The 56012-nt window shown below is 67.7% G+C and carries 59 protein-coding genes (2 of these 59 cut by a window edge); 31 read left to right on the top strand and 28 right to left on the bottom strand.

The window, feature by feature from the left end:
• The 4 genes from ASE72_RS06225 to ASE72_RS06210 all read left to right on the top strand — a co-directional run.
• Positions 1 to 319: the 3' portion of an LptA/OstA family protein gene (locus ASE72_RS06225; protein ID WP_056017991.1), read on the top strand. Its footprint begins 227 nt before the window's first position; only the last 319 of its 546 coding nucleotides appear in the window; its start codon lies off the left edge, out of view; its stop codon occupies positions 317 to 319.
• A gap of 145 nt (positions 320 to 464) precedes the next feature.
• Positions 465 to 1259, top strand: a complete 795-nt coding sequence (lptB, locus tag ASE72_RS06220) for an LPS export ABC transporter ATP-binding protein (protein ID WP_056017989.1) — start codon at positions 465 to 467, stop codon at positions 1257 to 1259.
• Between the two features lie 4 nt (positions 1260 to 1263).
• Positions 1264 to 2778 (top strand): RNA polymerase factor sigma-54, encoded by a 1515-nt coding sequence (gene rpoN / locus ASE72_RS06215; protein WP_056017987.1) that lies wholly within the window; start codon positions 1264 to 1266, stop codon positions 2776 to 2778.
• Positions 2779 to 2839: 61 nt separating this feature from the next.
• Positions 2840 to 4261 (top strand): DUF418 domain-containing protein, encoded by a 1422-nt coding sequence (locus ASE72_RS06210; RefSeq protein WP_082445808.1) that lies wholly within the window; start codon positions 2840 to 2842, stop codon positions 4259 to 4261.
• Here the strand turns inward: ASE72_RS06210 and ASE72_RS06205 are convergent.
• Positions 4258 to 5280, bottom strand: a complete 1023-nt coding sequence (locus ASE72_RS06205; protein WP_056017985.1) for a ligase-associated DNA damage response exonuclease — start codon at positions 5278 to 5280, stop codon at positions 4258 to 4260. The two genes, ASE72_RS06210 and ASE72_RS06205, sit on opposite strands and share 4 nt — an antisense overlap.
• A gap of 101 nt (positions 5281 to 5381) precedes the next feature.
• Entirely contained in the window at positions 5382 to 5987 is a 606-nt protein-coding gene (locus ASE72_RS06200) for a hypothetical protein (protein WP_056017983.1), read from the bottom strand.
• A 158-nt stretch (positions 5988 to 6145) separates the two neighbouring features.
• Here ASE72_RS06200 and ASE72_RS06195 point away from each other — a divergent pair, with 158 nt between their 5' ends.
• From ASE72_RS06195 to ASE72_RS06185, 3 genes are read left to right on the top strand one after another with little or no spacing between them, the layout of a single operon-like run.
• Positions 6146 to 8554, top strand: coding sequence for a ligase-associated DNA damage response DEXH box helicase (locus ASE72_RS06195; protein ID WP_443024724.1), 2409 nt, complete (start codon positions 6146 to 6148; stop codon positions 8552 to 8554).
• Positions 8555 to 8603: 49 nt separating this feature from the next.
• Positions 8604 to 9071 (top strand): RidA family protein, encoded by a 468-nt coding sequence (locus ASE72_RS06190; RefSeq protein WP_056017981.1) that lies wholly within the window; start codon positions 8604 to 8606, stop codon positions 9069 to 9071.
• Between the two features lie 32 nt (positions 9072 to 9103).
• Positions 9104 to 10252: a GNAT family N-acetyltransferase gene (locus ASE72_RS06185; protein ID WP_056017979.1), complete on the top strand. Its 1149-nt coding sequence runs from the start codon at positions 9104 to 9106 to the stop codon at positions 10250 to 10252.
• Here the strand turns inward: ASE72_RS06185 and ASE72_RS06180 are convergent.
• Both ASE72_RS06180 and ASE72_RS06175 read right to left on the bottom strand, forming a co-directional pair.
• Positions 10212 to 11807 carry a hypothetical protein gene (locus tag ASE72_RS06180; RefSeq protein WP_082445807.1) on the bottom strand — a complete coding sequence of 532 codons (1596 nt, stop codon included), beginning with the start codon at positions 11805 to 11807 and terminating at the stop codon, positions 10212 to 10214. The genes ASE72_RS06185 and ASE72_RS06180 overlap by 41 nt on opposite strands.
• A gap of 140 nt (positions 11808 to 11947) precedes the next feature.
• Positions 11948 to 13201, bottom strand: a complete 1254-nt coding sequence (locus tag ASE72_RS06175; protein ID WP_056017978.1) for an argininosuccinate synthase — start codon at positions 13199 to 13201, stop codon at positions 11948 to 11950.
• Positions 13202 to 13330: 129 nt separating this feature from the next.
• Here ASE72_RS06175 and ASE72_RS20630 point away from each other — a divergent pair, with 129 nt between their 5' ends.
• On the top strand, positions 13331 to 13720 hold the full coding sequence (locus tag ASE72_RS20630; protein WP_056017976.1) for a hypothetical protein: 390 nt from the start codon (positions 13331 to 13333) through the stop codon (positions 13718 to 13720).
• 182 nt (positions 13721 to 13902) lie between these two features.
• Here the strand turns inward: ASE72_RS20630 and ASE72_RS06165 are convergent, their stop codons facing one another.
• Genes ASE72_RS06165 through ASE72_RS06155 form a run of 3 tightly spaced genes read right to left on the bottom strand, consistent with a single transcriptional unit; the run spans position 13903 to position 16701 of the window.
• Complete coding sequence (locus ASE72_RS06165) at positions 13903 to 15129, bottom strand: SAM-dependent methyltransferase (protein WP_056017974.1); 1227 nt, start codon at positions 15127 to 15129, stop codon at positions 13903 to 13905.
• A 49-nt stretch (positions 15130 to 15178) separates the two neighbouring features.
• Positions 15179 to 15940, bottom strand: a complete 762-nt coding sequence (locus ASE72_RS06160) for a molybdopterin-dependent oxidoreductase (protein ID WP_056017972.1) — start codon at positions 15938 to 15940, stop codon at positions 15179 to 15181.
• Positions 15937 to 16701 (bottom strand): cytochrome b/b6 domain-containing protein, encoded by a 765-nt coding sequence (locus tag ASE72_RS06155; protein ID WP_056017970.1) that lies wholly within the window; start codon positions 16699 to 16701, stop codon positions 15937 to 15939. Before ASE72_RS06155 ends, ASE72_RS06160 begins: the two co-directional genes overlap by 4 nt.
• A gap of 51 nt (positions 16702 to 16752) precedes the next feature.
• Here ASE72_RS06155 and ASE72_RS06150 point away from each other — a divergent pair, with 51 nt between their 5' ends.
• Positions 16753 to 17370 (top strand): flavin reductase family protein, encoded by a 618-nt coding sequence (locus ASE72_RS06150; protein ID WP_056017967.1) that lies wholly within the window; start codon positions 16753 to 16755, stop codon positions 17368 to 17370.
• Positions 17371 to 17441: 71 nt separating this feature from the next.
• Here the strand turns inward: ASE72_RS06150 and ASE72_RS06145 are convergent, their stop codons facing one another.
• The 4 genes from ASE72_RS06145 to ASE72_RS06130 all read right to left on the bottom strand — a co-directional run bounded on the left by ASE72_RS06145 (position 17442) and on the right by ASE72_RS06130 (position 20785).
• Entirely contained in the window at positions 17442 to 18200 is a 759-nt protein-coding gene (locus ASE72_RS06145; RefSeq protein ID WP_082445806.1) for a sulfite exporter TauE/SafE family protein, read from the bottom strand.
• Positions 18193 to 19398, bottom strand: coding sequence for a 23S rRNA (adenine(2503)-C(2))-methyltransferase RlmN (gene rlmN, locus ASE72_RS06140; RefSeq protein ID WP_056017962.1), 1206 nt, complete (start codon positions 19396 to 19398; stop codon positions 18193 to 18195). The genes ASE72_RS06145 and rlmN overlap by 8 nt, the downstream gene beginning before the upstream one ends.
• 219 nt (positions 19399 to 19617) lie before the next feature.
• Positions 19618 to 20091: an invasion associated locus B family protein gene (locus ASE72_RS06135; protein ID WP_156350147.1), complete on the bottom strand. Its 474-nt coding sequence runs from the start codon at positions 20089 to 20091 to the stop codon at positions 19618 to 19620.
• A gap of 10 nt (positions 20092 to 20101) precedes the next feature.
• Positions 20102 to 20785, bottom strand: a complete 684-nt coding sequence (locus ASE72_RS06130; RefSeq protein ID WP_056019091.1) for a histidine phosphatase family protein — start codon at positions 20783 to 20785, stop codon at positions 20102 to 20104.
• Between the two features lie 140 nt (positions 20786 to 20925).
• Here ASE72_RS06130 and ASE72_RS06125 point away from each other — a divergent pair, with 140 nt between their 5' ends.
• From ASE72_RS06125 to gyrB, 6 genes are all read left to right on the top strand, one after another.
• The gene (locus ASE72_RS06125) at positions 20926 to 21591 is read left to right on the top strand and encodes an outer membrane protein (RefSeq protein WP_056017957.1); all 666 of its coding nucleotides are present in this window, start codon (positions 20926 to 20928) and stop codon (positions 21589 to 21591) included.
• A gap of 132 nt (positions 21592 to 21723) precedes the next feature.
• On the top strand, positions 21724 to 22842 hold the full coding sequence (dnaN, locus tag ASE72_RS06120) for a DNA polymerase III subunit beta (RefSeq protein WP_056017955.1): 1119 nt from the start codon (positions 21724 to 21726) through the stop codon (positions 22840 to 22842).
• Positions 22843 to 22952: 110 nt separating this feature from the next.
• Entirely contained in the window at positions 22953 to 23747 is a 795-nt protein-coding gene (locus ASE72_RS06115) for a Coq4 family protein (RefSeq protein WP_056017945.1), read from the top strand.
• A gap of 45 nt (positions 23748 to 23792) precedes the next feature.
• Positions 23793 to 24926 carry a DNA replication/repair protein RecF gene (locus tag ASE72_RS06110; RefSeq protein WP_056017942.1) on the top strand — a complete coding sequence of 378 codons (1134 nt, stop codon included), beginning with the start codon at positions 23793 to 23795 and terminating at the stop codon, positions 24924 to 24926.
• Positions 24927 to 25025: 99 nt separating this feature from the next.
• Positions 25026 to 25817: an OmpA family protein gene (locus ASE72_RS06105; RefSeq protein WP_235532251.1), complete on the top strand. Its 792-nt coding sequence runs from the start codon at positions 25026 to 25028 to the stop codon at positions 25815 to 25817.
• Positions 25818 to 26047: 230 nt separating this feature from the next.
• The gene (gene gyrB, locus ASE72_RS06100; RefSeq protein WP_056019088.1) at positions 26048 to 28579 is read left to right on the top strand and encodes a DNA topoisomerase (ATP-hydrolyzing) subunit B; all 2532 of its coding nucleotides are present in this window, start codon (positions 26048 to 26050) and stop codon (positions 28577 to 28579) included.
• A 36-nt stretch (positions 28580 to 28615) separates the two neighbouring features.
• On the opposite strand, the gene ASE72_RS06095 is transcribed toward gyrB, so the two are convergent.
• Positions 28616 to 29068, bottom strand: a complete 453-nt coding sequence (locus ASE72_RS06095; protein WP_056017936.1) for a DUF4126 family protein — start codon at positions 29066 to 29068, stop codon at positions 28616 to 28618.
• A gap of 210 nt (positions 29069 to 29278) precedes the next feature.
• Between ASE72_RS06095 and msrB the strand changes: the two genes are divergently transcribed.
• Together msrB and ASE72_RS06085 are read left to right on the top strand one after the other, a co-directional pair.
• A complete protein-coding gene (gene msrB, locus ASE72_RS06090) occupies positions 29279 to 29728 on the top strand; it encodes a peptide-methionine (R)-S-oxide reductase MsrB (RefSeq protein WP_056019085.1) in 450 nt (149 codons plus the stop codon).
• Positions 29729 to 29784: 56 nt separating this feature from the next.
• The gene (locus ASE72_RS06085; protein ID WP_056017934.1) at positions 29785 to 30057 is read left to right on the top strand and encodes a DUF1488 family protein; all 273 of its coding nucleotides are present in this window, start codon (positions 29785 to 29787) and stop codon (positions 30055 to 30057) included.
• 21 nt (positions 30058 to 30078) lie between these two features.
• Here ASE72_RS06085 and ASE72_RS06080 read toward each other — a convergent pair whose 3' ends face one another.
• The 8 genes from ASE72_RS06080 to ASE72_RS06045 form a co-directional block, all read right to left on the bottom strand.
• Positions 30079 to 31110, bottom strand: a complete 1032-nt coding sequence (locus ASE72_RS06080; RefSeq protein ID WP_056017932.1) for a response regulator — start codon at positions 31108 to 31110, stop codon at positions 30079 to 30081.
• A complete protein-coding gene (locus tag ASE72_RS06075; protein ID WP_056017929.1) occupies positions 31111 to 31554 on the bottom strand; it encodes a response regulator in 444 nt (147 codons plus the stop codon).
• On the bottom strand, positions 31551 to 32993 hold the full coding sequence (locus tag ASE72_RS06070; RefSeq protein ID WP_235532250.1) for a sensor histidine kinase: 1443 nt from the start codon (positions 32991 to 32993) through the stop codon (positions 31551 to 31553). The genes ASE72_RS06075 and ASE72_RS06070 overlap by 4 nt, the downstream gene beginning before the upstream one ends.
• Positions 32994 to 33118: 125 nt before the next feature.
• Positions 33119 to 33898 (bottom strand): DNA polymerase III subunit epsilon, encoded by a 780-nt coding sequence (locus ASE72_RS06065; RefSeq protein WP_056017923.1) that lies wholly within the window; start codon positions 33896 to 33898, stop codon positions 33119 to 33121.
• A gap of 27 nt (positions 33899 to 33925) precedes the next feature.
• Positions 33926 to 34381 (bottom strand): PH domain-containing protein, encoded by a 456-nt coding sequence (locus ASE72_RS06060; RefSeq protein WP_056017921.1) that lies wholly within the window; start codon positions 34379 to 34381, stop codon positions 33926 to 33928.
• Positions 34382 to 34428: 47 nt separating this feature from the next.
• Positions 34429 to 35811: a phosphoglucomutase/phosphomannomutase PgmG gene (gene pgmG / locus ASE72_RS06055; protein ID WP_056017918.1), complete on the bottom strand. Its 1383-nt coding sequence runs from the start codon at positions 35809 to 35811 to the stop codon at positions 34429 to 34431.
• A gap of 16 nt (positions 35812 to 35827) precedes the next feature.
• Positions 35828 to 36085 carry a DnaJ domain-containing protein gene (locus ASE72_RS06050; protein WP_056017915.1) on the bottom strand — a complete coding sequence of 86 codons (258 nt, stop codon included), beginning with the start codon at positions 36083 to 36085 and terminating at the stop codon, positions 35828 to 35830.
• Positions 36082 to 36936 carry a division plane positioning ATPase MipZ gene (locus ASE72_RS06045; RefSeq protein WP_056017912.1) on the bottom strand — a complete coding sequence of 285 codons (855 nt, stop codon included), beginning with the start codon at positions 36934 to 36936 and terminating at the stop codon, positions 36082 to 36084. The genes ASE72_RS06050 and ASE72_RS06045 overlap by 4 nt, the downstream gene beginning before the upstream one ends.
• A 75-nt stretch (positions 36937 to 37011) precedes the next feature.
• On the opposite strand from ASE72_RS06045, the gene panC reads away from it, so the two are divergent.
• Together panC and ASE72_RS06035 are read left to right on the top strand one after the other, a co-directional pair.
• On the top strand, positions 37012 to 37848 hold the full coding sequence (gene panC, locus ASE72_RS06040; protein WP_056017909.1) for a pantoate--beta-alanine ligase: 837 nt from the start codon (positions 37012 to 37014) through the stop codon (positions 37846 to 37848).
• An 80-nt stretch (positions 37849 to 37928) separates the two neighbouring features.
• Positions 37929 to 38225, top strand: coding sequence for a sel1 repeat family protein (locus tag ASE72_RS06035; RefSeq protein ID WP_056017906.1), 297 nt, complete (start codon positions 37929 to 37931; stop codon positions 38223 to 38225).
• Between the two features lie 51 nt (positions 38226 to 38276).
• Here the strand turns inward: ASE72_RS06035 and topA are convergent, their stop codons facing one another.
• The 3 genes from topA to plsY form a co-directional block, all read right to left on the bottom strand.
• On the bottom strand, positions 38277 to 40901 hold the full coding sequence (gene topA / locus ASE72_RS06030) for a type I DNA topoisomerase (RefSeq protein ID WP_056017904.1): 2625 nt from the start codon (positions 40899 to 40901) through the stop codon (positions 38277 to 38279).
• Between the two features lie 452 nt (positions 40902 to 41353).
• Positions 41354 to 42445 carry a DNA-processing protein DprA gene (gene dprA / locus ASE72_RS06020; protein ID WP_056017898.1) on the bottom strand — a complete coding sequence of 364 codons (1092 nt, stop codon included), beginning with the start codon at positions 42443 to 42445 and terminating at the stop codon, positions 41354 to 41356.
• Complete coding sequence (gene plsY / locus ASE72_RS06015; protein WP_056017895.1) at positions 42438 to 43055, bottom strand: glycerol-3-phosphate 1-O-acyltransferase PlsY; 618 nt, start codon at positions 43053 to 43055, stop codon at positions 42438 to 42440. The genes dprA and plsY overlap by 8 nt, the downstream gene beginning before the upstream one ends.
• Before the next feature lie 182 nt (positions 43056 to 43237).
• On the opposite strand from plsY, the gene murI reads away from it, so the two are divergent.
• Positions 43238 to 44032, top strand: coding sequence for a glutamate racemase (murI, locus tag ASE72_RS06010; RefSeq protein WP_056017892.1), 795 nt, complete (start codon positions 43238 to 43240; stop codon positions 44030 to 44032).
• Positions 44033 to 44179: 147 nt separating this feature from the next.
• Complete coding sequence (gene hemA / locus ASE72_RS06005) at positions 44180 to 45436, top strand: 5-aminolevulinate synthase (RefSeq protein WP_056019082.1); 1257 nt, start codon at positions 44180 to 44182, stop codon at positions 45434 to 45436.
• 11 nt (positions 45437 to 45447) lie between these two features.
• Here hemA and ASE72_RS06000 read toward each other — a convergent pair whose 3' ends face one another.
• Genes ASE72_RS06000 through ASE72_RS05985 form a run of 4 tightly spaced genes read right to left on the bottom strand, consistent with a single transcriptional unit; the run spans position 45448 to position 47638 of the window.
• Positions 45448 to 45909: a DUF3429 domain-containing protein gene (locus ASE72_RS06000; RefSeq protein ID WP_056019080.1), complete on the bottom strand. Its 462-nt coding sequence runs from the start codon at positions 45907 to 45909 to the stop codon at positions 45448 to 45450.
• A complete protein-coding gene (locus ASE72_RS05995; RefSeq protein WP_235532249.1) occupies positions 45909 to 46619 on the bottom strand; it encodes an anti-sigma factor in 711 nt (236 codons plus the stop codon). Before ASE72_RS05995 ends, ASE72_RS06000 begins: the two co-directional genes overlap by 1 nt.
• Positions 46612 to 47181, bottom strand: a complete 570-nt coding sequence (locus ASE72_RS05990) for a sigma-70 family RNA polymerase sigma factor (protein ID WP_056017887.1) — start codon at positions 47179 to 47181, stop codon at positions 46612 to 46614. The genes ASE72_RS05995 and ASE72_RS05990 overlap by 8 nt, the downstream gene beginning before the upstream one ends.
• Positions 47182 to 47191: 10 nt before the next feature.
• Positions 47192 to 47638, bottom strand: coding sequence for a hypothetical protein (locus ASE72_RS05985; protein ID WP_056017884.1), 447 nt, complete (start codon positions 47636 to 47638; stop codon positions 47192 to 47194).
• A gap of 161 nt (positions 47639 to 47799) precedes the next feature.
• Here ASE72_RS05985 and rpiB point away from each other — a divergent pair, with 161 nt between their 5' ends.
• The 5 genes from rpiB to ASE72_RS05960 all read left to right on the top strand — a co-directional run bounded on the left by rpiB (position 47800) and on the right by ASE72_RS05960 (position 51461).
• Complete coding sequence (gene rpiB / locus ASE72_RS05980; protein ID WP_056017881.1) at positions 47800 to 48258, top strand: ribose 5-phosphate isomerase B; 459 nt, start codon at positions 47800 to 47802, stop codon at positions 48256 to 48258.
• Positions 48255 to 49565: a serine hydroxymethyltransferase gene (locus ASE72_RS05975; RefSeq protein WP_056017878.1), complete on the top strand. Its 1311-nt coding sequence runs from the start codon at positions 48255 to 48257 to the stop codon at positions 49563 to 49565. Before rpiB ends, ASE72_RS05975 begins: the two co-directional genes overlap by 4 nt.
• Before the next feature lie 5 nt (positions 49566 to 49570).
• A complete protein-coding gene (locus ASE72_RS05970) occupies positions 49571 to 49750 on the top strand; it encodes a hypothetical protein (RefSeq protein WP_055882487.1) in 180 nt (59 codons plus the stop codon).
• On the top strand, positions 49751 to 50215 hold the full coding sequence (nrdR, locus tag ASE72_RS05965) for a transcriptional regulator NrdR (RefSeq protein ID WP_056017875.1): 465 nt from the start codon (positions 49751 to 49753) through the stop codon (positions 50213 to 50215). It abuts the gene before it with no gap.
• Positions 50216 to 50375: 160 nt separating this feature from the next.
• Entirely contained in the window at positions 50376 to 51461 is a 1086-nt protein-coding gene (locus ASE72_RS05960; RefSeq protein WP_082445804.1) for a TrmH family RNA methyltransferase, read from the top strand.
• Between the two features lie 121 nt (positions 51462 to 51582).
• On the opposite strand, the gene ASE72_RS05955 is transcribed toward ASE72_RS05960, so the two are convergent.
• The gene (locus ASE72_RS05955) at positions 51583 to 51882 is read right to left on the bottom strand and encodes a chorismate mutase (RefSeq protein ID WP_056017872.1); all 300 of its coding nucleotides are present in this window, start codon (positions 51880 to 51882) and stop codon (positions 51583 to 51585) included.
• 181 nt (positions 51883 to 52063) lie between these two features.
• Here ASE72_RS05955 and rpsD point away from each other — a divergent pair, with 181 nt between their 5' ends.
• From rpsD to aguB, 5 genes are all read left to right on the top strand, one after another.
• On the top strand, positions 52064 to 52678 hold the full coding sequence (gene rpsD / locus ASE72_RS05950) for a 30S ribosomal protein S4 (protein ID WP_056017869.1): 615 nt from the start codon (positions 52064 to 52066) through the stop codon (positions 52676 to 52678).
• Positions 52679 to 52850: 172 nt separating this feature from the next.
• On the top strand, positions 52851 to 54482 hold the full coding sequence (locus tag ASE72_RS05945) for a M28 family peptidase (protein WP_056017866.1): 1632 nt from the start codon (positions 52851 to 52853) through the stop codon (positions 54480 to 54482).
• Positions 54483 to 55451, top strand: a complete 969-nt coding sequence (locus ASE72_RS05940; RefSeq protein WP_056017863.1) for an agmatine deiminase family protein — start codon at positions 54483 to 54485, stop codon at positions 55449 to 55451.
• Positions 55451 to 55801, top strand: a complete 351-nt coding sequence (locus tag ASE72_RS05935; protein WP_056017860.1) for a DUF3147 family protein — start codon at positions 55451 to 55453, stop codon at positions 55799 to 55801. The genes ASE72_RS05940 and ASE72_RS05935 overlap by 1 nt, the downstream gene beginning before the upstream one ends.
• Positions 55802 to 55809: 8 nt before the next feature.
• On the top strand, positions 55810 to 56012 hold the start of the coding sequence (aguB, locus tag ASE72_RS05930; RefSeq protein ID WP_056017857.1) for an N-carbamoylputrescine amidase. The gene runs 658 nt beyond the window's last position; the window shows 203 of its 861 coding nt (coding positions 1–203); its start codon is at positions 55810 to 55812; its stop codon lies off the right edge, out of view.

The following is a 56012-nucleotide window of genomic DNA, read 5'->3' as shown; positions in this document are numbered from 1 at the left end:
GATCGGCGGCAATCCGCAGGTCTCGCGGCTCGACGCGTCGGGCGGCGTCACCGTCCGGCGCCCGGACCAGACCGCGAAAAGCCAATATGCGATCTACGATCTCAACCAGCGCGTGATCACGATGCTGGGCGCCGTCACGCTCACCCAGGGCGGCAACACCGTGAACGGGGGGCGTCTGACGATGAACCTCGACACGGGCCGTGCGGTCATCGACGGATCGTCGGTACGCGGCAGCAATGGCGCGGCGGCGAGCGGCGGTACCGTGACGCAGACCGGCGGCCGCGTGACCGGGACCTTCTCGGTCCCCAAGCGCAACTGATCGATTCGCCCGGCATGACATGGCTTTCGCGATCGAAGACCGGGCTCTCGCGATCGAAGACCGGATTGACGCTTTCCGTTTCCCCGCTGTCGAGGCGCACCGTTCCCGTTTCTGCCGCTCCCTTATTATCTGAAGGCCGATCTTGATGGATGCCTCCACGCTGCCCCCGATCGACAACGCCGGCGCGCACGGCGAGCCGATCGTCGAATCGCCGGTGGTCGACGGCCTTCAGGTCGTGTCGATCGCCAAGTCCTACGACAAGCGCACGGTGCTGACTGACGTCTCGGTGTCGGTCGGGCGGGGCGAGGTCGTCGGGCTGCTGGGGCCGAACGGCGCGGGCAAGACGACGTGCTTCTATTCGGTGATGGGACTGGTGAAGCCCGATTCGGGCCGCATCATGCTCGACGGCGAGGACATCACGCGGTTGCCGATGTACCGGCGCGCGATCCTCGGCCTGGGCTATCTGCCGCAGGAGACGTCGATCTTTCGCGGGCTGACGATCGAGAAGAACATCCTCACGGTGCTCGAGCTCGCCGAACCCGACAAGGCCGAGCGTCAGCGCAAGCTCGATACGCTGCTCGACGAATTTGGCCTGACGCGGTTGCGGACCTCGCCCGCGATGGCGCTGTCGGGGGGCGAACGCCGCCGCGCGGAAATCGCACGCGCGCTCGCCGCCGAGCCGTCGATCATGCTGCTCGACGAGCCGTTCGCGGGGATCGACCCGATCTCGATCGCCGACATCCGCGATCTGGTGAAGGATCTGAAGCGGCGCGACATCGGCGTGCTGATCACCGATCACAACGTCCGCGAGACGCTCGACATCGTCGACCGCGCCTACATCATCTATGACGGTCGCGTGCTGTTCTCGGGCAGCCCTGCCGAGCTCGTCGCCGACGCGAACGTTCGCCGCCTGTATCTGGGCGAAGGCTTCTCGCTCTAGTGTCATGAGCCTCGCGCCTCGCCTGGACATTCGCCAATCGCAATCGCTGGTGATGACCCCGCAATTGCAGCAGGCGATCAAGCTGCTGGCGTTGTCGAACCTCGAGATCGAGGGGTTCCTGGCCGAGGAGATCGAGCGAAACCCGCTGCTCGAGGCGGGCGCAGCCGACGATGGCGACGGCCCCGATCGTGAGCCGGGCCAGGAGCCGGCGCCCGAGACGCCGCGCGACGAACGCGTCGCGGCAGACGACCTCGTCTCGGGCGCGGCGGGCGGCGATGAGCCCGCGCTCGACGTCGACTATGCGACCGAGAGCCATCAGCAGGACAGCGTCGCCGATGGCGGCAGCGGGATGGACGGCGCGCTGTCGATGACCGGTGCCAGTGCGGGCGGGGCAGGGGGCGAGGACGGTCCCGATCTCGACGCGTTTGCCGATACCGGGCTCAGCCTGGCCGATCACCTGATGGCGCAGGCAGGCCCAGCGATCGCCGCGGAGGATGCGTTCATCGCCGCGCATCTGATCGATCAGATCGACGAGGCGGGGTATCTGACGGCCCCGCTCCTAGACATGGCGACGCGGCTCGGCGTGCCGCTCGCCCGTACCGAGCATGTTCTCGCGATCATCCAGACGTTCGACCCGACCGGCGTCGGCGCGCGCGATCTCGCCGAATGCCTCGCGATCCAGGCGCGCGAGGCCGACCGCTACGATCCGTGCATGGCGCGGCTGATCGACAATCTCGACCTGCTCGCCCGCGGAGAACTTGGTCGGTTGAAGCGGATCTGCGAGGTGGACGACGAGGATATCGCCGACATGATCCGCGAGCTTCGCGGCTATGATCCGAAGCCCGGCTGCCGGTTCGGCGGCGAGCCGAGCCAGGCGGTGGTCCCCGACCTGTTCGTCGCGCGGACCAAGGCCGGGTGGGCGATCGAGATCAACGCCGCGACGCTGCCGCGCGTGCTCGTCAATCGCAGCTATTATACCGAATTGGCGAGCGGGCAGCAGGACAAGGCGTCGAAGGCGTGGCTCAGCGACTGCCTCGCCAGCGCGAACTGGCTGGTCAAGGCGCTCGACCAGCGACAACGGACGATCATCAAGGTCGCGACCGAGATCGTGAAGCAGCAGGAGGCGTTCTTCCTCCACGGCGTCGCGCACCTGAAGCCGATGACGCTGCGGATGGTGGCCGATGCGATCGAGATGCACGAATCGACGGTCAGCCGGGTCACGAGCAACAAATACGTCTCGTGCGCGCGCGGCCTGTACGAACTCAAATATTTCTTCACGTCGGCGATCCAGTCGGCCGACGGCGGCGACGCGGTCTCTGCGCAGGCGGTCAAAAGCGCGATCAAGGCATTGATCGCAAACGAGGGTGCCAAGATCCTGTCGGACGACACGCTGGTCGAACTGCTCGACGGCAAGGGCTTCGACATCGCCCGGCGGACGGTCGCGAAATACCGGGAGTCGCTTGGAATCGGCAGTTCGGTACAACGCCGCCGCGCGCGCACGCTCGAGGGCACCGGCTGACGCTTGCCTTCTTCCGGCATCGGCGTAGCGTCGCGGCGTCATCACGGGGGGGCCCAGACCGATGAACGATCAGACTGCTGGTAGCGCCGCCGCCGACGATGCCGCCGACTTCACGCACGCCGGACAGGCGATCGGCGGGACCTCGCCGGCGATGACCGCGGCGGAGCCCGATGGCGCGCCGCGGATCGCGGTCCTCGACATCCTGCGCGGGATCGCGATCCTCGCCATCCTGTTCATGAACATCAACGACATGGGCGGCTCGCTGTTCGCGTCGTTCGACGATGTCCGTCATTTCGGCTGGGCGAGGCAGGATCAGGTTGCGTGGTGGTTGCGCGAGGTGATCGCGAACGGAACCGCGCGCTGCATGCTCGAGATGCTGTTCGGCGCCGGGATGGTGATCCTGACCGATCGCGTCGCGCTGGCGGTCGGCACGCGCGTCGTGATGAAGCGTTATTATGTCCGCAACCTGCTGCTGTTCGCGTTCGGGCTCGTGCACATCTTCATCCTGCTGTGGCCCGGCGACATTCTGCACACCTATGGCATTGCGGCGCTGGTCGCGTTCCTGTTCCGCCGGCTCCGTCCGCGCCTGCTCATCGTGTTCGGGATGGCCGCCGCGGTGCTGCAGTTCGCGGGCGGGACCTATGGCTATGTGTCGACGGTGCAGACGCAGGCCAGGGTGGCGGCCATCGAAGCCGCGCGCGGTGCGGGGCGGCCGGTCGAGGCCGCGGACCGGGCGTTTCTCGCCAAGATCGCCAAGAACAAGGCCGCGCGCGCGAAGAGCAAGGCCGAGGACAAGGCCAGGATCATCGCCGAGGACAAGGCGCGGACGGGCAACTTCAGGACATGGGCGGCCTATCAGTGGAGCGTCACCGCGTACCTCGAAAGCCGCGGGCTCGAACTGCTGTTCGTCTGGGAGGCCGCCGGCGTGATGCTGATCGGCGCGGCGCTCTACAGGCTTGGCATCCTCCAGGGCAGCCGCTCGCGGGCCTTCTACTGGCGGATGACGGTGATCGCCTACGGTGTCGCGATCCCGTTGCGGATCATCGGTGCCGCCGAACAGATGCGATTCGACACCAGCGCCAAGACGCTGTGGGCGACGACGGAAATCGCGCGCCAGGCGATGACGCTCGGTCATGTCGGCGCGGTCAATTTGCTGGTGGGGACGCTTGTCGGGGCACGGCTGTTGCGCCCGTTCGTCGCAGCGGGCCGGACCGCGCTGTCGATCTATGTGCTGCAGACGATCGTCGGACTGTGGATCCTGTTCCCGCCGTTCGCGCTCGGTCTCTACGGCCGGCTGGGCTGGGCGGAACTGATGGCGACCGCGCTGGTCATCGACATGGTGCTGCTGTGGCTGGCCAATGCGTATCTGAAGCGCTTCACGATCGCCCCCGTCGAATGGGCGTGGCGGTCGCTGATCGAGCGACGCAGGCTGGCCTGGCGCAAACCCCGCGCCGAGCCCCGGGGACGCCTCGAGCCCGCCTAGTCGTCCTCGTCCTCGAACCCGACGAGCGCCAGCGCACGCGCCTTGATCTGTCGCGTCATGCACCAGTGGATCAGCGCGTCGTCGCGCCCATGCGTCACCCAGACCTCGCGCGGCGCGATCTCGGCGAGCGTCTCGGTCAATTCGTCCCAGTCGGCGTGATCGCTGAGGATCAGCGGCAGTTCGACATTTTTCTGCCGCGCGCGTCCGCGCACGCGCATCCAGCCGCTCGCCATCGCGGTGATCGGATCGGGCAGCCGTCGCGACCAGCGATCGTTGAGCGCACCCGGCGGGCACATCACGACATGCCCCGCCATCTCCGCCTTCTTCGCGTCGGCGACGGGGCGCAACTCGCCCAGCCGCACGCCATGCTCGGCATACAGGTCGCACAGCCGTTGCAGCGCGCCGTGGATATAGATCGGCGCTTCGTGCCCGCGTTCGCGCAGTTCGCAGATCACGCGCTGCGCCTTGCCGAGTGCATAGGCGCCGACGAGCACGCAGCGTTCGGGATTGGCGTGGAGCGCGGTGATCAGCTTGTCGATCTCGTCGCCCGTGTCCGGGTGCCGGAACACCGGCAGGCCGAACGTCGCCTCGGTGACGAACACGTCGCATTTCACCGGCTGGAACGGGACGCAGGTCGGATCGCTGCGGCGCTTATAGTCGCCCGACACGACGACGCGTTCGCCGCGATAGTCGAGGATGATCTGCGCCGAGCCGAGCACATGCCCCGCGGGCACGAAGCCGATATCGACCCCGTCACCTGCGCCATCTGCTCCGCCCCCCATCCGGATCGTCTCGCCATATGCGACCGGGTGGCCGGTTTGCGGACCATAGCGCGCGTCCATGATCGCCAGCGTCTCGGGCGTCGCCCAGACCGCCGCGTGCCCCCCGCGCGCATGGTCCGCATGGCCATGCGTCACGAGCGCCTTCGCGCTGGGGATTGAGGGATCGATCCAGGCATCGATCGGCTTGACCAGGATGCCGTGCGGATGCGGTTCGAGCCAGTCGCCGAGTCTTGCCATGGGGCTAGTACGCGCGAGCGAGGCGGTGGTGCCGTCGGCTCTGCGCCCGGCGACCGGCGATGATCAGGCGACCGCGCGGATCGGCGCGCGCCGCCGGCCGATCAGCGCCGCCGCCCGATCTTGATCGTCGCCAGAATGGCATCCATCCGTGCCGCGGCGACGGCCTGTGGCGGGGCATTGCGCCGCGGCGGCGGGGCGGCCGCGGCCGAATAGGTGACGCGGTCAATCGCATAGCAGGCGCCGTTGACCACGGTGCGGAAATTGGTGGCGCGGATCGCTTGGCTCATCCCGGCATCGCCGTTCGCATACACCGTCCAGCGATGGCCGCCGAGCATCCGGTCGGGCAACCGTCGCCCGCTGCCCGACCGCGTGCCCGCGGTGCCGCATGTGGCGATCACGGTGGCGCTGCGGCTGAAACCGACCTGGATCATCTCGGTCACCTGGCCCTGGCCGTCGGTCGGCTTTGCAACCTGCCAGAACCGGACCACGCCGACGCCGCGCCCGACCGGCGTCCCGTCCCACATCAGCCGCCAGCCCGCGCTCATCAGCGCGCGTCCGGCGAAATTCCGCGTCGGCTGCAGGCTCGAGGGATGGCTCAGCCGTATCAGTCCGCCCGCGCCGATGAACGACTGCGACGCCGCGGTCGCATTCGCCAGCGGCAGCAGCGCGAGGAGGGGCAGGGGCAGAAGGTAGCGATAGAGCGACACCAGGAGCCTTTCGTTGCGGGAAACTATCCGACGCCGATCGGGCTCGATCGCCGGGCGCCAACCATGCCGATGGGGTCCATGCCTATGAGATCCATAGCAACAGGGTCCATGGCGATGGGGCGCACCGCCCCCATATGACGACGATGCGTGAACGTTGCGTGACCAAACTGCCCTTGCCCCTTGAAAGCTGGTTCGCGACGCGGGGGTGGCAGCCGCGTCGGCATCAGCGCGACATGCTCGATGCCGCGCGCGCGGGCGAGCATGCGCTGCTCGTCGCCGCGACCGGCGCGGGCAAGACGCTTGCGGGGTTCCTGCCGACGCTCGCGGAGCTGATCGACGCGCCGACCGAGGGGCTCCACACGCTCTATGTCTCGCCGCTGAAGGCGCTCGCGGTCGACGTCCAGCGCAATCTGCTGACGCCGATCGAGGAAATGGGCGTCGACATCCGCGTCGAGACGCGCACCGGCGACACGCCGTCCGACCGCAAGGCGCGACAGCGGATCAAGCCGCCGCAGATCCTGCTGACCACGCCCGAATCGCTGTCGCTGCTGCTGAGCTATCCCGACAGCCTGACGATCTTCGCGGGGATCCGGACGATCATCGTCGACGAGGTTCACGCGTTCGCGACGGGCAAGCGCGGCGACCTGCTCTCGCTGTGCATGGCGCGGCTGCAGAAGATCGCGCCGGGAATGCGCCGCGTCGCGCTGTCGGCGACGGTCGCGGATGCGGACGGCTATCGTGCCTGGCTCGCGCCCGATGGCGACATCGACCAGGTCACGATGGTCGACGGCGAGCCCGGCGCGGACCCGAACATCGCAATCCTGCTGCCCGAGGGCCGCATCCCGTGGTCGGGACATTCGGGTCGCTACGCCGCCGAACAGGTCATGGCCGAGATCGAGTCGCACGGCACGACGATCGTGTTCTGCAACACGCGCAGCCTCGCCGAGCTGATCTTCCAGGACCTGTGGAAGGTCAACGCGAACAACCTGCCGATCGGCGTCCACCACGGCAGCCTCGCCCGCGAGGCGCGACGCAAGGTCGAGGGCGCGATGGCGGACGGCAAGCTGCGCGCGCTGGTCGCCACCGCCAGCCTCGACCTGGGGGTCGACTGGGGCAATGTCGACTGCGTGATCCAGATGGGGGCGCCCAAGGGCTCGTCGCGGCTGCTCCAGCGGATCGGCCGCGCGAACCACCGGCTCGACGAGGCGAGCGAGGCGATTCTCGTCCCGGGCAACCGGTTCGAGTATCTCGAGGCGCGGGCCGCGCTCGACGCGGTCGAGGCGGGCGAGCTCGACCCCGACCTGTTCCGCGTCGGCGCGCTCGACGTGCTCGCGCAGCACGTCATGGCCTGTGCGTGCGCTGCACCGTTCCGCGAGGCCGACCTGCTCGACGAGATCCGGTCCGCGCTGCCCTATTCGGCATTGCCGACCGAGACGTTCGAGCGGGTGCTCGGCTTCATCCGCGACGGCGGCTACAGCCTCAAGGCCTATGACCGGTTCAAGCGCCTGACGCAGGATCCCGACGGCACCTGGCGTATCAGCCACCCCAAGTTCATCGCGCAGCACCGCCTCAACGCGGGCATCATCGTCGAGGCGACGATGCTCAACGTCCGGTTCGGCAATGGCCGCGCGCTAGGCCGCGTCGAGGAGGGGTTCGCCGCACAGCTCAGCCACGGCGACACCTTCTTCTTCGCGGGTCTCAGCCTCGAGGTGATGAAGATCGATACCGAGGATCTCGTCGTCCGCGCGACGTCGAAACCCGCGCGCATCCCGACCTATGGCGGCAGCCGCATGCCGCTGTCGACCAACCTTGCCGACCGCGTCCGCGGCTTTCTCGCGCATCCCGGCGAATGGGCGCGCTTCCCCGACGACGTCCGCGAATGGCTCGAATATCAGCGGCTGCGCTCGGTCCTGCCCGAACCCGGGCAGTTGCTGGTCGAGACGTTCCCGCGCGAGGGGCGGCATTACATGATCGCCTACAGCTTCGAGGGGTGGAACGCGCACCAGTCGCTCGGCATGCTCGTGACCCGGCGCATGGAGACGCTCGGACTGAAGCCGCTCGGCTTCGTCGCGAACGACTATGCGCTCGCCGTCTACGGCCTCGAGAAGATCACCGACCCCGCCGCGCTGTTCTCCGCCGACATTCTCGAGCACGAGTTCGTCGACTGGGTGCAGCAATCGCATCTGCTCAAGCGTGCGTTTCGCGAGGTCGCGGTGATCGGCGGGCTGGTCGAGCGCCAGCATCCCGGCAAGCGCAAGACCGGACGGCAGGTCACCTTCTCGACCGACCTGATCTACGACGTGCTGCGCAAATACGAGCCGACGCACCTGCTGCTCGAAGCGGCATGGGCGGACGCGCGCGCACGGATGACCGATGTCGGCCGCCTCGCCGGGCTGCTCGACCGCGCGGCGGCGACGATGCTGCACGTCGATCTCGACCGCGTGACCCCGCTCGCGGTGCCCGTGCTCACGTTGATCGGGCGCGAGAAAGTCGCGACCAACACCGCCGACGACGCGCTGCTCGTCGAGGCCGAGGCGCTGGCGGCCGAGGCGATGCGGATCGACTGATGCGTCCCCCGCTTGACCGGAGCCCCGCGCTTGTGGTGAGACCGCGGACATGACCGATCGTATCGACCGCAAGCTCGAAGAGCTTGGCCTCGCCTTGCCGCAGGCCGCCGCCCCCGTCGCCTCCTATGTTCCCGCCGTCGAGGCGAACGGGTTGCTCCACATCTCGGGCCAGCTGCCCTTCAAGGACGGCCAGATCGTCACCGGCCGCCTCGGCGACGGCGTCTCGCTCGAGGACGGGCAGGATGCGGCACAGCGTTGCGCGCTGATGCTCGTCGCGCAGATGAAGGCGGCGCTCGGCTCGCTCGGCCGTGTCGAGCGGATCGTGAAGCTCGGCGTGTTCGTCAACTCGCACGGCGACTTCACCGACCAGCCCAAGGTCGCCAACGGCGCGTCCGACCTGATGGTCCAGCTGTTTGGCGATGCCGGCAAGCATGCGCGCTCGGCGGTCGGCGTGCCCGTCCTGCCGCTCGGCGCCGCGGTCGAGATCGACGCGATCGTCCAGGTCTCCGCCGCTTGAGCCTGACGCATGTGCCCCTATTTTAGGGGCACATGACCGCCCTCTCAGCCCGCATCGCCTCAGGCGTCGTCGCAATCGCCGCCAAGGACTGGAACGCGTGCGCAGGCGAGGGCAATCCCTTTGTCGGCCATGACTTCCTCGCCGCGCTCGAAACCTCGGGCAGCGTCGGCGGGCGTTCGGGATGGCAGGCGTTGCCGATCGTCATCGACGATGACGACGGGACGCCCGCCGCGATCGCCCCGGCCTATGCCAAGAGCCACAGCCAGGGCGAATATGTCTTCGACCACGCCTGGGCGGACGCCTGGGAGCGCGCGGGTGGGCGCTATTATCCAAAGCTCCAGCTGTGCGCGCCGTTCAGCCCGGTGCCCGGCCCGCGGCTGCTGTTGCGCGACCCGACGCTCGCGCCGGCGCTGATCGCCGCCGTCGAGGCGGTCACCGACCAGAGCGGGCTCTCGTCGGCGCATGCGACCTTCATCGCGCCCGACGAGGTCGCCGCGTTCGAGGCGGCGGGCTGGCTCATCCGGCAAGGGACGCAGTTCCACTGGCGGAACGCCGGCTATGCGAGCTTCGACGATTTCCTCGCCGCGCTCGCCAGCCGCAAGCGCAAGGCGATCCGCAAGGAGCGCGCGGCGGCGGTCGAGGGGCTGACGATCCGCCACCTGAGCGGGGCCGATATCACGCCGGCGCACTGGGATGCGTTCTGGGTCTTCTATCAGGACACGGGCAGCCGCAAATGGGGCCAGCCCTATCTGACGCGGGGTTTCTTCGACACGATCGGCGCGACGATGGGCGACCGGATCCTGCTGATCCTCGCCGAGCGCGACGGCGTACCGATCGCGGGGGCGCTGAACCTGATCGGCGAGGACACGCTCTATGGTCGCTATTGGGGCGCGACCGAGGAGGTGCCGTTCCTCCATTTCGAGCTCTGCTATTACCAGGCGATCGACGCCGCGATCGCGCGCGGTCTGCAGACGGTCGAGGCGGGCGCGCAGGGTGAACACAAGCTCGCGCGCGGCTATGCACCTGTCGCGACCTATTCCGCGCATTATATTCCCGACGCGGGGTTCCGCCGCGCGATCGCCGACTTCCTCGAGCGCGAGCGCGAGGCGGTCGCCGCCGATCGCGACTATCTTGGCGAACTCACTCCGTTTCGGCGGGGCGGGGCGTTACCGTCCGATTGACCTTGAACAGCGCGCTGGTGCCGTCGCGGCGGATCAGCGTCAGGTCGTGGATCAGCGCCGGGTCGAACGCCGGCGGGTGGATCAGCCAGACATAGTCGAACGCCGCGCGCGGGAAATGCTCGAGCGCGGTCGAGATCGGCCGCCAGAACTGGCCACGGCAGCGGATGTCGGACACGATTTCCGACGGGTCGTGCGAAAAGCCGCGCGCGGCGGGATAGCGTGTCGTCATCAGCTGTCCGCCTGCCATCGACCATTGATCGTTGGCAAACGCCAGCCGGCGCTCGAGCAACAGCCCGGGCACATGCTCGAGCCGCGAATAGGCCCAGTCGTCGCGACAGCGCCGGCCGACGAACGAAACGACGCGCGCACGCTCGGGCAGCGTGTCGATCGCGGCGATCGCCTGGTCGTATGACCGGTCGTAGATCAGGTAGCTGATCGTCGTGCCCGCCAGTCGAACCGCGAAGAAGCTGAACCCGAGCACTGCGAGCACCGCCGCGCCGCGCAGCGACAGCCCGTGCCGCGGGCGCAGCGCGATGATCGCGAAGGCGAGCATGAACGGCGCGAGCCGCATGTCGGCATAGGCGGATCCGAACACGATCCGCGGCAACAGGATATAGACCAGCAGCAGGAACAGCGCGGACAGCGACAGGTTGCGCGAATATTCGATCGTCTGGTCGCGGATGCCGCGGAACAGGATGATGAAGAGAACGGTGACCGACGCGATGTCGAACGCCATCCACCGGTCGCGCAGGACCATCGTGATCCAGTTCATCTTCCAGCGCCAGTTGAACCAGTCCTGCGTCTTGCCGGTGACATGGTCGCCCGACCGCCACAGCACCATCATCACCATCGGCAGCGCGAGCGGGATGCAGTTGATCCCGGCGCGGACGATCGCGCTCACCCAGCCATGCGACGCGCCGCTGTCGCGGATCGCGTCCTTGCGGATATCGTGCTGGCGGATCAGCTCGGCGGAGAAGGCGAGCACGCCGAGCACGCCCCAGCCGAACGTATGGCACAGCCACAACAGGCACGAGGCGGGGACGAACAGGATCGTGCGCAACCGCAGTTTGCCCAGCCGCCCGAGCCGGACCCAGAAGGCGAACAGGTTGAGCGCGAGCGCCATCGCCAGCGCGAAATTGGCAAAGCCGAACTGGAAGGGATAGCTGTAGGCGAGCGGCAGCGCGAACAGCGCGGTCGCGGGGATCCGGCCATGGACCTCGCGCGCGATCCACAACAACCCGGTCACCGTCAGCGCCGGGATCGCCATCATGATCAGCTTGACCGCCAGCTCTAGGCCGAAGATCGGCGCAAGCGGCTCGATCAGCAGATCGACGCCGAGATTGCCGATCAGCTGCCACCGGAAATCATACCATTGGCTCAGCCACGGATTGTCGCCGATCGCCAGTTGGACGCGGTAGCGCCCCATATGTCCCGGCAGGTCGACCAGTGGCGGGATCTCCGGCCACAACAGCGGGATGATCGAGGCCAAGGCGACGCACGCGACGAACGTGCGCGTCTGCCACCAGTGAAGTTCCGTGGTTGTCCCCCGCGCCATCCCTCGACGCCTAGCGCCGGGAGGGGGGCTTCGACAAGCGTCGACGTTGCGCGGTTGCGACGGAATTCGCTTCGGGCGTTAACACCGCCGAACGTCCGGCCCCCGGGTGCCGCGCAGGGCACCCCGGGGAACGTCGCGGCTCAGACCTGGTCGCGGCGGCCGAGCAGGCGCAGGCGCAGCGCGTTCAGCTTGATGAAGCCCGCCGCGTCGCGCTGGTCATAGGCGCCCTGGTCGTCCTCGAACGTCACGACCTTTTCCGAGTACAGCGAGTTGGGCGACTTGCGGCCGACCACGTACACGCCGCCCTTGTACAGCTTCAGCCGGACCGTGCCCGAGACCTTTTCCTGGCTGTGATCGATCGCTGCCTGGAGCATCTCGCGCTCGGGCGAGAACCAGAAGCCGTTGTACAGCAGCTCGGCATAGCGCGGCGCGAGCTCGTCCTTCAGATGCGCCGCGCCGCGGTCGAGCGTCAGCTGCTCGATGCCGCGGTGCGCGAGGTGATAGATCGTGCCGCCCGGCGTCTCGTACATGCCGCGGCTCTTCATGCCGACGAAGCGGTTCTCGACCAGGTCGAGACGGCCGATGCCGTGACGACGGCCATAGTCGTTGAGCGTCGACAGCAACGTCGCCGGGCTCATCCCCTCGCCGTTGATCGCAACGCCGTCGCCACGCTCGAAATCGATCGTGATATATTCGGGGACGTCGGGCGCGTCCTCGGGGTTCACCGTGCGCGAATAGACATAGTCGGGAACCTCGTCCCACGGATTCTCGAGCACCAGACCCTCGGACGAGGTGTGGAGCATGTTCGCATCGGTCGAGAAGGGGGCCTCGCCGCGCTTGTCCTTGCTGACCGGGATCTGGTGCTGTTCGGCGAACTCGATCAGCCTGGTGCGGCTGGTCAGGTCCCATTCGCGCCACGGTGCGATCACCTTGATGTCGGGCGACAGCGCGTAATAGCCGAGCTCGAAGCGGACCTGGTCGTTGCCTTTGCCGGTGGCGCCGTGGCTGACCGCGTCGGCGCCGACCATCCGGGCGATCTCGATCTGGCGCTTGGCGATCAGCGGCCGCGCGATCGACGTGCCGAGCAAATACAGCCCCTCGTAGAGCGCGTTCGAGCGCATCATCGGGAACACGTAATCGCGCACGAATTCCTCGCGCAGGTCGTCGACGAAGATGTGCTCGGGCTTGACGCCCATCATTTCGGCCTTGGCGCGCGCGGGCTCGAGTTCCTCGCCCTGGCCCAGGTCGGCGGTGAAGGTGACGACTTCGCAGTTATAGGTCTGCTGGAGCCATTTCAGGATCACGCTGGTGTCGAGGCCGCCGGAATAGGCGAGAACCACCCGATTGATGCCGGCGTCGCCGGCGGCGCGGTTGATCTGATCGGTCACGGGCATGGTCCTTCGGGCAATATCCAATGTCCGCGCCCCTATGCGCTGGACGGCCCGCGTGCAACCGGGCGCATTCATGGCGCGTACAACCAGCCCGCGCTAAGCGCCCCCCAGTTTCATTGGAGTGTTCCGACCGTGCTACGCCAAACGCTAACCGTTCTTGTTCTCGCCGGTCTCGCGACCCCGCTCGCCGCACAGGAAACACGCGCGTCCGCCGCCGCCAAGTTCAAGGCCGAATTCGCGGCGTCCGACACCAACAAGGACGGCGTGCTGACGCGCGCCGAGGTGCAGGCGCGGATCGGCAACATGAAGGTCGGACCGGGCCGCCCCGACCCGGTGCACGCCAAGCGTCTCGCCGATCTCTGGTTCACCAGCGCCGATGCGAACAAGGACGGCAAGGTCACGCAGCCCGAGGCGCAGGCGCTGCTCGCCGCGACGTTCGCGAAATATGACGCAAACAAGGACGGCAAGATCGGCGGCGACGAACGCTCCGCCGCGAAGTCGCAGATGCAGGGCGGCCGCTGAGGTCAGGCCTATGAGGCGGTCACCGCTCTAGAGCGACTCAGCATAAAGCCGTCATCCCCGCGACGGCGGGGATCCAGCCTGGCTACCGTAGCGGCTCCATCGTCGGAGCCTGCCAGTCTGGGTTCCCGCCTCCGCGGGAATGACGGACGGCCGGACATCACGTGGCACCGGCCGGCCCGACGTCACCCCTCGCGCAACGCCCGCTCGCCCTCGAACATATAGTCGCGCGTCAGCGGCAGCGTCATCCGGCTCTTCGACAGCTGGATCTGGTAATTGACCATCCCCCCGGTCCGGAACGCCGCCGCGGCACCCGCGAGGTAGAAGGTCCACATCCGGTAGAACCGCTCGTCGTACAGCGCGACGATCGCGTCCTTTGCCGCCACGGTCCGGTCGTACCAGAGGTCGATCGTCCGCGCGTAATGGACGCGCAGCACCTCGATATCGGTCGGGAAGAACTTCAGCCCCTCATAGCCGCGCACGATCTCCGACAGCGCGGGGTTGTAGCCGCCGGGGAAGATATATTTGGTCGTGAACGTGTCGGTGACGCCAGGGCCACCCATCCGGCCGATCGTGTGGAGCAGCATCACGCCGTCGTGCGTCAACAGGTCGCGGCACTTGCGGAAGAACGCCTTGTACTGCGGCGGCCCGACATGCTCGAACATCCCGACCGACACGATCCGGTCGAACGTCCCCGTCAGCGCGCGATAGTCGATCAGCTCGAATTTCACCTTGTCGGCGACGCCCGCCTCCTCGGCGCGGCGCCGCGCGACCTTGAGCTGTTCCTCGCTCAGCGTCACGCCGAGGACTTCCGCGCCGGTCTTCGCATGCAGGTACAGCGCCATCCCGCCCCAGCCGCAGCCGATGTCGAGCACGCGCATCCCCGGCTCGATCGCGAGCTTGGCGGCGATGTGCGCCTTCTTGTCGGACTGTGCCTTTTCCAGGCTGTTGCCGGGATCGGTGAAGTACGCGCAGCTATACTGGCGATCCGCGTCCAGAAAGAGGTCGTAGAGCCGGTCGGACAGGTCGTAGTGATGCGCGACGTTCTTCTTCGACCGACGCGCCATGTTCACGCGGTCCACGCGGTGGACGACCTTGTCGAGCAGCTTGATCGGCAGCGACGGATTGAGCCCGCCGCCGCGCTCCCACGGGCTGTTGCCCTTGAGCAGGTTGACGAGGTCGCGGATATCGCCGCGGTCGATGACGAGGCGTCCGTCCATGAACGCTTCCGCCGCACCCAGCGCGGGGTGGCGGATGATCGCCCCCGCGACGCCGGGGGCGGTGAGGCGGATCGTGACGGGATTATAGGCGGGATCGGGCTTGCCGAATTTCTTGGTCGTGCCGTCCGCGTGGATCAGGGTGAGTTCGCCGGTTTTTACCTGCCGGGCCAGGAAACGATCGAAAAGAGCCATGCCGGGTTAGCTAATGACTGGTACGGAAATGCGCCACCCCCGGCTGGCGTCAGATCCCTGCATACCAGTCGTAATCCACGTTATCTTCCCAATAGCCGCCCTTGCCTTTGCCGATCCCCTCGAGGCTGGCGACCGCATCTATCGCCATGATATATTTGGCATGTTTGTAGCCAAGCTGGCGCTCGACGCGCAACCGGACGGGCGCGCCGTGCGCAACGTCGAGGACCTGATTATTTAATGCCCAGGCAAGGATCGTCTGCGGATGAAACGCGTCGATCAGGTCGATCGACTCGTAATAGGGCGTGCCGCGATACAGGTCGGCGCAGGTGAAGACGATGTAGCGCGCGGCGTCGCGGATCCCCGCGGCCTGCAACAGCGTGGCGAGTTTGGGTCCCTGCCATTTGCCGATCGCCGACCACCCCTCGACGCAGTCGTGCCGCGTGATCTGCGCACGCGCGGGCATCTGGCGGAGCTGCGGCAACGTCACCGACAGCGGCCGGTCGACGAGCCCGCCGACGCGAAGCCGATAGTCCGCGAAATTGGTCGCGACCATCGCGTCGTACGCGGGCGTCCCCGGATTGCTCGTCCCGTTCGAGCGGAAGATCGGCGACATCTGCGCCGGGCTGAATTCGGGGGCCAGCGCGTGACGATTGGTCAGCGCGCGCTGCAGTCCGCGGTTCATGTCCTCGCCCATGAACAGGATCTTGCGCGCCTCGGGGTGCTGGATGATCTTGTCGCACCCGGTGAGCAGCGCGCCGGCCCCGACCGCCGCGCCGGCGACGAGCGTGCGGCGGGTGATGATGCTGCTCATGCGACGTCCTCCGGCTGGTGGGCCGGGACGTGGAAGCGCCCGGTGATCATCGATCGCACCTCGTTCCACGCGCCCGCCAGGATCACGAGCGCGAGATGGACGATGATGAACAGCACGAGCGCGACCATCGCGATGAAGTGGATCGACCGCGCCGACTGCCGCCCGCCGAAGATGTCGAGCAGCCACGGCCACGCGGCATCCATCGCCGGCGACATCGCCAGCCCGGTCAGGATCATCACCGGCAGCAGGATGAAGATCGTCGCGACATAGGCCAGCTTCTGCAGGATGTTGTACGCGGCGGGCCGCTTCGGATCGTGGAAGCGCAGCGCGAGATGCTCGCGCACGTCATGCGCCACCTCGTGCGGCGCCAGCTCGCCCGCGCGGACGCGGAGATCGCGCTGGAAATGCCGGTTGAACAGGCTGACGATCATGAAGCCGAGCAGCGCGAACGACAGGACGAGCGCGAAGAGCAGGTGCCAGCGTCGCGAGATGGCGAGGTTGTAGCTCGCCGGGATCGTCAGCAGGTTGATCAGCGTCACCACCCAGCCCGGCCATTGGTCGAGCGTCGTCCACGCCTGATCGAAGTTCGCGCCGTAGCGGCCCCAGTAGAAACGCGGATGCGCCTTCAATATGCCGATCCCGCTGCCGATCATGATGAACATCGTCACCGCGGTGATCCAGTGCCACAGCCGCGTCGCGATCCGGTGGCGTTTGACGACGGTGACAGGGGCGCTGGTGATAGGGCGGGCGGGATCGTTCATGCTTGGCCTTCGCTTTAGCCGACAAGCTCCGACCATAGCAGGGATAAGCGTATGACCGAATGGCATTCTTACGAACCGGCGAGCGGCCATCGCCTGCCGCACGATCCGCTCAACGCGATCGTTGCACCGCGCCCGATCGGCTGGGTGAGCACGCTGTCGGCGGAGGGTGTGCCCAACCTTGCGCCGTACAGCTTCTTCAACCTGTTCAACTACACACCCCCGCTGATCGGCTTCTCGTCCATGGGGTGGAAGGACAGCGTCGCCAACATCGCGGCGACGGGCGAATTCGTCTGGAACCTTGTCAGCCGCGACCTTGGCGATGCGATGAACGCGACCGCCGCCAATGTTGCGGCGGACGTCGACGAGTTCGCGCTGGCGGGGCTCGAGACGCTCGCGTCGCTGAACGTGAAGCCGCCGCGCGTCGCCGCGAGCCGTGCGCAGTTCGAATGCAAGGTGACGCAGATCGTCCGGCTGGAAACCAAGGAGGGCCGCGAACTCGACCAGTGGCTGGTACTCGGCGAGGCGGTCGCGATCCATATCGACCCGGCGATGCTCGACGACGGCGTATACCAGACCGCGCGCGGCGAACCGATCCTGCGCGGCGGCGGCCCGGCGGATTATTTCACGATCACCGAGGAGTCGCTGTTCAAGATGCGCCGGCCGGGCTGAACTCAGGAGGTTTGTTCACCCGCGAAGGCGGGTGCCCAGGCTGGGTCCCCGCCTTCGCGGGGAACCAATTCTTAGCCGTACGCCCGCCAGAAGAACACGATCGTCGTCGCGATCGTCACCAGCAGCGTCCACACGCGAATGACCCTGGCCGACATCACCAGCCCGAGCTTCGCGCCGAAATGCCCGCCGACGATCCCGCCGAGCAGCATCGGCACGCACAGCGCCCAATAGACCATCCCCGTGGCGATGAAAATGATCGTCGCCGCGAGGTTGGCGACCGCGAGCATCAGCGTGCGCGGTGCCGCAAGCATGGCGGGCGTTGCTCCCGACAACAGCCCCCAGGCGGCGGTCAGCATCAGCCCGACCCCGCCGCCGAAATAGCCGCCATAGACCCCCAGCATCGCCTGCACCGCAACCAGCGATTTCGGCCCGATCGCGACCCGCGAGCGGAGCCACAGCGACGCCTGCGTCCCGAACGCGATCGCCAGCGTCGCGAACAGCAGCAGCCACGGCACGATCAGGTCGAACGCGCGCGCCGACGTCGCGACGAGCAACAGGCTGCCGACGAGCCCGCCGACGAAGGTGATCCCCGCCATCGTCCGCATGCCGACGCCGGACACGGGCTCCAGCCCGTGCCGATAGGTCCATGCGCTCGCCATCGCGCCCGGCTGGAGCGAGACGTTGCTCGTCGCGTTGGCGAAGGTCGACGGCACGCCGAGCCCGATCAGCGCAGGCATCGTCGCAAAGCTGCCGCCCCCCGCTAGTGCATTCATCGCCCCGCCGAGAACGCCCGCTCCTGCCGCCAGCGCAGCCCCACTCCACTCAAGCAAAAGCGTCGGACTCGGCAGCGGCCTCGCGATCGAGCTGCGCGCGGCTCTTCTTCTCCGACGCGGTCTTCAGCTGCCCGCATGCTGCATCGATATCGCGCCCGCGCGGGGTGCGCACCGGCGCCGAAATGCCCGCGCCGAACACGATGCTCGAAAACGACTTGATCCGCTCGGGCGTCGAGCATTCATAGACGGCACCCGGCCACGGGTTGAACGGGATCAGGTTCACCTTGGCGGGCAGCTCGTATTTGCGCAGCAGCCGGACGAGTTCATGCGCATCGGCGTCCGAATCGTTCTTGTCCTTCAGCATCACGTATTCGAACGTGATCCGCCGCGCATTGTTCGTGCCGGGATAATCAGCGCACGCCTGCAGCAATTCCTCGATGCCGTATTTGCGGTTGAGCGGGACGATCTCGTCGCGCACTTCCTTGGTCACCGCGTGCAGCGACACTGCGAGGTTCACGCCGATCTCCGCGCCCGCGCGCGCCATCATCGGCACCACGCCGCTCGTCGACAGCGTGATCCGGCGCCGCGACAGGGCAAGGCCTGCACCGTCCATCACGAGCTTCAGCGCATCGCGGACATTCTCGAAATTATACAGCGGCTCGCCCATCCCCATCATCACGATGTTGGTGAGCATCCGCCCTTCGGGCTGGCTCGGCCATTCGCCGAGCGAATCGCGCGCGAGCATCACCTGGCCGACGATCTCGGCGGGGGTCAGGTTGCGCACCAGCCGCATCGTGCCGGTGTGGCAGAAGGTGCAGTTGAGCGTGCAGCCGACCTGGCTCGACACGCACAGCGTGCCGCGATCCGCGTCGGGGATGAACACCATCTCGTAATCCTGCGCGTCGTCCGATCGCAGCAACCACTTGCGCGTACCGTCGGTCGACACCTGCGCCTCGACCACGTTGGGCCGGCTGATCACGAAGCGCTGCTCGAGCCACGGGTGCATCGTCTTCGAGATGTCGGTCATCGCCGAGAACTCGGTCGCGCCGCGATTGTAGATCCAGTGCCACAGCTGTTTCGCGCGCAGTTTCGCCTGTTTTTCCTCGAGCTGCGACGTCTCCAGCGCCATCCGCAGATCGGCGAGCGACAGCCCGAGCAGGTCGATACGCCCATCGCTGCGCGGCACGAAGCTGCGGGGAACGGGCACGGGATCGATGTGCCCGGGGATGGGCATGAGGTTCGCGGCGGTCTGCATGGGGCGGCGCTTAGCGGAATTTTGCCGATTTTTCTACAGGGTGTGGAAGAAGGGGATTGGTCGGCGAAGTGATGCGCAACGACACCCGGACAGCAGCACCTCCCCGGCGGAGGCCGGCGCCCAATTGGGAAGGTGGTCGCAACGGTGCGGGGAGCGTCGTCACGTGCGTCCCCCAATTGGGCCCCGGCCTGCGCCGGGGTGGTAGAAGGGAGAGGGGAGCTATCCCCCGCTGCACGCCAGTACGGCCGCATCGATCGCCGTCGCAGCGCCCGACAGCGCGTACACATCCGCGAATGGGCGGCCGCCGACGCCGACCGCCTCGACGCTCATGCTGCGCCCCGATCGCAGCGCGGCAACGATCGCGCGGGCGCTGGGGGCATCGCTCGCCCACGCGTCCAGTCCGTTTGCGACCAGCGCGAATCGGCGTTCGCCCACCGTCAGCGTCACCCCGGCGGACCGATCGCGCTCGCGGCTGAGCCGGATGTGAAGCGACGCGCGCAGGCCGCGTCTGGGCCAGGTGGCGACGCTGGCGAACCCGGTCGACCGGCCCCCCGCCATCACCGGCCGTGCGATCGCGTAACAGCGCGGCGGCGTCGCATCGCGGAACGCACCCCATCCCGTGTAGATGCCGATCGTGTCGCGCGCTGCCACGGGTGTGGCGACCGCGAGCAACAGCAGGACGACACGCGTCACGCGCCGCGGTTCACGCGGGTGCAAAGCCGGTGCCGCGGTGCGGGACGGTCGCGCGTCCGGCCTCGACGAGCGTGACCGACCCCTGCGGCAGTCCCGGTGCGATCGGCGCGCCGAGCACAGGGTCGACCGGAGCGCCGGTCATCACGCCGAGCATCACGCGGCTCGAGATGCCGTGCATGATCACCAGCCGGTCGCCGGCATTCTCTGCGGTATCCGCCAGCCAGCCGCCGACGCGCGCGGCGATCTGCGGATAGGTTTCGCCGTCGGGCGCGGCGCGCAGCGTGCCGCCGGGCTGGACAATCGACCCGACCTCGGCCGCGAGATCGGCATAATAGCGCCCGCCCCAGCACCCCATGTCGATCTCGACCAGCCGCGCGTCGGTGCGCGCGGCATGCCAGTCGAGTCCGAGATGCTCGGCGACCACCGCCAGCGTCTGGAGCGCGCGCCCGGTCGGCGATGCCCACAGGGTCAGCGCGGGCTTCGCCCCGAGCAGGTCCCGCAGCGCGCGGCCGAGCTCGTCCGCCTGCGCGAATCCGGCGCGCGTCAGCGGGGTATGCGCGGCATCGCCCTGCAGCCGGTGCGCGGCGTTGAACACGGTTTCGCCGTGCCGCGCGACGAAATCCCGCCCACGCCGAATGCGCGGTCTTTCGGTTGGACCGGCGTCCGCTGCATCCTGCCGATGGCTTGGAATCATGGGCTGCATTTCAACCCCCTGTGGCGCAAAAGCAACGGATTTCCGTGTTTATCTGGGGTTCATGCAACGTGCCGCCGGCTGGTCCATTGGGGCTGTCCATCCCGCGTTCGGGGATGACGAAGACATTATGGAGTATCCCAATGCGTAAGCTTATCGCCGTCTCGCTGTTCGCTACCACCGCGGCCCTGACCGTTGGCGCAGCCCCCGCGCTGGCGCAGACCAACCCGACCTTCACCGGCCCGCGCGTCGAGGCCACGCTCGGCTATGACCACACCGGCGCCGGCAGCAGCGTGTCCAACGACAACGGGCGTGACGACCAGAAGATCGACGGCCTGCTGTACGGCGGTGGCATCGGCTATGACATCGCGACCTCGGACAACATCGTGCTCGGCGCCGAGGCGGAACTGACCGGCTCGACGTCGAAGAGCGGCCGCAACGACTATACCAGTGACTTCGGCTTCGGGCGCGTCAAGCAGGGCCGTGACATCTATGTCGGTGGCCGCGTCGGCTATGTCGTCGCGCCGACGACGATGCTCTATGCGAAGGGCGGCTACACCAATGCCAAGCTGAACGTGCTGGCGGGCGACACGAACCAGACCACCGACACCGACTTCAACCTCGACGGCTGGCGGATCGGCGCGGGTGCCGAGCATGCGGTTGGCCCGAACAGCTATGCCAAGCTCGAATATCGCTATTCGAACTATGAGCGCAGCAACATCGATTACGCGACGGGCGGCACGAGCGGCCGATTTGACGTCGACACCGATCGCCACCAGGTCGTCGCAAGCTACGGCTTCCGCTTCTGATCGTGTTTTAACGCGACGTTTACCGTGATCAAAGAAGGGTCGGGGCGCTTGCTCCGACCCTTTGTTGTTGGGTAAGCCATTAGCGGATTGCCCCCAGCCCCGAGTCCGGCTGTGGAGGCCGGGGGAATTTTGATGAAGGCGACGATCGAACGCGCAACGCTCCTCAAGGGGCTGAGCCATGTCCAGTCCGTGGTGGAGCGGCGCAACACCATCCCCATCCTGTCGAACGTGCTGATCGAGGCGACCGCCGAGGGTACGCTGAAGCTGATGGCGACCGATCTGGATCTCCAGATCAACGAATCGATCGCCGCTGCGGTCGACCAGCCCGGCGCGACCACCGTGTCCGCGCACACGCTGTTCGACATCGCCCGCAAGCTTCCCGAGGGCAGCCAGGTCCAGCTCGCCGCGTCGGAAGGCCGGATGAGCATCGTCGCGGGCCGCGCGCGCTTCTCGCTCGGCACGCTGCCGCGCGACGATTTCCCGGTGATCGCCGAAGGCGAGCTGCCGACTCAGTTCGAACTGCCCGCCGAGACCTTGAAGCAGATCATCGACAAGACGCGCTTCGCGATCTCGACCGAAGAGACGCGCTATTATCTCAACGGCATCTTCCTTCATGTGGCGGACGGCGACAGCTCGAACCCGGTGCTGAAGGCCGCCGCGACCGACGGTCACCGCCTCGCGCGCGTCACGCTGCCGCGGCCCGAGGGCGCCGAATCGATGCCCGACGTGATCGTGCCGCGCAAATGCATCGGCGAACTGCGCAAGCTGCTCGACGAGGTCGACGGCTCGGTCGGCGTCTCGCTGTCGCCGACCAAGATCCGCTTCGACCTTGGCCAGGCGATCCTGACCTCGAAGCTGATCGACGGTACCTTCCCCGATTACAGCCGCGTGATCCCGACCGGCAACGACAAGATCCTCAAGATCGATCCCAAGAGCTTCATGGAAGGCGTCGACCGCGTGTCGACCATCGCCACCGAGAAGACCCGCGCGGTCAAGATGGCGCTCGATCGCGACAAGATCACGCTGTCGGTGACCTCGCCCGAAAACGGCACCGCCGCGGAGGAGGTCCCAGGCGATTACGTCGCGCTCCCGTTCGAAATCGGCTTCAACAGCCGCTATCTGATGGACATCCTCGCGCAGATCGACGGCGACATGGTCGAGGTCCACCTCGCCGACGCCGCCGCCCCGACGCTGATCCGCGAAAACGACAAGTCGCCCGCGCTCTACGTGCTGATGCCGATGCGCGTCTGACCGTCACGCGCTGACGATCGAACGAAAGGCCATCCTGCGGGGTGGCCTTTTTCGTTTGAAGCCCTTTGCGAATCTGATACTGACAATCGTGTCAGTAAGGAGTCGACTCGATGGCTGTACTTCCTCCGTTTCCCGGCACCACCGGTCGTCGCGACTGGCGAACGGCATTCGATGCGATCCGGAAACTGCTCGCGAACGGCGATGATACGACGCAGGTGTTCCGGATCATGCGCGCGCTCAACGTCGGCAATGCGCCGATGAACTACGCGCGGCTGATCGCGACGGGGCAGGGCGGGCGGATCGCCTATGACCGGGTCGAACTGGCGCAGCGTTTCTCCGATCCGGCGTTCGTCGCGGGGTTCGCGCCGGGGACGGTGGGCGCCGCGTATCGGCATTTCCTCGAGACGACCGGCTATTCGGCGGACGGCCTCGTCGCAGTGTCGCGCGTCGAGCCGAGTGTCGACGACCTCGCGCATCCCTATGCCTGGTTCGGACGGCGGGTGCGCGACACGCACGACATCTGGCATGTGCTCACCGGCTATCAGGCGGACGAGAGCATGGGCGAGGCGTCGCTCGTCGCGTTCAGCTATGCGCAGGTCGGCGGGTTGGGCTGGGCGCTGATCGGCACGGCGGCGGCGCTGAAGAGCATCCGCGTCACCGGCAGCACGCTGTTCGCCAAGGCGGTCTGGGAGGGGTATCGCAACGGCCGCAAGGCACGGTGGATTTCGGGCGAAGACTATCTGACGCTGCTGAACGAACCGCTCGATGTGGCGCGCGCGCGGCTCGGGATCGTCACGCCGGTCGCCTATCTGCGCGCGCAACGCGAACTCGGCCCTGCGCTCGCCTCGTATCTCAGCACGCAGAAGACCGGGGCGGGTGCGGTCCCCGAGCGGATTGCCGCCTGATGCGAAGGCTGACAGCGGGCGGAGATTGCCGCTAAGGCCGGTGCGATGCTGTCGCGCCTCGTCCTTACCGATTTCCGCAATCACGCCGACCTGACGCTGACGCCGGGGCCGGGGTTCGTCGTGCTGACCGGCGAGAACGGCGCGGGCAAGACCAATATCCTTGAGGCTGTGTCGCTGCTCGCCCCCGGTCGTGGATTGCGCCGGGCCGCACTCGGCGAAATGGCGCGGCAGGGCGGGGCAGGCGGTTTCGGCGTCGCGGCGCGCCTGTTCCCCGCCCGCGCCGGGTCGGGGGAGGGTCTGGTCGACGGCGCGCCGGGCCCGGAGGAAATCGCGCCGCAAGCCCCGGCGATCGACGAGGTGGACATCGCGACCGGCGCGCTCGCCGCCGCCCCGGAGCGCCGCATCGTCCGCGTCCAGGGTGCCACCACCACCGCCAACGCGCTCGCCGAGTGGCTCACCATCCTGTGGCTCACGCCCGCGATGGACCGGCTGTTCGTCGCGCCCGCGGGCGAGCGTCGCGGGTTTCTCGACCGCCTGACGCTGGCGCTCGCGCCGGCGCACGCGCACCATGCCGCGCGCTACGATGCGGCGATGCGCGCGCGCAACCGGCTGCTCGCGGACGAGGGCCGGCCCGACGGCGAATGGCTCTCCGCGCTCGAAGCGCAGATGGCCGAGCATGGTGCCGCCGTCGACGCCGCCCGGCGCGAGACGGTCGGCTTGCTCCGCGCCCGGCTTGCGGGGCAATCCGACAGTCCCTTCCCGCGTGCGGGGCTCGCGCTCGAGGGATGGGCGGGCGATGCCGCGCGCCTGCAGGCCGATCTGGGGCAGGGCCGTGCGCGCGATGCCGCCGCGGGGCGTACGCTGTCGGGGCCGCACCGGGTCGACCTGATCGTCACGCACCGCGACAAGGCGCGCGCCGCCTCGCTTGCCTCGACCGGCGAGCAGAAGGCGTTGCTGCTCGGCATCGTGCTCGCGCATGCCGATCTGGTGGCGGAGCGGACCGGGCAGCCGCCGGTGCTGCTGCTCGACGAGGTTGCCGCGCATCTCGATCCGGCACGGCGCGCGGCGCTGTTCGACCGGCTCGCGGGGCGCGGGCAGGTCTGGATGACGGGTACCGAGGACGCGCTGTTCGAGGCGATCGATCCCCAGGCGACGCGGATCGCCGTCGGGCTCGCCTGAACGCGCGCTGTCGACCCCCGTCACCGGGCATTCAAGCAGACGCGGGCAAATCCCGGTCCATCGCGCCCCGGTCCACAGCGGGGGCGACGGAGAAAGATGATGAAGACGACAATCGCACGCGCCGCATTCGGGCTGGTCATGATCGCGGCGACGACCGCACCGGCATTTGCCCAAGCCGGCGAGCGCGCACGCTACGACATGAGCAACCCGCCCTGGTCGCGTCCCGGCTACCGGCTGGCGGGTGCGGGCGTGCCGGTCCTGTTCCCCGAACTGCGCAATACGCCGCGCGGTCGCGCGTTCGTGATGCCCAATTTCGACGCGAACGGCGACGGCCGGATCAACCGCCGCGAAGCCGACGACGCCAACCGCGAATTCGCGCGCATCGCCGGCCCGCGGCGCGACCGGTTCGACTGGGACGCGTACGGCCGTGACCCGCGCGGCTATCGCGGCGGTACGACCGTCGTCGAGACCACCACGACGTGGGACCGCGGCGCGATGCGCAACTACGGCTTCCGCCAGACCCCTCGTGGCGCGACGCTGACGCTGCAGGAAGACGTGCTGTTCCGCACCGACAGCGCGGTGCTGCGCCCCGGCGCGATCGAGAAGCTGCGCCCGCTCGCGCGCTATCTGCGCGGCAATCCGGGGGTCCGCGTCGCGATCGACGGTTTCACCGATTCGCGCGGGTCCGATGCGCACAACCAGGATCTGTCCGAGCGCCGCGCGGCGAGCGTCCGCCAGGCGTTCGACGACATGGACGTCGTCCGCGCACGCTTCAGCGTCGTCGGCCACGGCGAGCGCCAGCCGGTCGCGACCAACGCGACCGTCACCGGCATGCGCCTCAACCGCCGGGTCGAAGTCACCCTGCTCGGCCAACGCGCCGACCGCTTCTAAGCGCGAACTCCCTCTCCCCTCGGGGGAGAGGGAAGGGGCCCGCGGCCGCTTGGCCGTGGGAAGGGTGAGGGGGCGTAAGGCTCGGGAGCGCGCCCCAACTCCCCCTCACCCTTCCGTCGCCTGCGGCTCCTCCCTCCCTCTCCCCCGAGGGGAGAGGGGCAGGCACCACGACCCCGGCGCGACAGGCCATTTCGCTTCCGTTTCGGGCGTCCGATGCCTATATGCTGGGCATGGCATCCAACCCCGAAACCAATAATCCCAACCTGCCCAACCAGGGCGACTATGGCGCCGACTCGATCAAGGTCCTCAAGGGCCTCGACGCAGTGCGCAAGCGCCCCGGCATGTATATCGGCGATACCGACGACGGGTCGGGCCTCCACCACATGGTGTTCGAGGTGAGCGACAACGCGATCGACGAGGCGCTCGCCGGGCATTGCGACCGGATCGACATCGTCCTGAACGCCGACGGGTCGGTCAGCGTCACCGACAATGGCCGTGGTATCCCGACCGGCATCCACACCGAGGAAGGCGTCTCGGCGGCCGAGGTCATCATGACCCAGCTCCACGCCGGCGGTAAGTTCGAGAACACCAACGACGAGAACGCGTACAAGGTCTCGGGCGGCCTGCACGGCGTCGGCGTCTCGGTCGTCAACGCGCTGAGCGAATGGCTGGACCTGACGATCTGGCGCGACGGCAAGGAGCATTACATGCGCTTTGCGTTCGGCGACGCGGTGATGCCGCTCAAGATCGTCGGCGACGCAGCCGAGGGCCAGAAGGGCACGCGCGTGACCTTCTTCCCGTCGCCCGCCACCTTCAAGATCACCGATTTCGACTTCGACAAGCTCGAGCATCGCTACCGCGAGCTCGCCTTCCTCAATTCGGGCGTCCGCCTGTTCCTCTCCGACGCCCGGCACGAGGAGATGAAGACCGTCGAGCTCTATTACGAGGGCGGGATCGCCGCGTTCGTGAAGTATCTCGATCGCGCCAAGGTGCCGTTGATGCCCGAGCCGGTCGCGATTTCGGGCACGCGCGACGACGTCACGATGGACGTCGCGCTCCAGTGGAACGACTCTTACTACGAAAACGTCCTCGCCTTCACGAACAACATTCCGCAGCGCGACGGCGGCACGCACATGGCCGCGTTCCGCGCCGCGCTGACCCGCACGCTCAACAACTATGCCGAGAAGAGCGGCCTGTTGAAGAAGGAAAAGGTCCAGCTCACCGGCGAGGACATGCGCGAGGGTCTGACCGCGATCGTCTCGGTCAAGCTGCCCGACCCGAAGTTCAGCAGCCAGACCAAGGACAAGCTCGTCTCGTCCGAAGTCCGCCAGCCCTTGGAAAGTCTGATGGCCGACAAGATGGCCGAATGGCTCGAGGAGAACCCCGCGCACGGCAAGGCGATCGTCGCCAAGATCATCGACGCCGCCGCCGCGCGCGAAGCCGCCAAGCGCGCCCGCGAACTGACTCGCCGCAAGGGCGTGATGGACATCGCCTCGCTGCCCGGCAAGCTCGCCGACTGCCAGGAGCGCGATCCCGCCAAGTCCGAGCTGTTCCTGGTCGAGGGTGACTCGGCCGGCGGTTCGGCCAAGCAGGGCCGCGATCGCCATTTCCAGGCGATCCTCCCGTTGCGCGGCAAGATCCTGAACACCGAGCGCGCGCGCGAAGACCGCATGCTGTCGAGCCGCGAGATCGGCACGCTCATCACCGCGATGGGCACCGGCATCCGCGACGACTTCAACGCGGACAAGCTGCGCTACCACAAGATCGTCATCATGACCGACGCAGACGTCGACGGCGCGCACATCCGCACGCTGTTGCTGACGCTGTTCTACCGTCACATGCCCAAGATCATCGAGGGCGGCTATCTCTACATCGCCCAGCCGCCGCTGTATAAGGCGACCAAGGGCCGGTCGGAGGTGTATCTCAAGGACGATGCGGCGCTCGACGAATATCTGGTCGATGCCGGTGTCGGCACGATGGTGCTCGACGGTCCCGGCGGCGGCCGCTCGGGTCGCGACCTGAAGGATCTGGTCGATCACGCGCGCCGCATGCGCACGCTGATGCGCTACGTCCCCAAGCGCTACGATGCCGGGATGATCGAGGCGCTCGCACTCGGCGGCGTGTTCGATCCGGAGGCCTCGGTCGCGGACCGCACCTCGCGTCTGGAGATCGTCACGCGGCGTCTCGAACTCGACGACGGCGATGCGCGCTGGACCGCGGTGCTGACCGAGGACGGCGGCATCCATTTCCAGCGTGCGTGGCGCGGCGTCACCGACCATCACATCATCGAAGCGAGCTTCCTCGTCTCGGCCGAGGCGCGCAAACTCCATGCGCTGTCGGGCGAACACGCCGACAGCTATGCGCAGACCTCGAACCTCGTGCCCGCCAGCAAGGCATCGCAGGCCGAAGAGCCCGAGGCCGAGGACGCCGCGGAGGCTGGTGCCGGTGTCATCGGCTCGGTCACCGCCGTCGCCGCGCGCGGCTCGACGCAGGTGTCGCGCCCTAGCCATCTGCTCGACGCGATCCTGACAGCCGGGCGCAAGGGTCTCGCGATCCAGCGCTACAAGGGGCTGGGCGAGATGAACGCGGAACAGCTCTGGGAAACCACGCTCGATCCGTCGGTCCGCTCGATGCTGCGCGTCACCGCGGTGAATGCCGAGAGCGCGAACGAGATCTTCACGCAGCTGATGGGCGAAGTCGTCGAACCGCGCCGCGAGTTCATCCAGGACAACGCGCTCAACGTCGCCAATCTCGACGTCTGAGACCAAAGGCCCGTGACCCGCGTCACGGGCCGGTCGTCACGCCGCGTGCGACCGGACGATCGCGACGGCGCCGCCGAGCACCGCGGCATCCTCGACAAAGCCGGTGGGCGTCTGGCCATAGCCCGGGATGGCGGCCATGCGCGCGCGCCAGCCGGGGTAGGACGCGACGACCGCGGTAACGCCGCCGACCGCTGCGCCAAGCCAGCGCTGGCGGCGTGGCACCAGCGCGGCGCCCGCAATCGCGGAGGTGACGAACCGCGCGGCGAGCCCGATCGCCACGACCCGGTTGGGCGCGGTCTTCTGCTTGTCGCCCGCCATTTCACCGATCGCGAGCGCCAGCGCGCCCGCCGCGACGACGGGATTCGACAAAAGCCGTGGCGCGCCGTTGTCGACGGGCAGTTCGTCGCGCGCGGCGGCGATCGCGACCGCGGCGAGCGGCGTCATCGCGCGCTGACCGCCGACAAGACCGATGAGAAACGAGGCGAGCATGAGCGTCTCCGAAAGAGGAATATGGGGCCGCAACGCGCGGGAGCGTCCTCGGGGTACGGCGCGGCGCGCCGCGGATCGACGGGACCACGCGTCCGGCGGTCATTCCCATCGCGCGGCCGGTTCCTATATCAGACGGGCAACCCGCCGATCGGCTGCGGCATCGTCCGCCCCGACCGGCCAAACGGCGCGGCGAACGCGTCAGAGGAACGCATGGCAGACTATACCAAGACCGACGCGGCGATCGCCAAGCTGACGCCCGAGCAATATTATGTGACGCAGGAAAGCGGCACGGAGCGTCCGGGAACGGGCGAATATCTGCACACGAAGGAGCCGGGGCTCTACGTCGACATCGTCTCGGGCGAGCCGCTGTTCGCGTCCGCCGACAAGTTCGATTCGCATTGCGGCTGGCCGAGCTTCACCAAGCCGATCACGCCCGAGCATGTCGAGGAGCTGCGTGACGACACGCATGGCATGGTCCGCACCGAGGTCCGCTCGACCGGCGCCGACAGCCATCTCGGGCATGTCTTCGAGGACGGTCCGCGCGATCGTGGCGGCCTGCGCTACTGCATCAATTCGGCATCGCTGCGGTTCGTGCCCCGCGACGCGATGGAGGCCGAGGGCTATGGCGCCTATCTCGACCAGATCGAAACGCCGCGCTGAGCTGGCGACCACGCCACACACTTGCGCCTCTCCGCGCGACGACCAAGGATCTCCTCATGGCCGAAGACCGGTTGACCATCGATACAGCGACGATCGACGACAACACCGACCAGCGACGCGTTGAATTCGACGCCGACGTCAGCGGCGAACGCTATCGTTTTGCGGTCCAGTACGACGTTCTCGAAGCGCTGGCCGCGGTGCCGCCCGTCAGCAACGCAATGGCGCTCTTCCGCGCGCATCAGGAGACGATCGCGATGATCGGCGTTCGCGCGCTTGCCCGCAATCCCGATCAGGACCGGGTCACGATCAGCGAGAACGATCTCGACTGATCGGCGTCGCGGCGGCGGTTGTTAAAGGACCGCCGCCCGCAACGTCGCACGGACACCGTTGTGCGTGCGGTCATATTCGACGATCGACTGCAGGCTCTGCGCCATCGCGCGGATCAGCTTGGTGCCAAGCCCGGTGCCGCGGGGTGCGGCATCGGCGGGCATCCCGCAACCATCGTCTTCGACCGCCAGCAGGAATTCGCCCTCTGCGGTCCGCGTCAGCGCGACGCGGACTTCGCCCGGCCCGTTGGGATAAGCGTATTTGCACGCGTTGGTCACGAGTTCGGTGACGATCACGCCGAGCGATACCGCGCGATCGGTCGCAAGCCGGATCGGCTCCGCCGCCAGGCTGAGCGCGCGCGGCTGCGCCTCGCTCGACCAGGTATCCGCAAGCTCGTCGACCAGCGCGCCGAGATATTCCTGCATGTCGACATTCTCGACGTCGTTGCTCGTGTAGAGACGGCGGTGGACCTGCGCGATCGCCTGGATCCGGCGCTGCGTATCGGCCAGTGCCTCGCGGGCCACCGGATCGGCGAGCGCGCCCGCCTGAAGACTGACCATCGCCGAGACGAGTTGCAGCGAGTTGGCGACGCGGTGGTTGACCTCGGCCAGCAGCGCCTCAAGCCGCGCGTTGCTCGCCCGCAGGTCGGCCTCGGCGGCGACCTTCGCACGGTGCAGCGCGGCGCGGGCACCGACCTGGTCGAACGCCGCGTCGAGCAGATCGAAGAAATCCTCGCCGATCGTCTTGACGACATAGTCCGCCGCGCCGGCCTTCAGCGCGGCGACCGCGATCCGGCCCTCGTCGGATCCGGTGACATAGACGACGGGCGGGGTATCGGGGAGCAGGCGGAGCCGTTCGAGCGTCTCGAGCCCGTCCATCCCCGGCATGTAATGATCGACCGCGATCAGGTCGAATTGCTCTGCCGTCGCGTGCTCGATGCCCTCCGCGCCCGATTCTGCGAGCGTCATCCGATAGCCGCGGCGCTCCATCGCACGCCCGACCAGACGCCGGATACCCGCGTCGTCGTCGATGTAGAGGATGCGTTGGCCGGTCACTCAGATCTCGACCGACGGGACCTGGATGACCGACAGGAACAACCCGAGCTGGCGGATCGCCTGCGCGAAGCTCTCATAATTGACGGGCTTGGTGATGTAGACGTTGCAGCCCAGGTCGTAGCAGCGCTGGATCTCGATCTTGTCGTCGGTCGTCGTCAGCACGACGACGGGCGCGCGGCGCAGCGGGCTGGTCTCCGACTTGATCCGCGCGAGGATGTCGGTGCCGCTCATGTCGGGCAGGTTGAGGTCGAGCAGGATCAGCGCCGGGCCGCTCTTGGCGGGGCCGTCGGGCGCGTTGAACAGGAACTCGAGCGCGGTGGTGCCGTCGGTGAAATGGCGGATGTCGTTGAGGATGCCCGCGCGCCGGATGTTCTTCTCGATCAGACGCGCATGGCCCTCGTCGTCCTCGATCATGACGATGCCGACCGACTTGTGATCATTCATGCGGGAATATCCTTGTGACGTATGTCGGCAGGCAGGGTGAGCACGAAGGTCGAGCCTTCGCCGAGCGTCGAGACGAGGTCGACCGTTCCGCCAAGGCGATAGGCGAGCGCGCGGACATGCGCGAGTCCGATGCCTTCGCCCGCCTGGTCCTGTGCGCCGGCGCGTCGGAACAGGTCGAAAACACGCTGATGGTCGCTGGCGGCGATGCCGCGGCCATTGTCGATCACCGACAGGATCACGCGCTGCCGCTCTCGCCGGCCGCTCAGGCGGATCAGACCGGGACGCCCGGGCTGCAGATACTTGGTCGCGTTCTCGATCAGGTTCGACAGGATCTGCTCGAGCGCGAGCTTGTCGGTGACGATCGACGGCAGCGGGCGATCGATCGTGACGGTCGCGCCGCGATCGTCGACGAGATGCTGGATCGAGGCTACGATCGCCTCGCCGACCGCGGCGGGATCGACCGTCTCAGGGGTGATCGAACGGCGTCCCTCGCGCGACAGCTTGAGGATGGCGTTGATCAGCCTGTCCATCTTCTGCGTCGATGCCCGAATGAAGCCGATCGCCTCGGGCAGGTCCTCGCGCGCCGCCAGCCGTGCCTCGTTGGTGACGATCTCGGGCGCGATCGCTTCGGCGCGGTCGATCAGCGCGGCGAGCGGGACCGTCGCCTCGGCGAGTTCGGCGGTAAAGCCCATCACGTTGACCAGCGGCGAGCGCAGATCGTGGCTGACGATATAGGCGAAGCGCTGGATCTCCTCGTTCGCGCGGCTGAGATCGGCGGTGCGCTCGGCGACCTGATCCTCGAGCGTCTCGTTCAGTTCGTGCAGCCGGTCGCGCGACGCGCCGATGTCCGCGGTGTAGCGGCGGACCACGAGGACCGCGAGGATGGCGACGGCGAACAGCAGCAGCGCGGCGATGGCGGCAACTGACAGGAACAGGACGCTCGACCATTGCTGCCGCTCGCTGCGGATCGCGAGCAGCCGCACCTCTTCGGCCGCCATCGCCTGCAACCGGTAGCGGATGCTCCGCATCAGCGGGACGCTCGCGTCGATCCTGAAACGCCGGCGGGCCTCGGTGATGCGCCCCGCCGCGACCAGTTCCATCGACTGGGTGCGAAGCGCCAGCAGCGCATCGAACCGCGCGTTGATCAGGTCGGTCCGCGCGGTCTGCGTCGGATTGTCCTGCGTCAGCCGGCGCAGCGCCGCGATCGACGGCGACAGATTGCGCGCGGTCCGGTCATAGGCCTGGCTGAACAGCGGCAGGCCCGTCAGCATATAGCCGCGCCGCGCAGTCTCGGACTGTTCCATCTGGATCTGGACCGCCGCGATCGTCTGGCGGACGTCCTGCGTATGCGACATCTCGTTGGTATAGGCGCGGTTGCGGACAGTGATCCACGCGATCGCCACCGACGCCGCCACCAGCGCCACGAATCCCAGCGTCATGAATGCGACGAGCCACCGCGCAACGCGGCCCTCGGACTGGGGCAAGTGCAATTGTACGCGAACCATAGGCGACCGGTCTATGCGATGCCCGGTCGTTACGCCAGCGATACCGCTGAAAACCTGATCTAGAGCAGCAGGTCCTGCGCGCTGGCCTTGCCGACCCGCCCGCCGCCGCTGCGACGATCCATCTCGTGATTGGCGGTGAACCGGATATCGGGATCGCGATCGGTCAGGAACGCCATCAGCGTCTCATGATCGAGCTCGGACCATTCCTTGCCGCGGTCGGGACCATAGCGGACGCGTGGGATGAGCCCCGGATCGCGCGACCATTCGATCAGCTGTGCAAGGCTCGCCTCGTTGAGCATGTCGCGCAGGTGGAACGCGGTGACATAGGCGTCGGGAAAGGCGCGGTGTGCGGGCAGCCCGCGTTCGTGCTCCATCCCCTCGGGCTTGCGCCAATAGCGCAGCACCTGGTTCGAAAAGCTCGGCGAATCGGGCCACAGCCGCAGCGCGCATTTCCACGTGCAGATCCATTCCGCATCGCGCGTCAGCGCGGGGGTGCAGAATTTCTGCTCGAAATCCGCGCGGTGCGCCGCCAGTGCAAGCCGGCGGGGCCACGGATCGAGCACCGGCCGCGCACAATCGTGCCACCACGGCGAGTCCGCGACATGTTCGTCGAGGATATGGTGGATCGCCTGCGTGACGGGCGGGATCGGCCGGCCCGGATTGACGAGCAGATTGCCGCCTTCGCCGTAAAGCTCCCAGCGCCCGTCTTCGCCAAGCGCGACGTCCTGCCAGCCGATCTCGCAGACGCCGTGCGCGGGCGGGGCCGACCCTGTCGTCTCGAGATCGATGACCCGGACGAGCTGCGACTGGGGCTTGGGCTTGGAATAGGATGGCGCCATTCCCGCCATGTGGGGATAAAGTCGCGCCTAATCCAGCGCGTACGCGTGCGCATCGTCGATATCGACCTCGCGCACACCGCGGCGCGCGCGCGCGCGATCGACCAGCGTGCGCAGCCCCTCGCGGCGGTCGCGCGCCATCGGCACGTCGCGCAGGACAAATTCGCCGCCCCCGGTCGTCCGGTCGCTCGACGTCAGCGTGATCGTGCCGATGTCGGTCATCTGGTTGAGCAGCGAATAGCCGAGGCGGACGTCCTTGATCCGGTACAGCTCGATCTCGTCGATCGTCTTGAACAGGATGCCGCGCCTGACGATCAGCCGCTGGTCGGTCACCGCATAGTGCGCGCTCCGGTTCCTGAGCCAGCGCAGCGCGATGAGCACGAACCCGACGCCGACGACACAGGCGAGCATCGTGCCCCAGCCGGCAAAGCTGCCGAGCAGCCAGCGGCGCGTGCTCGAGCGGAATTCATCGACTTGCCGTTCCACGTCGCACTCCCAGGGACGGCGCGAAGGTAGCCGTCGGGTCCACCCTGTCAATCGTCCTGACGCGTCACTCCGGCGATCGCGAGATGCGCGTCGACTTGCGCGAGCAACCGGTCGAGCGCGGCCGCATCCCGGGCCTCCGCGCGCACCGTCAGCATCGCCTGCGTGTTCGATGCGCGCAGCAGCCACCAGCCATCGGGCGTCGCCACGCGCGCGCCGTCGGTGCGGTCGATCTGCGCGCCCTCCGACGTCAGCCGGTCGATCACCGCGTCGACGATCGCGAACTTGCGGTCATCGTCGACTGGAAACCGCAGGTCAGGGGTCGCCACCAGCGCGGGCATGGCGTCGTGCAGTTCGGTCAGCGACCGTCCCGACAGATGCACCGCGCGGATCAGCCTGACGGCGGCGTAATGCGCGTCGTCAAATCCGTAATATTCGCCGCCGAAAAACAGATGCCCGCTGAGCTCGCCGCCCAGCGGCGCGCGGGTGCGCGTCATCGCGGTCTTCATCAGGCTGTGCCCGGTCGGCGCCATCACCGCGGTGCCGCCAAGCGCGGTGATGCGGTCGAACAGCGCCTGGCTCGACTTCACGTCCGCGACGACGGTTGCGCCGGGTCGCTCGCGGAGCAGAGGTTCGACCAGAATGGACAGGATCTGATCGCCCCAGAGCACGCGTCCCAGCGCGTCGACGACGCCGATCCGGTCGCCATCGCCGTCGAACGCGATACCGAAATCGAGCTTGTTGTCCGTGACCAGGCGCTTCAGATGCGCCAGGTTTGCCTCGATAGTGGGGTCGGGATGATGATGCGGAAACTTGCCGTCGACATCGGTAAACAGCAGATGATGCTCACCCGGGAGGAGCTTGACGAGCTTCTCGATCACCGGTCCCGCGGCGCCGTTGCCGGTGTCCCAGCCGATCCGGTAGCGGCCGCCCGCATAGCCCGCATAGCCCGCAAAGAGACGCGCGACATATGCGTCGATGATCGCGACATCGGTCACGGCGCCGTCGCCGGTCGACCAGTCGCCCGCCTTGGCCAGCCGGGCGAGATCGGTGATGTCATCGCCAAAAAATGGCGCATGACGAAGTACCATCTTGAAGCCGTTATACTCGGCGGGATTGTGGCTGCCGGTTACGTGGATGCCGCCATCCACTTCTAGCGTCGCCTCCGCATAATAGAGCATCGGCGAGGGGCCGAGGCCGATCCGGACGACGTCGATGCCGCCCGCACGCAACCCCGCGACGAGCGCGGCCTCGAGATCGGGGGACGACGTGCGCCCGTCATAGCCGACCGCGACGCGCGTGCCGCCGATCGCGCGGACCCGCGTGGCGAAACCTCGACCGATCGCGGTGGCATCGCCTGGGCCCAGACTTTTGCCGACGATCCCGCGAATGTCATATTCGCGCAGCGAGGTCGGGTCGAACTGATGCGTCATCCGCTTGCGTATCGACTTATTTCGGCGCGCGCTTGAGCAGCAGGTCACGTGCCGCATTGACCCGCCGCGTCAGATCGCTCGACCCGCCGCGGTCGGGATGGACCGAGGCGATCAGCCGGCGGTGCGCGCTGCGGATCGCATCCGCGTCGGCATCGTGATCGAGCCCGAGGATCGACCGTGCCTCTGCCTCGTCCGTCACGCGCTTCGACTTCGGCTTGGGACGCAGATAATGCCAGGCCAGCCAGAGCAGGACCGCGACGGCGATCAGCTTCACGCAGCGACGCCGGCGACGGGGCCTGTCGCGGCCGTCTGCGCCTGCTCGCCGACATCGTCGGGCAATTGCAGTGCGGCCATCATCTCGCGCAGTTCCTGGCGCGCGGCGACATGCGCGAGGCCCATGCTGCCAAACGCCTTCGAATCGATCATCGTCAGGCCGGCGGGGAACATCTCGCGGTAGATCACGCGCTCGCCGAGGCCGGGGATGATCCGGAAGCCGACGCGCTTCGACAGTTGCGCGAGCGCATCCGACACGCGGCGCATGTTGCGCGCCTCGATATGCTGGAGGCGGTTGCGCAGCACGACCCAGTCGATCGTCGTGCCGTCGGCGCGCGCGCGCTGTTTGCGCGCATCCCAGATGAGTTCGGAATAGAAGCTCGGGCGCGTAACCTGATACGTCTCGGGATCGACCTGGCCGATCAGGTCGAAGTCGACGAAGCTGTCGTTCATCGGCGTGACCAGCGTGTTCGCGAGCGCCGCCGCGGTGCGCGCGAACGGGTCGTCGCGACCCGGCGTGTCGACGACGAGGAAATCCGACCCCTCGCACAGCGAATGCCACAGATCCTCGAACTGGTCCTCGGTCTGCGCGGACAGAGTGGCGTGACGTGGCATCGGCAGCGGAGACCCCGTCCGCTTGATCGTCTCTGCACGATTGTCGAGATAGCGGCCGACGGTCCGCTGGCGATGATCGAGATCGAGGCAGGCGACGCGCGCACCGCGTGCGGCCAGCGCGATCGCGACATGGACGGCGGTCGTCGACTTGCCCGTGCCGCCCTTCTCGTTGGCGAACACGATGACGTGCGGGGACGTCTGGGGGGCAGCATGAGGGGAATCCGGGCCCGTGGCCAACGCGCGTTTCCTTATTGATCGACAGTGTCACCCTTCATAGAAGCCGCGACCGCACTTATCGAGTAGGAGTTTGACGTGCAGACCGTTCGGGACCTGAATATGCTTCGCGAAAGCGTCGCCGCCTTCCGCGCGGCGGGGCAGCGCGTCGCGCTTGTCCCGACGATGGGCGCGCTCCATGCCGGCCATGTCGCGCTGATCGAGGCGGCAAAACGACCGGGGACGAAGGTCGTCACGTCGATCTTCGTGAACCCCAAGCAGTTTGGCCCGAACGAGGATCTCGCGCGCTATCCGCGGCGCGAAATGGCGGACGTGCGCCTGCTGAACGAGGTCGGCTGCGACCTGCTCTGGGCGCCGGGCGTCGACGTGATGTATCCCGAGGGCTTCGCGACGAACATCGCTGTCGCGGGCGTCAGCGAGGGCTTTGACGGTGCCGCGCGGCCGGGGCATTTCGACGGCGTCGCGACCGTCGTCGCCAAGCTGTTCAATCAGGTGGGGGCCGACGCCGCCTATTTCGGCGAGAAAGATTTCCAGCAGCTTGCGGTGATCCGCCGGATGGTCGCCGACCTCGACTTCGCGCTCGAGATCGTCGGCGTGCCGACGCAACGCGACGACGACGGGCTCGCGATGTCGTCGCGCAACATCTATCTCGACGACGACCAGCGCCGTCAGGCGGTCGCGCTGCCGCGTGCGCTCGGTGTCGCCGCGCGTGCGATCGCGAAGGGCGAGGATGTCGAGGCGGTGCTCGACGATGCGCGCACGACGCTGGTGGGGGCGGGGTTTGCGATCGACTATGTCGCGCTCGCCGATGCCGAGACTCTGGCCGGCAACCCCGCAGCGGATCGTCCGCGACGGCTGCTCGCGGCGGCGCGGATGGGGTCGACGCGGCTCATCGACAATATTGCCGTCGAATAGGCAGTTCTACGCATTAACCCATTAACCATTTCGCAGGGCGAATCGGTCCAGTCTGTCCGCATGAACATTGGGGACCGACCATGGCTAGCAGGCTCAAGACCACGAATTTCCTGATCGAACGGCGTCTCGCCGATGCCGCGCGCGGCGACGGGCGGGCCTGTTACGAGCTCGGGATGGTGTATTCGACGGGAACCGCGGGCGTCGTGCTCGACCTGATCGAAGCGCACAAGTGGTTCAACCTCGCGGCCGTGTCGGGCAACATCGCCGCACAGGAATGCCGCGCGCAGATCGCCGAGGACATGACCGCCCGCGAGATTTCGGTCGCACAGCGCGCCGCGCGCGACTGGCTGCAGCTGACGCAGCGCCGCGCGGCATAAGCCATCTCCCACGCGATCCTCCCCCTGGCGGGGGAGAATCGGAGGCCAGGGTTATTCGGCTGCGGCCTTCTTCTTCGGGGCGGCCTTCTTCGGGGCGGCCTTTTTCGCGGGGGCCTTCTTGGCCGGCGCCTTCTTCGCGGCCGCCGGTTTCGCCTCGCCGTCCTTCGCCGCGGGGGCCTTCTTCGCCGCGGGCTTCTTGGCGGGCGCCTTCTTCTTCTTCGTCGCCGGTGCCGCGGCCGCACGCGCGTCGATCAGCGACGCCGCCTCTTCCAGCGTCAGCTGGTCCTTCTCGATCGACTTGGGCAACGTCGCATTCGTCGTGCCGTCGGTGACGTAAGGGCCGTAGCGGCCTTCCATCAGCTTGATCTCCGCCTCGGTCCGCGGATGGTTGCCGAGCACCTTCAGCGGAGCCTGCGCGCCGCGCTGCTGGCGTCCGCCCCCGGCCGCCGCCTCGGCGAGCTTGACCACCGCCGCATTCATCCCCGTCTCGAACACGTCGGCGGTCGAGGTGAGCCGGGCATATTTGCCGGCGTGCTTGAGATACGGACCATAGCGGCCGATCGCCGCGGTGATCGGCTCGCCGGTTTCGGGATGCACGCCGATCGTCCGCGGCAGGCTCAGCAGCTTGAGCGCCCATTCGAGGTCGAGCTCGCCGATGTCCTTGGGGATCGACGCCATCTTGCGCGCCTCGCCCTCGCCGATCTGGATATACGGGCCGAAGCGTCCCGATTTGCGCTCGACGGGCAGGTTCGTTTCCGGATCGACGCCGAGCGTCGAAGGGCCGGTGTCGCCCTCCGCCTCGCCGCCCGGCTGCGCGAAGCGGCGGGTGTATTTGCATTCGGGGTAGTTGGAGCACGCGATGAACGCGCCGAACTTGCCGCCGCGCAGCGCAAGCTGTCCTTCGCCGCAATTCGGGCAGAGCCGCGGATCGCCGCCGTCCGCCTTGGCCGGGAACAGGTACGGCGCGAGGAAGGTGTCGAGCTCGGCGGTGATCGCGCTGGGCTGCTGCTCCATCACCTCGTTGGTGCGCGGCTTGAAATCGCGCCAGAACGCGTCGAGCACCGACTGCCACTGCGCGCGACCGCCCGAGACGTCGTCGAGCTCCTCCTCGAGCTCGGCGGTGTAATCATAGCCGACATATTTCTCGAAGAAGCGTTCGAGGAACGCCGTCACCAGACGCCCGCTCTCCTCGGCGAAGAAGCGGTTCTTCTCGATCCGGACGTACGCGCGGTCCTTCAGCGTCTTGATGATCGAGGCGTAGGTGGACGGGCGGCCGATGCCGAGCTCCTCCATCCGCTTGACCAGCGAGGCCTCCGAGAAGCGCGGCGGCGGCTGCGTGAAGTGCTGCTCGGCGTCGACCTTCTTCTTGGCGGGGGCATCGCCCTCCTTCATCCGCGGCAGGCGGCGTGCATCCTCGTCCTGCGTGTCGTCGGCGCCTTCCTCGTACAATGCGAGATAGCCGGGGAAGAGCACGACCTGGCCGGTGGCGCGCAGGATGTTGCGCCCCGTCCCGTCGGCCATCTCGACCGTGGTGCGCTCCATCCGCGCCGACGCCATCTGGCTGGCGAGCGCGCGCTTGAAGATCAGGTCGTAGAGGCGCGCATGATCGCCGCCCCCGGCCTTGTCCTTCGAGAAGTCGGTGGGGCGGATCGCCTCGTGCGCTTCCTGCGCGTTCTTCGCCTTCGACTGATACTGGCGCGGCTTGTCGGGGACGTAGCTCGCGTCGAAGCGGTTCGCGACCGCGAGGCGTGCGGCGCTGATCGCGCTGCCGTCCATCTGGACGCCGTCGGTACGCATATAGGTGATGGCGCCGTCCTCGTAGAGGCCCTGCGCGATCCGCATCGTGTGATCGGCGGAGAAGCCGAGCTTGCGCGACGCCTCCTGCTGGAGCGTCGAGGTCGTGAACGGCGGCGGCGGGTTGCGCCCGGCGGGCTTGGTCTCGACCGACTGGACCGAGAAATTGCCGTCGAGCACCGCCTGCTTGGCGCGCAGCGCGTCGCCTTCGTTGCCGATCGACAGGCGGTCGAGCTTGGCGCCCTCGAACTGCGTCAGGCGCGCCTGGAATGCGGTGCCGTCATGCTCCATCTCGGCGGTGACGGACCAATATTCCTGCGGCTTGAACACGTCGATCTCGCGCTCGCGCTGGACGATCAGGCGGAGCGATACGGACTGGACGCGGCCGGCGGACTTTGCGCCGGGCAGCTTGCGCCACAGCACCGGCGAGAGCGTGAAGCCGACGAGGTAATCGAGCGCGCGGCGGGCGCGGTACGCATCGATCAGATCGTCGTCGAGCTCGCGCGGGTTCTTCATCGCCTCGGTGACGGTGGCCTTGGTGATCGCGTTGAAGGTGACGCGCTCGACCTCCTTCGGCAGCGCTTTGCGCGCACGCAGCACCTCGCGGACGTGCCACGAAATCGCCTCGCCCTCGCGATCCGGATCGGTCGCGAGGATCAGGCGGTCGGCGGTCTTCGCGAGATCGGTGATCGCTTTCAGCTGCTTCGACTTGTCGGCGTAATTCTCCCACGTCATCGCGAACTGATCGTCGGGATCCACCGAGCCGTCCTTGGGCGGCAGGTCGCGGACATGGCCGTAGCTGGCCAGCACGCGATAGTCGCTGCCGAGATACTTCTCGATGGTTTTCGCCTTTGCGGGCGATTCGACGATGACAAGCTGCATGGGGTAACCGGGGTCCTTACGTGTACGCGTACGAGCGTGACGGCGTCGGGGCGGTGCCGTCAAGCGTGGGGTTGGCGGGTGTCGACGCGTCAGATGGGGACGCGATGCCCGAATGTCAGGCGCTGGATGCAGCGAACGCCGCAGCGCCGGCCTGCACGATCCGCCCGTTTCCGTTCAAACGACGGGCCAGAGCCAGGGTATTTCCCGGATTTTGCGCAAGCCGCGGCGAACCTAGTTTCCATCATCATGAGCGATCAATGTTCCTTGCCGGTGCGCCTGCGTTTCGACCAGACAGGGTCTGCGACGGCAGGACGGGCGGACATCGCATTCCTCGCGCCTGTCACCGGCCGGTTTCGTGCTGCCGACTGGTTTCCGAGACGATCGACGATGTTTGCAGCGGGTTTGGCGGTGCACGCCGATCATGGTGGACCCGTGCTGATCCGCCGCCGCGGCTAGATCAGGCTGACGCGACCGCCCGCGTGGCGGTCGATGTGACCCGCGAGCTCGAGTTCGAGCAGCACCAACTGCACGACCGCCGGGGGGCGGTGCGACTGGCGGATGAGTTCGTCGACCGCGACGGGGACGGGACCGAGCAGGTCGATGACCGCGCGCCGGTCGGCATCGCTCGCGTCCGCCGGCGGGGGTGCGTCGTAGGCATTGCCCGGGACGCGGACGGAGCGCGCATCGAACGGACGGATCTGTTCGAGGATGTCGGCGGCGCTCTGCACCAGCGTCGCGCCCTCGCGGATGAGCAGGTTGCACCCTTGTGCGCGCGGATCGAGCGGGCTGCCGGGGACCGCCATCACCTCGCGGCCAGCCTCGTTCGCAAGGCGCGCGGTGATCAGCGACCCGGATTTCGGCACCGCCTCGACCACCACGGTGCCGATCGCCAGCCCTGCGATGATGCGGTTGCGCGAGGGGAAATTGCGCGCCTTGGGCTCGGTCCCCGGGGGCTGTTCGGCGATCAGCAGGCCTTCGCGGGCGATCCGCTCCTGCAGCGCGCTGTTGTCGGGCGGGTAGGCGATGTCGATCCCGCTCGCGATGACCCCGATCGTTGCCCCGTCGGGCCTGCTGCCGAGCGCGCCGATATGGGCCGCGGTGTCGATCCCGCGCGCCAGCCCCGACACCACCGTCGTCGCTTGCTCGGCGAGTTCGTATGCGAGCTGTCGGGCGAACCGGCATGCCGCCGCGGATGCATTGCGCGCGCCGACCAGCGCGACGCACGGGCGTGTCGCAAGCGCGAGGTCACCGCGCAGGATGAGCGCGGGCGGCGCCGTCTCGATCTCGCCGAGCAGCCGCGGATAGTCCGCATCGTCGACGAACAGATAGCGCGCCGACAACCGGTCGGTGGCAGCGATCTCCCGCTCGATCGTCGCGATGTCAGCGAGCGGTGGCGTGCGTCCACCGCCGCGCGCGGCCAGCATCGGCAGCGCCGCGATCGCGGCATCCGCGCCGCCGAACCGCGTCATCAACTGGCGATAGGTGACCGGTCCGATCCCGGTCGTTCGGATGAGCCGAAGCCGTGCGAGCCTCGGGTCAGCCACCCGGTTGCCGGTTGGAACGGCCGATCCGCGGCTCGGTCCCCGCGAACAGGCGTTCGATGTTGTCGCGGTGCTTGAACAGCACGATCAGCGCGAGCGCGAGGAGCAGCAGGACGAGGTCGAACCGCCCGAACAGCGCCGCCGAGAACGGCGCGCTCAGCGCCGCGGCGATGCCCGCGACCGACGAGATCCGCAGCCCCCCGAGCAGCCCGAGCCAGACCACCGCATAGACCAGCCCGAGCGGCCAATGGAGCGCGACGACGATACCCATCAGCGTCGCAACGCCCTTGCCGCCGCGGAACTTGAGCCAGACCGGATAGCAATGCCCGACGAACGCGCCCGCCGCCGCCAGCAGCGCGTTGCCGGGGAACAGGTGCGCGACCAGCAGGACCGCGACCGCACCCTTGGCCATGTCGAGCAGCAGCGTCGCGGCCGCCAGCCCCTTGCGCCCCGTCCGCAGGACGTTGGTCGCGCCGATATTGCCCGACCCGATCGTCCGCAGATCGCCCGCGCCGCCGAGCCGCGTCAGGATGACGCCGAACGGGATCGCGCCGAGCAGATAGCTGAGCAGGAGCGAGAGCGTCGGCGCGACCCAGAGTATTTCCGTCTGCAAACTGCTCCCCCGTTTCGCCGGTGCTTATAAACGACGCGGGGCAGACGGCAAATGGCCTGCGACGGGCGACGACCGCGCCTGTGCCACCCGCATCCCGACCGCCCGAACCCCGAACCCCGCGTTGCCGGCGATAGCGCGCATGGCGCTGGTTTACGACGCGTGATCCGTCCTAAGGCAGCCAGATGGACCAGCGCCCCATCCTGTTCTTCGATTCGGGCGTCGGCGGCCTGTCGATCGTCGCGCCCGCCCGCGCCGCGCTTCCCGATGCGCCGTTCGTCTACGCCGCCGACACCGCGGGCTTCCCCTATGGCACCAGGAGCGAGGCGGAGATCGCCGCGCGCGTGCCCGTGCTGCTCGGGCGGCTCGCCGAACGCTATCGCCCGCGGCTGATCGTGATCGCGTGCAACACCGCCTCGACGATCGCGCTGCCCGTGGTACGCGCGGCGCTCGACCTGCCGGTGGTCGGCACGGTCCCGGCGATCAAGCCCGCCGCCGCGCTGTCCGTCACGCGGACGATCGGCGTGCTGGGCACCGAGGCGACGGTGCGCCAGGCCTATGTCGACGACCTTGCGGCGCGCTTCGCGGGCGACTGCACGGTGTTGCGACACGGATCGGCGGCCCTGGTCGAGATGGCGGAGGCCAAGCTGCACGGACGCCCCGTCGCGGCGGAGCGGTACCGTGCGGTGCTCGACGGGCTGTTCACACAGCCGGGCGGCGACCGGATCGACGTGATCGTCAACGCCTGCACGCATTTCCCGCTGGTCGAGCGCGAGCTCGCCGCCGTCGCGCCCGGTATCGCGTTCGTCGACGGCGGCCCCGGCATCGCCGCCCGCATCACCCATCTGACGCAGGGGCAGTCCTGGCCGTCGGGCGGGGCAGGCGCGGGGATCGCGGTCGTCACGCGGCTGGGTGACGAAGACCGCGCGCTGGCGCCGGCGCTCGCCGCGCACGGGTTCGCAACGCTCGAACAGCTCTGAGCCGACACGGAACAGCACGCTGGGACAATATGCCCGCTTGCTTCGGCGCGGTCTCGTGGCAATGTTCTATAAGGACGGGGAAAGCGATCACCGTTATCACGGGATCGCACTGGAAATGAGCGAAGGTGAGGCGTAGTGCCCAAGGTCATGAGTACGGACGCCACCAAGACGCATGGTCTGGAACCGCGAGTCGATTATTCGCGCGTGTTCACGCAGGCCATCGATCGCCTGCACGCCGAAGGCCGCTACCGCGTCTTCATCGACATCCTGCGCAACAAGGGCGCGTTTCCGAACGCGCGCTGCTTTGCCGGGCATAACGGCCCCAAGCCGATCACCGTGTGGTGTTCGAACGACTATCTCGCAATGGGCCAGCACCCCAAGGTCATCGCCGCGATGGAAGAGGCGCTGCACGATGTCGGCGCAGGGAGCGGCGGCACACGCAACATCGGCGGCAACACGCATTATCATGTCGACCTGGAAGGCGAACTCGCCGATCTCCACGGCAAGGAAGCGGCCTTGCTGTTCACCAGCGGCTATGTCTCGAACGAGGCGACGCTCGCGACTCTCGCCAAGGTCGTGCCGGGCTGCATCATCTTTTCGGACGAGCTGAACCACGCGTCGATGATCGCGGGGATCCGCAATTCGGGCTGCGAAAAGCGCGTGTTCCGTCACAACGATCTCGCGCATCTCGAGGAACTGCTCGCCGCCGAGGACCCCAGCGCGCCGAAGCTGATCGCGTTCGAGAGCGTCTATTCGATGGAAGGCGACATCGCGCCGATCTCGGCGATCTGCGACCTCGCCGACCAGTACAACGCGCTGACCTATTGCGACGAGGTCCATGCGGTCGGGATGTACGGCGCGCGCGGCGGTGGCATTTCGGAGCGCGATCAGGTCGCGCACCGGATCACGATCCTCGAGGGGACGCTGGGCAAGGCGTTCGGGGTGATGGGGGGCTATATCGCCGCCGATCGCACGATCGTCGACGTGATCCGCAGCTATGCTCCCGGGTTCATCTTCACGACCTCGCTGTCGCCGGTCCTCGTCGCGGGCGTGCTTGCCAGCGTGCGGCACCTCAAGGCGTCGAGCGTCGAGCGCGACGGGCAACAGGCGTCGGCAGCGATGCTCAAGGCGATGCTGAAGGACGCCGGGCTGCCGGTGATGATCGGCGACACGCATATCGTGCCGCTGATGGTCGGCGATCCGGTCAAGGCGAAGAAGATCAGTGACGTGCTGCTCGCCGAATACGGCGTGTACGTGCAGCCGATCAACTACCCGACCGTGCCGCGTGGCAGCGAACGGCTCCGCTTCACGCCGGGTCCTGCGCATACCGAGGCGATGATGCGCGAACTGACCGACGCGCTGGTGGAAATCTGGAGTCGGCTGGACCTGCGCAAGGCGGCCTGAGCCGGACCGGCCTAGAGTGCCGCCGCCGCGAGGGTCACGACGCCGAGTCCAAGAGACAGCGGCACGCGCAGCGCCATCCATCCCGGCGGCGCGATCCCGGCGCGGACGAGCGCGCGGTCGACCAGCAGCGCACCGATCAGGCTGATTCCCAGCACGACCAGCGACGGCCCCGGCCAGCGCAGCCCGACCATCCACGGCCATGCCGTCACGAGTGCGATCAGCGAAGGCGCAACGCTCGCGAACCACAGCCAGCGCGGCGCCGCCTCGGTCCGGGCGGCAAGCCCCCACCACAGCCCGCCGAGAAAGCTCAGGATCAGCGCGGCATAGGCATAGGCGACGGCGAGCGCGGAAAACCGGCTGGCGGGATCATTGCCGAGCAGGAGCGCGACCGCGCCGAACTGCGGCAACAGCCCCGAGAGACCGAGCAAAGCTGCGATCCGCGGGATACCGCCCGGCGCGGCCGGCTTGGTCATCATACGCGCGCGACGACGCCCGTCGCGACGACCGGACCGGTCGGCAGGCCGGTCGGCGAACCACCCAGCGGCTCGACCGAAATCGCAAGCGTCGCGCCCGCGACAATGCGGCGGCGGTCAACGCCTGCCGGTGCAAGCACCGTCGGCTGCGCTGCGAGCAGGCCGAGCGCATGCGGCACGCCGTCGCCGCCGATCACCCAGAGCTGCGCGACACGCGCATCGGGGACGCCCGGTCCCGCCGCGACGCGCAACGCGCCGGTCGCGGGATCGAACACCGCCGCGACGGGCGACTTCGCGTCGCCCAGCATCGCGACGAGCACGCTGCTCGGGCGGGCCGCCGGGATCGGCTGCGAGACGGGCGCCGATTCGCGGGGTTCGACCGCGATGAACACGAGCAGGCAGGCCGCGACCGCGCTGCTTGCCGCGGCGAGCCACGGCCATGGCGACCGGCGCGTCGGTATCGCGGACACGGTTCCGGTCGCCTCGGCGCGGCGTACCGCGTCGAGGCTGGCCTCGATCCGCGCGACGAGGTGCGGTGGCGCGTCGTGTTCGGGCCACAGGTCGAACAACGCGGCGAACTGCGTGCGCCACCATTCGACGTCGGCGGCGAAATCGGGATCGGCGAGCACGCGGCGCAGCGCCGCCGCGCGGTCCTCGCCCTCGAGCAGGCCCAGCGCGAATTCGCCGGCAAGGGGGTCGCGATCAGGCACCAAGACAGTCCTTCAGTCGCGCGAGCCCGCGGCGGACCCAGCTTTTCATCGTGCCAAGCGGGACGGCGCGCCGGATCGCGAGCTCGGCATAGGTCACGCCGTCGAAAAACGCGGTACGGATGACATCGCGGTGCTGCGCATCCAGACCATCGAGGCAGCCATGCAGCCGGCGCGTCGATTCGTCCGCGAGCAACAGCGTTTCCGCGGTCGGTGTTGGATCGGCAATCTCGGGTGCGTCCTCGAGCGGCGCTGCACGGCGCAGCGTCTGCGCGCGCTGCCAGTCGATCGCGCGGTTGCGGGCGATCGTTGCCAGCCAGGTGATCGGACTCGCACGGCCGGGCTCCCACGCCCCCGCGCGCTTCCAGATCGTGAGATAGACGTCGTGCAGCACATCCTCCGCGGCTTGAGCGTTGCCGCAGATACGCAGGGTGATGCCGAAAAGCTTCGCCTGGGTCAGCGCATAAAGCTCGCGAAAGGCATCACGGTCTTCCTGTCCGGTCCGGATGAGGACGGCGGAGAGATGGGCGCGGGCGGCATCGGCCTGGGGCTTGGACAGTGTCACGCAGCGGACACTAGCGTGCTGATCCGTTGCGACAATAGCCTTCGCCGGTCTTGACCGTCAGGCAGTCGGTCTTGCCGGCCAGATATTTCAGACCCGTAGCGTTGCCATCGGTCGGGCGCAGGATTTCGCGCACGCCGCCGCGCGTGAAGACGATCGTGTCGCCGACCGCCTGCCCGTCGAACTCGCCCTTGTTGTCGAGATCCCACTGCATCGCGAGACGGAAGCGCCCCGGGGCCGCTGCGGGGGTGATGTCGAGGACCATGCCCTCGACCCCGATCCACCGCCCCGACAGGTCGCGCGTCTGCGGCGCGACGACCTTTTCCGGGCGCGTGGTCTCGGTCGCGCCCGCCGACGTCGCGACCGGCTCGCTACGTGTCTCGGGCGCAGGGCCAGAGCATGCGGCAAGCGCGAGCGCCAAAGCGAGGGCAGGGGCGGCGGGCAGGGGGAAGGCGTTCATGGCGTATCCTTGACCGCAGCAGGGCGGTCATTGCAATCCTCCTCCGGCAGGGGGGGAGGATCGTTCGCGCCTCCAGGCGCATCGCGCGAACAGGTGTGGCAAATTCCGGCTCGGGTGGGTAAGGGGCTGGGCACCCGATCCCGATCACAGGAATACGCCAGGTGCGCATCGCCATCGCGTCCGACCACGCCGCCGTTTCGTTGAAAGCGGTGCTTGCCGCGTGGCTGACCGAGGCAGGGCACGACGTGCTCGATCTCGGACCCCAGGGCACCGCGAGCGTCGATTATCCCGATTATGGCTATGCGCTGGCCGCCGCGATCGAAGACGGTCGCGCCGAGCGCGGGATCGCGCTGTGCGGCTCGGGGATCGGCATCTCGATCGCCGCGAACCGCAACCCCGCCTGCCGCTGCGCGCTCGTCTCCGAGCCGTTGTCGGCGAGCCTCGCGCGGATCCACAACGACGCCAACGCCATCGCGATGGGCGCGCGGCTGATCGGCGAAGAAATGGCCAAGGCGTGCGTCGAAGCCTTCCTGTCCGCCGATTTCGCCGGCGGCCGTCATCAACATCGTGTCGACAAGCTCTCCGCCATCGACAGCGTTTCAGCAAAGGTCCCCGCATGAGCACCCAGCCCAACACGCTCCATGACGTCCAGCCGGACGGCTTCTTCACCCGTGGTCTCGCCGATGCGGATGCCGCGGTGTTCGCCGGCGTCGCCGCCGAGCTCGGCCGCGAGCAGACGCAGATCGAGCTGATCGCGTCCGAGAACATCGTCTCGAAGGCGGTGCTCGAGGCGCAGGGCTCGGTGTTCACCAACAAATATGCGGAGGGCTATCCGGGCAAGCGCTATTACCAGGGCTGCGCGCCGTCGGACACGGTCGAGACGTTAGCTATCGAGCGCGCCAAGCAGATCTTCGGCTGCGGCTTCGTCAACGTCCAGCCGCATTCGGGCGCGCAGGCGAACGGCGCAGTGATGCTCGCGCTGGTCAAGCCGGGCGACACGATCCTCGGGATGAGCCTCGATGCCGGCGGCCACCTGACTCACGGCGCCAAGCCCGCGCAGTCGGGCAAGTGGTTCAACGCGATCCAGTACGGCGTCGATGCGACCACGCACCTGATCGACTATGACGCGGTCGAGGCGCTGGCGGTCGAGCATCAGCCAAAGCTGATCATCGCGGGCGGCTCGGCCTATCCGCGCGTCATCGACTTCGCGCGCTTCCGGGCGATCGCGGACAAGGTCGGCGCGTATTTCATGGTCGACATGGCGCATTTCGCCGGGATCGTCGCAGCCGGGCTGCACCCGACGCCGTTCGGCCACGCGCATGTCGTGACGACCACCACGCACAAGACGCTGCGGGGCCCGCGCGGCGGCATGATCATGACGAATGACGAGGCCGTCGCGAAGAAGATCAACTCGGCGGTGTTCCCGGGCCTCCAGGGCGGTCCGCTGATGCACGTGATCGCAGCGAAGGCGGTCGCATTTGGCGAGGCGCTCCAGCCCGACTTTAAGAGCTATATCGCCGCCGTCGTCGAGAATGCGAAGGTGCTGGCGGCGACGCTGAAGGAGCGCGGCTCGGACGTCGTTTCGGGCGGCACCGACACGCATCTGGCGCTGATCGACCTCACGCCGCTCGGCATCACCGGCCGCGATGCGGACGAGGCGCTCGAGCGCGCGGGGATCACCTGCAACAAGAATGGCATCCCCAACGATCCGTTGCCGCCGATGAAGACCAGCGGCATCCGCGTCGGCAGCCCTGCCGGCACGACGCGCGGCTTCGGCCCGGCCGAGTTCCGCGAGATCGGTAACATGGTCGCCGACGTACTGGACGGGCTCGCGAAAAAGGGCGAGCATGGGGACCCGGAGGTCGAGGCGGACGTTCGGACGCGTGTTCGCACGCTGTGCGCACGCTTCCCGATCTATCAAGGATAATGAGCATGTCGAAGATCGACGAAATCCAGAACGACATCAAGGCGACCCCCGGCCTCGGCAAGAGCATGGCCAAGTGGAGCGCGCTCGGCGCAGTCGTGGCGATCCCGGTGCCGGTGATCGGCCCGATCTTCGGTGCGCTCGCCGGCGCGGGCTACGCCTATTACAAGGGCAAGAAGAAGGTCTGAATGCGCTGCCCTTTTTGCGGACATGACGACAGCCAGGTAAAGGACAGCCGCCCTACCGAAGACGGGGCGGCGATCCGGCGCCGGCGCCAGTGCGAAGGCTGCGCCGCGCGTTTCACGACGTTCGAACGCATCCAGCTGCGCGAACTGTTCGTCTTGAAGAGCGAGGGGCGTAGAGAGCCGTTCGACCGCGAGAAGCTGTTGCGGTCGCTGTCGATCGCGACGCGCAAGCGGGCGATCGAGGCGGGGCGGATCGAGAAGCTTGTGAGCGGGATCCAGCGGCGGCTCGAGACGCTCGGCGAGAACGACGTCACGTCGAAGCGGATCGGTGAGATGGTGATGGACGGGCTCAAGGGGCTCGATTCGGTCGCGTATATCCGGTTTGCGAGTGTGTACCGGGATTTCAGCGAGGCGAAGGACTTCGAGGCGTTTGCCGGGAGTGTCGAGGAGGTCGGGCGGGCGGAGTGATCCGGGCGTGTCCGTCGATACGCGCTCTCGACTTCGCGCGATCCCAACTCGGGACGAACGGCTGCATTGCACCAGTATCGCCCGCGACCTGCCCCTTCCCGTTCGTCCCGAGTAGACGTCGAGCTTGTCGAGACGGCGTATCGAGGGATAAGCCCCGCCGATGACATTCTGGGCCTATGTGGTGCGCTGCGCCGACGACAGTTATTATACCGGACATACGGACGATCTGGAGCGCCGGGTCGGCCAGCATAACCTTGGCGAGATTCCGGGGTACACGCAGACAAGACGCCCGGTCGAGCTGATGTGGAGCCAGGAATTCCCCTCGCGGCAGGAGGCGCTCGCGGCCGAGTTTCAGGTCAAGGACTGGTCGCGCAAGAAGAAGGAGGCGCTGTTCCGCGACGACTGGGCGGCGGTGTCCGCGGCGGCGCGCAAGCCGGAGCGCGCCGAACCTGTCCCTCGATACGAGGTCTCGACGAGCTCGACCTCTACTCGGGACGAACGGGATGGGGGTGTCGCAGCCCCACCCCCGGTGATCGTCCTCGTCCGCCCCCAACTCGGCGAGAACATCGGCAAGGCCGCGCGCGCGATGCTCAACTTCGGGCTCGTCGAGATGCGCCTCGTCTCCCCGCGCGACGGCTGGCCCAACCCCTCTGCTGGTCCCGCCGCCAGTGGTGCCGACATCGTCCTGCAAAACGCGCAGGTCTTCGACAGCGTCGCCGCCGCCACCGCCGACTGCGCGCAGGTCTTCGCCACTACGGTCCGCAAGCGTGGCGTGACCAAGCCGGTCGTCACCCCCGAACAGGCCGCGACCGAAATCCACGCCGCCCCCGGCCGCTCAGCGATCCTGTTCGGACCCGAGCGCTCGGGCCTCGAAACCGACGACGTCGCGGTCGCACGGACGATCATCACGGTGCCGATCAATCCCGAATTCGGGTCCTTGAACCTCGCCCAGGCGGTGATCCTAGTCGCGTATGAATGGTCGAAGGGGCTGACCGCGGAGCGCGAGCTCAGCCAGCCGTCGATCAATCCGATCATGCCGCCCGCACTGCAGGAGGAGCTCGACGGGATGATCGGCCAGCTCGATACGATGCTGATGGGGGCGGGGTTCTTCTATCCGCCCGACAAGATCCAGACGACGCGGCGGACGCTGCGTACGCTGCTGACCAAGCCCGGCTGGTCGAGCCAGGAGATCCGGACGATGCGCGGGGTGTTGTCGTCGCTGGCGGGGAAGAAGCCTAGAGCCTGATCTCCGTCATCCTGGGCTCGACCCAGGATCCAGAGCCAGAGAGGGCGGCGTTTGTGGCTCTGGATCCTGGATCAAGTCCAGGATGACGGGAGCGGGGTGGCGGCGTCCTCCGCAGCCCGTCTCAGCGCCGGTCGAACGCCGCCAGCTCATACGCGATCGAGGCCTCGACCAGCCCCTCCCACAGATCTGCCACCACAGCTTCCGGAACGCCGAGCTTCGCCGCCTCCGCCCGCACATTCTCGATAACCTGCGTCTTGCGCGCCTCGTCGCGCACATGCCCCCGCTCGGGCTTGATGCGCGCGGCGGCGTCCATATAGGCAAAGCGTCTGGCCAGCAGCGCGACGAGTTCGCGATCGAGCGCGTCGACGCCCGCGCGGACCTCGGTCATGGTGGTGCAGTCGGGTCCGGATAGGATGGTCATGCGCGCCTCTTGCCGAGCGACCCGCAGCCTGTCCAGCTTGACTCTGGCGCTCCCCCCGTCTAGGCGCCCGCCTTCGCAATGGCCCTGCACCCCGGTGAAGCGGTGGCCCTGCCTTGTCCTAAACGACGACCAGCAGAGCGATACCGGGACCAACGTTGTTTGCATTTGCAAAGGTTTTATCATGTCGAAGCGTCAAAGCGCGAAGTACAAACTCGATCGCCGTATGGGCGAGAACATCTGGGGCCGCCCCAAGTCGCCGGTCAACAAGCGCGAATACGGCCCGGGCCAGCATGGCCAGCGCCGCAAGGGCAAGGTCAGCGACTTCGGTATCCAGCTGCGCGCCAAGCAGAAGCTCAAGGGCTATTATGGCGACGTGACCGAGAAGCAGTTCCGCGCCTGCTACCATGAGGCGGCTCGTCTGAAGGGCGATACCTCGCAGAACCTGATCGGCCTGCTCGAGCAGCGTCTCGACATGATCGTCTACCGCGCCAAGTTCGCGCCGACGATCTTCGCAGCCCGTCAGATCGTTTCGCACGGCCACATCCGCGTCAACGGCGTGAAGTGCAACATCGCGTCGCGTCGCTGCTTCGTCGGTGACGAGATCACGCTGGGTTCGAAGGCGCAGGAAATGGCGCTGGTGATGGAAGCACAGAGCCTCGCCGAGCGCGAGATCCCCGACTATGTCGCTCCCGATGGTGCGGCCAAGGTAACCTTCACGCGCGTGCCCACGCTCGACGAAGTGCCTTACCCGGTGAAGATGGAACCGAACCTCGTCGTCGAGTTCTATTCGCGCTGAGTCGAGAGTAACGAGACCGGCCGGCGTCGCTCAAGCGACGTCCGACGACGTGGCTTCGCCACGGCGCGGTCCGAAACAGAAAAGGGCGGTCCTTCGGGGCCGCCCTTTTTCGTTGCGTGGACATAGCGACCGCGCTTTGCCAGAACGCGCGGCATTCACTCGGGAGATCCCTATGCGCGCTGCCCTTCTGTCCCTGCTCCTTCTCGGCACCGCCGCCTCGGCGCAGACCGCGCCCGCGATCTCGGTCGAGACGCTGAAGACCGTGACGCAGACATTGTCGTCCGACGCCTATGAAGGCCGCGCGCCGACTACGCCCGGCGAGGCGAAGACCGTCGCCTATCTCGTCGCGCAGATGAAGGCCGCGGGGCTGAAACCCGGCAACAGGGGCAGCTGGACCCAGGACGTGCCGATGGTCGAGATCACCGCAAAGGACGTGAAGCCCTTCGTCTTCACCGGCGGCAAGACCCCCGTCAGCCTCGCCTATCGCACCGACATGGTCGCGGGGACCTACCGCGTCGCACCGACCTCGACCGTGACGAACAGCGACGTCGTCTTCGTCGGCTACGGCATCACCGCCCCCGAAAAGGGCTGGGACGATTATGCGGGCGTCGACGTGAAGGGGAAGACCGTCGTCATCCTCATCAACGACGCCGACTGGCAGACGATGGGCCGCGAAGGACCGTTCGAGGGCCGCGCGATGACCTGGTATGGCCGCTGGCCGTACAAGTTCGAGAATGCGGCGAAGCACGGCGCGGCGGCGGCGATCATCGTCCACGATACCGAGCCCGCGGCCTATCCCTGGGCGGTGGTGCAGTCGTCCTGGACCGGGCCGCAGCTCGAGCTCGACGAGAAGGGCGATCATCTCGACCAGTCGCAGGTCATCGGCTGGATGCAGAAGCCTGCCGCCGAGCGCGTCTTCGCGAGTGCGGGCAAGGATTATGCGGCGCTCGCCGCGGCGGCCAAGGTGAAGGGCTTCAAGGCGGTACCGCTCGGGCTCAAGCTGTCGACCGGCTTTGCCAACACGATCCGGCGCCAGGCGTCGAGGAACGTCATCGGCGTGCTGCCGGGGAAGACCGTACCGAACGATTACGTGCTGTATTCGGCGCACTGGGATCATCTCGGCCGCTGCGATGCGGTGGGTGGCGACGACATCTGCAACGGCGCCGCGGACAATGCGACGGGCACCGCGGGGCTGATCGCGCTCGCGCAGGCGCATGTGAAGGCGGGTCCTGCCAAGCGCTCGATCGCGTTCCTCGCGGTGACCGCGGAGGAATCGGGGCTGCTCGGCTCGCGCTATTATGCCGAGCATCCGATCTATCCGCTCGCGCGGACGGTCGGCGGCGTGAACATGGACGTGCTGAACGTCGACGGGCGCGTGAAGGACTTCGTGCTGACGGGGGCCGGCAAGTCGGAGATCGAGGATCTGGTCAAGCCGTTCGTCGCCGCGCAGGGCCGCGTGATCGGCGTCGAGGCCAACCCCGAACGCGGCGGCTATTATCGCTCGGATCATTTCAGCTTCGCCAAGCTCGGCGTGCCGATGCTCGATGGCGGCAGCGGCGAGGACCTGGTGGTCGGCGGCACCGCGGCGGGTCATGCCGCGCGCGAGGACTATGTCGCCAACCGCTATCACAAGCCCGCCGACGAATATGACGCCAAATGGGACTGGTCGGGTGCGGTCGAGGATCTGACGATCTATTACGGGCTCGGCCGCAAGCTCGCCGACGACACGGCGCTGTGGCCGAACTGGTACAAAACCGCCGAATTCCGCAACATCCGCGACAAAGATCGCGCAGGAGCCAAGTAAGTGACGACACTCCCCCCGCCCGCCGAATGGGCGCATCACAAGGCCGTCTGGATCGGCTTTCCAAGCCATGCCGATCTGTGGCTCGACGATCTTGAACCCGCGCGTGACGAGGTCGTCGCCTTTGCGTCCGCAGTCCATGCCGACGGCAAGGGCGAGACGGTGATCCTGGTTGCCGCGGACGAGGGCTCGGCGCGGACCGCGCGTCGGCTCGCCCCGTTCGCCGAGGTCGTGGTCGAGCCGTTCGGCGACATCTGGCTGCGCGACACCGCGCCGATCATCGTTGGCGACGGCACCGCGCACCAGTTCGTCTTCAACGGCTGGGGCGGCAAATACGACCTGCCCGGCGACGACACGATCGGCCGCCGTCTGGCCGAGGGCCGCGGCAAGACGCTCTCGGCATTCGACTGGGTGCTCGAAGGCGGCGCGGTCGATGGCGACGGCACGGGCGTGGTCGTCACGACCGAGCAGTGCCTGCTCAACCGCAACCGCAACCCCGACCTCGACAAGGCGGAGATCGAGGCGCGGCTGAAGTCCGACCTCGGCTTCAGCCAGGTCGTGTGGCTCGGCGACGGGCTCGTCAACGATCATACCGACGGCCATGTCGACAATCTCGCGCGCTTCGTCGGCGAGGGTCGCGTCGCGGTCCCCGAGGCGGCCGAGAACGACCCCAACTGGCAGGTCTATCAGCTGGCGAAGCGGGATGCGGAACGCGCCGGCCTGACGGTGGTCGGCATCCCGTCGCCCGGCCGCGTGCTGCGCGACGAGGAGATCGTGCCCGCCAGCTACATGAATTTCTACATCGGCAATGCCGCCGTCGTCGTGCCGCTCTACGGCGCGGAGAATGACGGCGCCGCGGTCGCGGCGATCCAGGCGATCTTCCCCGACCGTCAGGTTGTCGGGCAGCGTGCGGATCATATCCTGACCGGCGGCGGCAGCTTCCACTGCATCAGCCAGCAAATCCCCGGCTGATGCTCGCCTTCGCGGTCCGCGCGGTCCTGTCCGGGATCATCGTCGCGCTGATCGCGGCCATCGCCCGGCGGAGTCCGGCGGCAGGGGCGCTCGTCGCGTCGCTGCCGCTGCTGTCGGTGCTCGGCATGATCTGGCTGTGGCACGACACCGGCGACCGCGTCCGGCTGGCCGCGCATGCCGAGGCGACCTTCTGGTACGTGCTGCCCTCGCTGCCGATGTTCCTGCTGATCCCGGCGCTGTTGCGGCACGGTGTCGGATTCTGGGTTTCGCTTGCTGCCGGTTGCGTCCTGACGATCCTTCTCTATCTCGCGGTCGTCGCAATCGCGGCGCGCTTCGGCGTGACGCTATAGGAATTCGCATGACCGAGATCACCGTCGCCGCGCTCCAGCTCGGCTTCACTGCCGATATCGACAAGAATATCGCCAATGTCTCGCGGCTCGTCCGCGAGGCGGCGTCGCGCGGCGCGCAGGTGATCCTGCCGCCCGAATTGTTCGAGGGCGAATATTTCTGCCGTGTCGAGGACGAGGGCCTGTTCGCCAACGCCGCCCCCGTCGGCGAGCA

The organism is Sphingomonas sp. Leaf20 (genome assembly GCF_001421535.1).
Lineage (GTDB): Bacteria > Pseudomonadota > Alphaproteobacteria > Sphingomonadales > Sphingomonadaceae > Sphingomonas.
This window is presented reverse-complemented; position numbering and strand designations above follow the sequence as displayed.

Excerpts from the sequence above, each read along its gene's own strand:
- lptB (WP_056017989.1), top strand. The coding sequence starts at position 465 with ATGGATGCCTCCACGCTGCCCCCGATCGACAACGCCGGCGCGCACGGC.
- rpoN (WP_056017987.1), top strand. The coding sequence starts at position 1,264 with ATGAGCCTCGCGCCTCGCCTGGACATTCGCCAATCGCAATCGCTGGTG.
- ASE72_RS06210 (WP_082445808.1), top strand. The coding sequence starts at position 2,840 with ATGAACGATCAGACTGCTGGTAGCGCCGCCGCCGACGATGCCGCCGAC.
- ASE72_RS06205 (WP_056017985.1), bottom strand. The coding sequence starts at position 5,280 with ATGGCAAGACTCGGCGACTGGCTCGAACCGCATCCGCACGGCATCCTG.
- ASE72_RS06190 (WP_056017981.1), top strand. The coding sequence starts at position 8,604 with ATGACCGATCGTATCGACCGCAAGCTCGAAGAGCTTGGCCTCGCCTTG.
- ASE72_RS06185 (WP_056017979.1), top strand. The coding sequence starts at position 9,104 with ATGACCGCCCTCTCAGCCCGCATCGCCTCAGGCGTCGTCGCAATCGCC.
- ASE72_RS06180 (WP_082445807.1), bottom strand. The coding sequence starts at position 11,807 with ATGGCGCGGGGGACAACCACGGAACTTCACTGGTGGCAGACGCGCACG.
- ASE72_RS06175 (WP_056017978.1), bottom strand. The coding sequence starts at position 13,201 with ATGCCCGTGACCGATCAGATCAACCGCGCCGCCGGCGACGCCGGCATC.
- ASE72_RS06165 (WP_056017974.1), bottom strand. The coding sequence starts at position 15,129 with ATGGCTCTTTTCGATCGTTTCCTGGCCCGGCAGGTAAAAACCGGCGAA.
- ASE72_RS06160 (WP_056017972.1), bottom strand. The coding sequence starts at position 15,940 with ATGAGCAGCATCATCACCCGCCGCACGCTCGTCGCCGGCGCGGCGGTC.
- ASE72_RS06155 (WP_056017970.1), bottom strand. The coding sequence starts at position 16,701 with ATGAACGATCCCGCCCGCCCTATCACCAGCGCCCCTGTCACCGTCGTC.
- ASE72_RS06150 (WP_056017967.1), top strand. The coding sequence starts at position 16,753 with ATGACCGAATGGCATTCTTACGAACCGGCGAGCGGCCATCGCCTGCCG.
- rlmN (WP_056017962.1), bottom strand. The coding sequence starts at position 19,398 with ATGCAGACCGCCGCGAACCTCATGCCCATCCCCGGGCACATCGATCCC.
- ASE72_RS06130 (WP_056019091.1), bottom strand. The coding sequence starts at position 20,785 with ATGATTCCAAGCCATCGGCAGGATGCAGCGGACGCCGGTCCAACCGAA.
- ASE72_RS06125 (WP_056017957.1), top strand. The coding sequence starts at position 20,926 with ATGCGTAAGCTTATCGCCGTCTCGCTGTTCGCTACCACCGCGGCCCTG.
- dnaN (WP_056017955.1), top strand. The coding sequence starts at position 21,724 with ATGAAGGCGACGATCGAACGCGCAACGCTCCTCAAGGGGCTGAGCCAT.
- ASE72_RS06115 (WP_056017945.1), top strand. The coding sequence starts at position 22,953 with ATGGCTGTACTTCCTCCGTTTCCCGGCACCACCGGTCGTCGCGACTGG.
- ASE72_RS06110 (WP_056017942.1), top strand. The coding sequence starts at position 23,793 with ATGCTGTCGCGCCTCGTCCTTACCGATTTCCGCAATCACGCCGACCTG.
- ASE72_RS06105 (WP_235532251.1), top strand. The coding sequence starts at position 25,026 with ATGAAGACGACAATCGCACGCGCCGCATTCGGGCTGGTCATGATCGCG.
- gyrB (WP_056019088.1), top strand. The coding sequence starts at position 26,048 with ATGGCATCCAACCCCGAAACCAATAATCCCAACCTGCCCAACCAGGGC.
- ASE72_RS06095 (WP_056017936.1), bottom strand. The coding sequence starts at position 29,068 with ATGCTCGCCTCGTTTCTCATCGGTCTTGTCGGCGGTCAGCGCGCGATG.
- msrB (WP_056019085.1), top strand. The coding sequence starts at position 29,279 with ATGGCAGACTATACCAAGACCGACGCGGCGATCGCCAAGCTGACGCCC.
- ASE72_RS06085 (WP_056017934.1), top strand. The coding sequence starts at position 29,785 with ATGGCCGAAGACCGGTTGACCATCGATACAGCGACGATCGACGACAAC.
- ASE72_RS06075 (WP_056017929.1), bottom strand. The coding sequence starts at position 31,554 with ATGAATGATCACAAGTCGGTCGGCATCGTCATGATCGAGGACGACGAG.
- ASE72_RS06070 (WP_235532250.1), bottom strand. The coding sequence starts at position 32,993 with ATGACGCTGGGATTCGTGGCGCTGGTGGCGGCGTCGGTGGCGATCGCG.
- ASE72_RS06065 (WP_056017923.1), bottom strand. The coding sequence starts at position 33,898 with ATGGCGCCATCCTATTCCAAGCCCAAGCCCCAGTCGCAGCTCGTCCGG.
- pgmG (WP_056017918.1), bottom strand. The coding sequence starts at position 35,811 with ATGACGCATCAGTTCGACCCGACCTCGCTGCGCGAATATGACATTCGC.
- ASE72_RS06035 (WP_056017906.1), top strand. The coding sequence starts at position 37,929 with ATGGCTAGCAGGCTCAAGACCACGAATTTCCTGATCGAACGGCGTCTC.
- topA (WP_056017904.1), bottom strand. The coding sequence starts at position 40,901 with ATGCAGCTTGTCATCGTCGAATCGCCCGCAAAGGCGAAAACCATCGAG.
- murI (WP_056017892.1), top strand. The coding sequence starts at position 43,238 with ATGGACCAGCGCCCCATCCTGTTCTTCGATTCGGGCGTCGGCGGCCTG.
- hemA (WP_056019082.1), top strand. The coding sequence starts at position 44,180 with ATGAGTACGGACGCCACCAAGACGCATGGTCTGGAACCGCGAGTCGAT.
- ASE72_RS06000 (WP_056019080.1), bottom strand. The coding sequence starts at position 45,909 with ATGACCAAGCCGGCCGCGCCGGGCGGTATCCCGCGGATCGCAGCTTTG.
- ASE72_RS05985 (WP_056017884.1), bottom strand. The coding sequence starts at position 47,638 with ATGAACGCCTTCCCCCTGCCCGCCGCCCCTGCCCTCGCTTTGGCGCTC.
- ASE72_RS05975 (WP_056017878.1), top strand. The coding sequence starts at position 48,255 with ATGAGCACCCAGCCCAACACGCTCCATGACGTCCAGCCGGACGGCTTC.
- ASE72_RS05970 (WP_055882487.1), top strand. The coding sequence starts at position 49,571 with ATGTCGAAGATCGACGAAATCCAGAACGACATCAAGGCGACCCCCGGC.
- nrdR (WP_056017875.1), top strand. The coding sequence starts at position 49,751 with ATGCGCTGCCCTTTTTGCGGACATGACGACAGCCAGGTAAAGGACAGC.
- ASE72_RS05960 (WP_082445804.1), top strand. The coding sequence starts at position 50,376 with ATGACATTCTGGGCCTATGTGGTGCGCTGCGCCGACGACAGTTATTAT.
- ASE72_RS05955 (WP_056017872.1), bottom strand. The coding sequence starts at position 51,882 with ATGACCATCCTATCCGGACCCGACTGCACCACCATGACCGAGGTCCGC.
- rpsD (WP_056017869.1), top strand. The coding sequence starts at position 52,064 with ATGTCGAAGCGTCAAAGCGCGAAGTACAAACTCGATCGCCGTATGGGC.
- ASE72_RS05945 (WP_056017866.1), top strand. The coding sequence starts at position 52,851 with ATGCGCGCTGCCCTTCTGTCCCTGCTCCTTCTCGGCACCGCCGCCTCG.
- ASE72_RS05935 (WP_056017860.1), top strand. The coding sequence starts at position 55,451 with ATGCTCGCCTTCGCGGTCCGCGCGGTCCTGTCCGGGATCATCGTCGCG.